Source organism: Kitasatospora sp. NPDC097643 (assembly GCF_040302625.1).
In the GTDB taxonomy this organism is placed as follows: domain Bacteria; phylum Actinomycetota; class Actinomycetes; order Streptomycetales; family Streptomycetaceae; genus Kitasatospora.
Genome location: NZ_JBEOSA010000012.1, coordinates 112,192 through 155,948 on the forward strand (window position 1 = coordinate 112,192; position 43,757 = coordinate 155,948).

Annotated in this window: 23 protein-coding genes and 2 pseudogenes (1 of these 25 running past the window's edge); 11 read left to right on the forward strand and 14 right to left on the reverse strand. The window is 73.0% G+C overall.

Translation table 11 applies throughout. The features are described 5' to 3' along the window. Window positions 1–963, forward strand: partial view of an MFS transporter gene (locus ABTY15_RS11320; RefSeq protein WP_350580065.1) — the 3' portion only. The gene continues 582 nt to the left of window position 1, outside the view; 963 of the gene's 1,545 nt are visible here — the last part of the coding sequence; the start codon falls outside the window, past its left edge; the stop codon is at window positions 961–963. A gap of 82 nt (window positions 964–1,045) precedes the next feature. On the opposite strand, the gene ABTY15_RS11325 is transcribed toward ABTY15_RS11320, so the two are convergent. The 3 genes from ABTY15_RS11325 to ABTY15_RS11335 all read right to left on the reverse strand — a co-directional run bounded on the left by ABTY15_RS11325 (window position 1,046) and on the right by ABTY15_RS11335 (window position 6,096). Next, window positions 1,046–3,511, reverse strand: a complete 2,466-nt coding sequence (locus tag ABTY15_RS11325; protein WP_350580067.1) for a SpoIIE family protein phosphatase — start codon at window positions 3,509–3,511, stop codon at window positions 1,046–1,048. Window positions 3,512–3,656: 145 nt separating this feature from the next. Next, the gene (locus ABTY15_RS11330) at window positions 3,657–4,277 is read right to left on the reverse strand and encodes a TetR/AcrR family transcriptional regulator (RefSeq protein WP_350580070.1); all 621 of its coding nucleotides are present in this window, start codon (window positions 4,275–4,277) and stop codon (window positions 3,657–3,659) included. A 157-nt stretch (window positions 4,278–4,434) separates the two neighbouring features. After that, window positions 4,435–6,096, reverse strand: a complete 1,662-nt coding sequence (locus tag ABTY15_RS11335; RefSeq protein WP_350580077.1) for an AMP-binding protein — start codon at window positions 6,094–6,096, stop codon at window positions 4,435–4,437. A gap of 235 nt (window positions 6,097–6,331) precedes the next feature. Here ABTY15_RS11335 and ABTY15_RS11340 point away from each other — a divergent pair, with 235 nt between their 5' ends. Further along, a complete protein-coding gene (locus ABTY15_RS11340) occupies window positions 6,332–7,078 on the forward strand; it encodes a GVDTG sorting domain-containing protein (protein ID WP_350580084.1) in 747 nt (248 codons plus the stop codon). After that, window positions 7,065–7,778, forward strand: a complete 714-nt coding sequence (locus ABTY15_RS11345; protein WP_350580086.1) for a class F sortase — start codon at window positions 7,065–7,067, stop codon at window positions 7,776–7,778. Before ABTY15_RS11340 ends, ABTY15_RS11345 begins: the two co-directional genes overlap by 14 nt. 52 nt (window positions 7,779–7,830) lie before the next feature. Here ABTY15_RS11345 and ABTY15_RS11350 read toward each other — a convergent pair whose 3' ends face one another. From ABTY15_RS11350 to ABTY15_RS11375, 6 genes are all read right to left on the reverse strand, one after another. Then, the gene (locus ABTY15_RS11350; RefSeq protein ID WP_350580088.1) at window positions 7,831–9,003 is read right to left on the reverse strand and encodes an acyl-CoA dehydrogenase family protein; all 1,173 of its coding nucleotides are present in this window, start codon (window positions 9,001–9,003) and stop codon (window positions 7,831–7,833) included. A 67-nt stretch (window positions 9,004–9,070) separates the two neighbouring features. After that, the gene (locus ABTY15_RS11355; RefSeq protein WP_350580091.1) at window positions 9,071–11,002 is read right to left on the reverse strand and encodes an acetyl/propionyl/methylcrotonyl-CoA carboxylase subunit alpha; all 1,932 of its coding nucleotides are present in this window, start codon (window positions 11,000–11,002) and stop codon (window positions 9,071–9,073) included. Between the two features lie 12 nt (window positions 11,003–11,014). Continuing rightward, window positions 11,015–12,613, reverse strand: a complete 1,599-nt coding sequence (locus ABTY15_RS11360; protein WP_350580093.1) for an acyl-CoA carboxylase subunit beta — start codon at window positions 12,611–12,613, stop codon at window positions 11,015–11,017. Continuing rightward, window positions 12,610–14,322, reverse strand: a complete 1,713-nt coding sequence (locus ABTY15_RS11365) for an acyclic terpene utilization AtuA family protein (protein WP_350580096.1) — start codon at window positions 14,320–14,322, stop codon at window positions 12,610–12,612. The genes ABTY15_RS11360 and ABTY15_RS11365 overlap by 4 nt, the downstream gene beginning before the upstream one ends. A gap of 400 nt (window positions 14,323–14,722) precedes the next feature. Next, window positions 14,723–15,385: a response regulator gene (locus tag ABTY15_RS11370; protein ID WP_350580099.1), complete on the reverse strand. Its 663-nt coding sequence runs from the start codon at window positions 15,383–15,385 to the stop codon at window positions 14,723–14,725. After that, entirely contained in the window at window positions 15,360–16,532 is a 1,173-nt protein-coding gene (locus tag ABTY15_RS11375; protein WP_350580102.1) for a sensor histidine kinase, read from the reverse strand. Before ABTY15_RS11375 ends, ABTY15_RS11370 begins: the two co-directional genes overlap by 26 nt. A gap of 175 nt (window positions 16,533–16,707) precedes the next feature. Between ABTY15_RS11375 and ABTY15_RS11380 the strand changes: the two genes are divergently transcribed. Next, complete coding sequence (locus tag ABTY15_RS11380; RefSeq protein WP_350580108.1) at window positions 16,708–18,969, forward strand: MMPL family transporter; 2,262 nt, start codon at window positions 16,708–16,710, stop codon at window positions 18,967–18,969. 9 nt (window positions 18,970–18,978) lie between these two features. Here the strand turns inward: ABTY15_RS11380 and ABTY15_RS11385 are convergent. Together ABTY15_RS11385 and ABTY15_RS11390 are read right to left on the reverse strand one after the other, a co-directional pair. Beyond that, window positions 18,979–19,201: pseudogene (locus ABTY15_RS11385) on the reverse strand (IS5/IS1182 family transposase); the annotation flags it as partial. 89 nt (window positions 19,202–19,290) lie between these two features. Next, window positions 19,291–19,806, reverse strand: coding sequence for a putative immunity protein (locus ABTY15_RS11390; protein ID WP_350580140.1), 516 nt, complete (start codon window positions 19,804–19,806; stop codon window positions 19,291–19,293). A 54-nt stretch (window positions 19,807–19,860) separates the two neighbouring features. Here ABTY15_RS11390 and ABTY15_RS39790 point away from each other — a divergent pair. Beyond that, a pseudogene (locus tag ABTY15_RS39790) lies at window positions 19,861–19,995 on the forward strand (IS982 family transposase); the annotation flags it as partial. Between the two features lie 116 nt (window positions 19,996–20,111). On the opposite strand, the gene ABTY15_RS11395 reads toward ABTY15_RS39790, so the two are convergent. Then, entirely contained in the window at window positions 20,112–21,983 is a 1,872-nt protein-coding gene (locus ABTY15_RS11395) for a DUF8508 domain-containing protein (protein WP_350580111.1), read from the reverse strand. Window positions 21,984–22,439: 456 nt separating this feature from the next. Between ABTY15_RS11395 and ABTY15_RS11400 the strand changes: the two genes are divergently transcribed. The 5 genes from ABTY15_RS11400 to ABTY15_RS11420 all read left to right on the forward strand — a co-directional run bounded on the left by ABTY15_RS11400 (window position 22,440) and on the right by ABTY15_RS11420 (window position 35,805). After that, a complete protein-coding gene (locus ABTY15_RS11400) occupies window positions 22,440–26,813 on the forward strand; it encodes a LamG-like jellyroll fold domain-containing protein (protein ID WP_350580113.1) in 4,374 nt (1,457 codons plus the stop codon). Window positions 26,814–26,970: 157 nt separating this feature from the next. Next, a complete protein-coding gene (locus ABTY15_RS11405; RefSeq protein ID WP_350580116.1) occupies window positions 26,971–33,588 on the forward strand; it encodes an RHS repeat domain-containing protein in 6,618 nt (2,205 codons plus the stop codon). A 151-nt stretch (window positions 33,589–33,739) separates the two neighbouring features. Then, window positions 33,740–34,507: a hypothetical protein gene (locus tag ABTY15_RS11410; RefSeq protein WP_350580118.1), complete on the forward strand. Its 768-nt coding sequence runs from the start codon at window positions 33,740–33,742 to the stop codon at window positions 34,505–34,507. Between the two features lie 340 nt (window positions 34,508–34,847). Next, the gene (locus ABTY15_RS11415) at window positions 34,848–35,243 is read left to right on the forward strand and encodes a cold-shock protein (protein WP_350580121.1); all 396 of its coding nucleotides are present in this window, start codon (window positions 34,848–34,850) and stop codon (window positions 35,241–35,243) included. A gap of 40 nt (window positions 35,244–35,283) precedes the next feature. After that, window positions 35,284–35,805 (forward strand): protein-tyrosine phosphatase family protein, encoded by a 522-nt coding sequence (locus ABTY15_RS11420; RefSeq protein WP_350580124.1) that lies wholly within the window; start codon window positions 35,284–35,286, stop codon window positions 35,803–35,805. Between the two features lie 7 nt (window positions 35,806–35,812). On the opposite strand, the gene hemC is transcribed toward ABTY15_RS11420, so the two are convergent. Beyond that, window positions 35,813–36,754, reverse strand: coding sequence for a hydroxymethylbilane synthase (gene hemC / locus ABTY15_RS11425; RefSeq protein ID WP_350580127.1), 942 nt, complete (start codon window positions 36,752–36,754; stop codon window positions 35,813–35,815). A 215-nt stretch (window positions 36,755–36,969) separates the two neighbouring features. Between hemC and ABTY15_RS11430 the strand changes: the two genes are divergently transcribed. Beyond that, window positions 36,970–38,220: an alpha-hydroxy acid oxidase gene (locus tag ABTY15_RS11430; RefSeq protein WP_350580129.1), complete on the forward strand. Its 1,251-nt coding sequence runs from the start codon at window positions 36,970–36,972 to the stop codon at window positions 38,218–38,220. Window positions 38,221–38,307: 87 nt separating this feature from the next. On the opposite strand, the gene ABTY15_RS11435 is transcribed toward ABTY15_RS11430, so the two are convergent. Further along, window positions 38,308–43,752 (reverse strand): non-ribosomal peptide synthetase, encoded by a 5,445-nt coding sequence (locus tag ABTY15_RS11435; protein WP_350580143.1) that lies wholly within the window; start codon window positions 43,750–43,752, stop codon window positions 38,308–38,310. Window positions 43,753–43,757 lie beyond the last annotated feature (5 nt).

The window sequence follows — 43,757 nt, forward strand, 5'->3', positions numbered from 1 at the left end:
GGGCGCTGGGACGTGCTGAGCGTCGCGCTGTCGATGACCGGGGTGATCGGCGTGGTCTACGCGATCAAGGAGGCCGCGGCGCACGGCGTGGCCCGCTGGGACGTGCCGCTCGCCTTCGTGCTGGGCGCGGCCGCGCTGACCGCCTTCGTCCGCAATCAGCTGCGGCTGGAGACCCCGCTGCTCGACGTCCGGCTGTTCCGGGACCGGCGGTTCACCGCCGCGGTGCTGGCCTCGCTGATCGCCCTGGTGGGCCTGTCCGGAGTGGTCTTCGTGACCTCGCAGTACCTCCAGCTGGTGCGCGGCTTCGGGCCGCTGCGGGCGGGCCTGGCGGAGCTGCCCGCCTTCGTCGGCGCGGTGGCCGGCGGGCTGCTGACCGCCCGGCTGGTCCGGCGCACCGGCGCCCGGGCCGCGCTGACCGGCTGTCTGCTGGCCATGGGCCTCGGGATGGGCGTGCTCGGCTGGCTCCAACAGGACACCACCTACCTGCTGCTGGCCGCCTCCTTCCTGCTGGTCGGCACGGCCGAGGGCGTGGTCTACACGCTCGGCGCCGACCTGGTGCTGGGCGCCGCGCCCGCCGACAAGGCCGGGGCCGCCTCGGCGGTCTCGGAGACCGCGTACGAGCTGGGCACCGCGCTCGGCATCGCCCTGGTCGGCTCGGTGGTCGGCTCGCTCTACGCGGGCGGGCTCGCCGTCCCGGCCGGGACGGACCCGGCGGCCGCGGCCCGGGCCGGCGAGTCGCTGGGCGCCGCCGTCGAGACCGCGCGGGAGCTGCCGGCGGGCCTCGCCGAGCCGCTGCTGGCGAGCGCCCGGGAGTCCTTCGTCCACGGTGTGAACACCGCCGGGCTGCTGGCCGGGGCGCTGCTGGTCGGCGCGGCCGCCTTCGCCTGGTGGCTGCTGCGGGGGCTGTCGGCCGCGGCGGCCGCGGCGGTGGAGCAGCCGGCCCCGGAGAAGGTCGGCGCATAAGGCGCAGGCGGACACCGGTTCCCCGCACCCCCACCCGGGGTGCGGGGAACCGCCGTGTTCGGACGCTGCCTCGGACGGTGCCTCAGACCGTGCCGAAGGGCAGTTCCAGCTCGGCCCAGACCACCTTGCCGTCCCGGGTCAGCCGGCTGCCCCAGCGCTGGGCCAGCTCGCTGACCAGGAACATGCCGCGCCCGCCCTCGTCCTGCTCGGCGAAGGGGCGCAGCTGCGGGGTCTGGCCGCCCGCGTCGGAGACCTCGACGGTGAGCACCCGGTCGCGGAAGAGCCGCAGCCGCCGGGGGGCGTCGGCGTGCAGCAGGGCGTTCGTCACGAGCTCGCTGACCAGCAGTTCGGCGTAGTCGGAGAGCGCCGACAGGCCCCAGCCCTCCAGAGTGGCGCGGGTGAAGCGGCGGGCCTTGCCGGGCAGCCGGCCGCCGCCGGTGAGCGGGAGGGTGGCGATCCGGTCCGCGGGCAGCGGCAGCACCCGGGCCATGATCATCGCGATGTCGTCGTCGGTGCCGTCGGTGACCAGCGCGCCGAGGACGGCGTCGGCGTTCTCCTCCAGGGTCCGGCCGGGTTCGGCGAGGGTGCGGGCGAGCAGGTCGATGCCGGCGTCGATGTCCTGGCCGCGCCGCTCGACCAGGCCGTCGGTGTAGAGGGTGACCATGCCGCCCTCGGGCAGGGAGAACTCGATCGACTCGAAGGCCACCCCGCCGACGCCCAGCGGCACCCCGGGCGGGATGTCGACCTTGCGGGCGCTGCCGTCCGGGGCGACCCAGACCGGCGGCAGGTGGCCGGCCGAGGCGACCTGGACGGTGCGCTCCAGCGGGTCGTACACCGCGCAGATGCAGGTGGCGAACTGGCCCTCGCCGATGCCCGAGGCGGTCTCGTCCAGCCGGGTGAGCACCTGCTCGGGCGGCATGTCCAGGGTGGCCAGGGTGCGGGCGACGGTGCGCAGCTGGCCCATCGTGGCGGCGGCCCGGATGCCGTGGCCCATCACGTCGCCGACCACCAGGGCGACCCGGCCGCAGGAGAGCGGCACCACGTCGAACCAGTCGCCGCCGACCTCGCTGGTCACGCTGCTGGGCAGGTAGCGGTAGGCGATCTCCAGGCCGAGGGTGCGGTGGATCTCCTGCGGCAGCAGGCTGCGCTGGAGGGTGAGCGCGGTCTCCCGCTCGCGGCGGTAGAGCCGGGCGTTGTCCACGGCCAGCGCGGTGCGGGCGACCAGTTCCTCGGCCAGCGCGACGTCGGCGTCGCCGAACGGCTCGGGGTTGCGCATCCGGATGAACTCGGCGCCGCCGAGCACCATGCCCCGGGCCGTCATCGGGACCATCAGGTACGAGTGGATGCCCGCCGCCATGCCGGGGGCGACCCGGTCCTCGCTGGCGACCAGGCTGCGCAGCACCGCCTCGTCCACGTGGGCGCGCAGCAGCGGGCGGCCGCTGCGCAGGCACTGGGTGTACTTGCGGTCGGGGGCGTACTCGGAGACCTCGCCGACGGCGTCGACGGCGTGGGTGAGGCCGGACTCGTAGGACTCCCCGACGGCGACGGCGCGCAGCGTGATGGGGCGGTCGAGCGGGATGGTGGTGGGCTCGGCGCCGCGCAGCACCGGCTCCAGCAGGTCGACGGTGGCGAAGTCGGCGAACCGGGGGACGACCGCCTCGATCAGCTCCTCGGCGGTGCGCTGGAGGTCGAGGGTGGTGCCGATCCGGGCGGTCGCCTCGGCGATGGTGGCGAGCCGCTCCTGGGCGCGGGCGGCGCGGGCCTCGGCCTGGAAGCGCTCGGTGACGTCGATGATCGAGGAGCAGACGCCGAAGACCCGGCCGGTGGAGTCCTCCAGCCGGAAGTAGGAGGCGGACCACGCGCGGTCGCGTTTGGGGTCGCCTGGGACGCGGCCGTGCGAGCGGGCGTCGACCACGGGTTTGCCGGTCTTGAGGACCTGCCGCATGGTCTGTTCGATCTCGGCGGTGTTGATGCCCGGCAGCACCGCGGATATCCGGCGGCCGAGGTGGGCCTTGACCGGGACGCCGTTCATCCGGGCGAGCGCCTCGTTGAGCCGGACGTAGCGCAGGTCGGTGTCGTACACGGCCATGCCGATCGGTGACCCGCCGAAGATGCCGTCGAGGACGGCGAGGTCGGCCTCGATCGCGTGCAGGGCGCGGGTGTCGGAGGCGGTGGCGAGCAGCAGCAGGGTGCCGGCCGGGCCGGCGATCGGGTAGGTGCGGAACTCCAGGTCGACCCGGTGGCCGTCGCGGTGGCGCACCGGGAAGACGCCGGACCAGCCGGTGCCGGCCATGATCTGTTCGAACAGGGCCAGCACCTCGGGGCGGTCGGTGCCGCTGGTGAGCAGTCGGGCGGCGTAGCTGCCGACGGCCTCCTCGGCGGAGTAGCCGAGCAGTTCCTCGGCGTCCTCACTCCAGTGCAGGATCAGACCGTCACCCTGGAGCAGGACCGTAGCGAGCGGGACGAGCCGGTGGCCTTCGGGGCGTTCGGGGGCGCCGCCCGGCGCGGGGCCGGCGGCGGCGGTCGCGTCCCACTCGTGTCCGTGCATGATCAGGCAGCACCCCGGTTCGGCTCGTGCCCGGCCGGGTGGGCCTCGCGGTCCGTGCCGGCCGGGATTCTTCTCCAGACTGCACGGACATCGGCCGCCCGGCGACCCCTTGGTCGGGCCGTCCGGACGTTCGGTTGTTCGGGCGTCATGGGCGTTCCGGCCGCAGCGTACTCTCCAGAACGCCCGCCCACTGCCGGATCACCCGGGATCGTCGGGCGCTGTCGTCGGTGAGCAGGTCGGCCAGGCCCAGTCCGCGGGCCAGGTCCAGGGTGGCCTGCACGGACTCGCGCACGCCGGGGCGGCTCTCGTCGGCGTCCAGGAACTCGACGGCGGCCCGGTGGGCCTCGCGGCCGACCCGGCCCTCCAGGGCGACGATCCGGTCGCGCAGCGACTCCTCGGTGGCGGCGGCCGTCCAGAGGTGGAGGGCGGCGCGGAACAGCGGGTCGGTGTAGAGGCGCACGATCATGTCGACCACGGCCTCGGTGCGGGCCGGGCCGGCGGCCGGCAGGTCGTCCGCGTGGGCGCGGACGGCTGCCAGCCGCTCGGCGGTGACGTGCTCGACGGCCGCGGTGAACAGGTCCTCGCGGGTCGGGAAGTGGTGCTGGGCGGCGCCCCGGGAGACGCCGGCGCGTTCGGCGACCACGGTGACGGTGGAGCCGTGCCAGCCGAGTTCGGCCAGACAGTCCACGGCCGCCGCCAGCAGCCGGGCGCGGGTGGCGCGGCTGCGGTCCTGCTGGGGGGCGCGGGCGGCGGGGTGGCTGGTCATCGTTGCTGGCCGTTCCTGTTCCGGTGGGGGCTCGGCGGGGCGGTCGTCCTCGGCAGGGCGGCCCTCCTCCGCGGACCGATCTTCACAGACCGGCGCCGAGGGCCGGCCGCCGGGTCGGGGGCCCGGACCTCGGCCCGGCCACTGAGTGAGCGGCCGCTCAGGGAGCGGGCTCGGCGGCGGGCTCGCGGCCGGTGCCCGCCGGGGCGCCCGGGGCGGCGGCCGCGCGGGCGGCCTCCCGGGCGGCCTCGCGGGCGCGCAGTTCGCGGCGGAGGATCTTGCCGGCCGCGGACTTGGGCACGGCGTCGACGAACTCGACCGCGCGGACCTTCTTGTACGGGGCGACCAGCCCGGCCACGTAGGCGGTCACCTCCGCCGCGTCCAGGTCGGCGCCCGGGGTGCGGACCACGAAGGCCTTGGGACACTCGGTGCCGTCCCCGTCCGGGACGCCGATCACGGCGGCGTCGGCGATCCGCGGGTGGCCGAGCAGCACGGCCTCCAGCTCGGCCGGAGCGACCTGGTACCCCTTGTACTTGATCAGCTCCTTGACCCGGTCGACGATGTGGAGGTAGCCCCGCTCGTCGACGTAGCCGATGTCGCCGGTGTGCAGCCAGCCCTCGGCGTCGATCATCGCGGCGGTGTCGGAGGGGCGGCCGAAGTACCCCTTCATCACCTGCGGCCCGCGGATCAGCAGCTCGCCGCGCTCACCGGGCCCGAGGTCGTCCGCGGTGCCGTCCAGGGCGGCCACCCGCAGCTCGGTGGAGGGGACCATCCGGCCGACCGAGCCGACCGCGGGGTCGTCCTCCTTCGGGGAGACCACGTGGGTGACCGGGGAGAGCTCGGTCATGCCGTAGCCCTGGAGCAGGTGCGGCAGGCCGAGGCGGCGGGCGCAGGCGGCGGCGAGGTCCGGGTCCAGCGGGGCGGCCGCGCACAGCAGGTACTCGACCGAGGAGAGGTCGAAGCGGTCCACCACGGGGTGCTTGGCCAGGGCGAGCGCGATCGGCGGGGCGACGATCAGCGCCTGGACCTTCTGCTCCTCGATGGTGCGGCAGAACTGCTCCAGCTCGAAGCGGGGCAGCACCACCACGGTGGCGCCGCAGCGCAGCGGCTGGTTGAGCAGCGCGGCGAGCCCGTAGATGTGGAAGAACGGCAGGACGGCGAGCACCCGCTCGCCCTCGGCCGGGTGGTAGAGGGCGTCGGTCTGGGCGAGATTGGTGGCGATCGAGCGGTGGGTGAGCATCACGCCCTTGGGCAGGCCGGTGGTGCCGCTGGAGTACGGCAGGACGGCGACGTCCTCGCTCGGGTCGATGGCGATCTCGGGCTCGGGGCCGGTGGCGGCCAGCAGGTCGGCGAGCGAGCGGTGGCCCTCGGCGCCGTCCAGCACGATGATCTCGGCCAGCGGGCGGCCCTGCCCGGCGAGCAGCTCGGCGGCCTGGCGGGCGGTCGGCAGGAACGGCGAGACGGTGATCAGCCAGCGGGCGCGGCTGTCGCCGAGCTGGCTCGCGAGCTCGGTGGGGGTGGACAGCGAGGACACCGTGGTGACGGTGGCGCCGGCCCGGGTCGCGCCGTAGAAGGCCATCGGGTAGACGATCGTGTTGGGGCTGAACAGGGCCACCACGTCGCCCTGGCGCACCCCGGCCCCGGCCAGCCCGGCGGCCACCCGCCCGACCGCCGCGGCCAGCCGCGCGTAGCTGACGCTCTCCCCGGTGACCCCGTCGATCAGGGCCGGCCGGTCGCCGTACCGGGCGGCCTCGCCGAGCACCGCCTGGTGGATCGGCAGGTCGATCACGGGCACGTCGGGGAATTCACTGTGGAACACCAAGGTATGCCTCCAGAAAGGGAGTTGACGCACGATCCGGTTACCGCCGTCGGGTCTTCGGGGCCGGCCGGCGGGGGCGCGGACAGGAGCATACGGACAGTGAGCGGGTGTTGCGCCATTGTGAGGAACGAGGGGGCGCGCAGGCGTGGCACGGTTGCTCCGGCGGGCGCCCGGGCCGACGGTGTTGCACCTCGGCCGCCCACGCCCTTGAGCGGCCCCGGACCCTGGAGCACCACCCTTGAGACCCACCGCCCGACCCCTACCGTCCACCCGCCGCCTCCTCGCCACCGCCACGGCCGCCGCCGCACTCGCCCTGGCCACCGCCCCCGTGGCGCTGGCCGCCCCCGGTGACAACGGCGACGTCAAGATCCACGACAGCAACACCCCGGTGACCAACCAGAACGACGACGCGAAGGTCTGCCAGTTCTACCTGGACGCCTTCAACTTCGACACCGTCACGCTGGTGTCCTGGACCATCTCGCAACAGCCGCCGACCGGCAACGCCCTGGTGCTGGCCGGGTCGATCGTGCTGACCACCGGCGCCGGCAACACGACGAACTACAGCCTGCCGGAGGGGCACTACAAGCTCGAGTGGACGTTCGTCGGTGAGAACGGCAACGCCAAGCAGAAGGTCTTCGACGTGCAGTGCGCGACCAGCTCGCCCTCGCCGACCTCCACCGCGTCGCCCTCCCCCAGCAACTCGCCGTCGCCGTCCAGCTCCACGAGCCCGTCGCACAGCACCTCGCCCTCCCCCACCTCCTCCCCCGGGCACTCGCCCAGCCACTCCCCCAGCCACTCGCCCAGCCACTCGCCCAGCCACTCGCCCGAGCCCCACCCGGTCGGTGGTGTCGGCACCGGTGGCGGCGGCACCTCCGGGGGCGGCAACACCGCCGAACTGCTCGGCGGCGCCGCCCTGTTCGCCGGTGCGGCCGGCTTCGGGCTGCGGGCGCTGCGCCGTCGCAACGGACGCAATGCCGAATCCTGACCGCTCCCCCCGCGGACGGCGCGGCGGCCCCGGCCCGCTCACGGCCGGGGCCGTCGCCGTGGCGCTCGCGGCGGGCGGCCTCTGGCTGGTCCGGGACGGCTCCACCGGCGGCGACGGGCCGCCGCTGCCCCCGGCCTCGGCCGCCTCCCCGGCGGTCACCCCGGCCGGCACCGGCCCCGGCGGACCGCCCGCGGGCACCCGACCGCCCTCCGCGTCGCCCGGTGTGCCCGCCGCGCCGCCGCTGCCCGCCGCGGTGCCGACCCGGATCCGGATCCCGGCGATCTCGGTCGACGCCCCGATGACCGGCGTCGGCCTGACCACCGGCCAGGCCCTGGCGACCCCGCCGATGGACCAGCGCAACCTGGCCGGCTGGTACCGGGACGGCACCGCACCGGGCGCCGCCGGCAACGCGATCGTGGTCGGGCACGCCGACAACCGCAGCGGCCCGGCCGTGTTCTACCGGCTCGGACTGCTGCGCCCCGGCGACACCGTCGAGGTGCTCCGCCAGGACCGGCGGACGGCGGTGTTCACCGTGGACGGCGTCCGGGTGTTCCCGAAGAAGGACTTCCCGAGCGAGCAGGTGTACGGCGACACCGACCGGTCCGAGCTGCGGGTGATCACCTGCGGCGGACGGTTCGACCGGCGCACCGGGTACGAGTCCAACACCGTGGTGTTCGCCCACCTGACGGCCGTCGGGTGAGCCGGCCCGGGGGCCGTCCGGTGAACCGGCCCGGGGGCCGTGGAGGGCCCGCTCAGTACGACTTCGGCAGGCCGAGGGTGTGCTGGGCGACGAAGTTGAGCACCATCTCGCGGCTGACCGGGGCGACCCGGCCGACCCGGGTCGCGGCCAGCAGCGCGCCCAGCCCGTACTCCTGGGTCAGCCCGTTGCCGCCGAGCGTCTGCACCGCCTGGTCGACCGTGCGGGCGGCGGCCTCGCCGGCCGCGTACTTGGCCATGTTGGCGGCCTCCCCGGCGGCCAGGTCCTCGCCCGCGTCGTAGAGCAGCCCGGCCTTCTGGGTCATCAGCCGGGCCAGCTCGATCTCCACCGCGCACTGCGCCAGCGGGTGGGCCAGGCCCTGGTGGGCGCCGATCGGGGTGGACCAGACGGTGCGGGTCTTCGCGTACTCGACGGCCTTGCCGAGGGCCTGCCGGGCCAGGCCCAGCGAGAAGGCGGCGGTCAGGATCCGCTCCGGGTTGAGCCCGGCGAACAGCTGGAGCAGGCCCGCGTTCTCGTCGCCGACCAGCGCGTCGGCGGGCAGCCGGACGTCGTCCAGGAACACCTGGAACTGCTTCTCGGGGGCGACCAGCTCCATCGGGATCGCCCGGTACTCGAAGCCGGGGGTGTCCCGCGGGACGACGAACAGGCAGGGCTTGAGCTTGCCGGTGCGCGCGTCCTCGGTGCGGGCGACGAACAGCACGGCGTCCGAGTGGTCGATGCCGGAGACGAAGACCTTGCGACCGGTCAGCAGCCAGTCCTCGCCGTCGCGGCGGGCCACGGTGGATATCCGGTGGGAGTTGGAGCCGGCGTCCGGCTCGGTGATGCCGAAGGCCATCGTGCGGCTGCCGTCGGCCAGTCCGGGCAGCCAGCGGCGCTTCTGCTCCTCGGTGCCGTAGCGGGCGATCACCGTGCCGCAGATCGCCGGGGAGACGATGAGCAGCAGCAGCGGGCAGCCGGCGGTTCCCAACTCCTCCAGCACGATGGCCAGATCGGTGATACCGCCGCCCCCGCCGCCGTACTCGGCGGGCAGGTTCACGCCGAGGTAGCCGGCCTTGCCGGCGTCCGCCCACAGTTCCTCGGCGGGCTCGCCGGCCCGGGCCTTGGCGAGGTAGTAGGCGGAGCCGTAGCGGCGGCCGAGGTCGGCGACGGCCTGGCGCAGGGCCTGGCGTTCGGGGGTCTCGATGAGCTGACTGCCGATGCTGGACATGCGGGGTCCTTCCGGGTCAGGCGTGGTCGGGGCGGGCGGGCGGGTTGCGGTGCGGGCCGGCTGCCGGTCAGGCGGGGTGTGCGGCGGGCTGGACGACGGCGAGCAGGGTGCCGAGGTCGACCTGCTGGCCGGGGGCGGCGCGGAGTTCGACCAGGGTGCCGTCGGCGGGGGCGGTGACGCGGTGCTCCATCTTCATCGCCTCCAGGACCAGCAGCGGCTGGCCGGCGGTGACGGTGTCGCCGACCGCGGCGGTGGTGCGCACGACGGTGCCGGGCATCGGGGCCAGCAGCGCGCCCGGATCCCGGTGGGCGGCCGGGTCGGGGAAGCGCGGCAGGGCGGTGAACGCGGTGCCGCCGTCCGGGGTGTCGACGTACACCCGGTCGCCGTAGCGGGCGACCCGGTAGGTGCGCCGCAGGGTGCCCTCGCGCAGCACGACCTGTTCGGCGGCGGCCGTCAGCAGGCTCGTCCCCGGGTGGTCGTCGGCCCGCAGGCCGTCCCGGGTGAGGCGGTAGCGGACCTCCAGCTCGGCGCCGTCGGCGGCCCGGTAGCGCTTGACCTGCGGCTGGGAGGGCAGGTTGCGCCAGCCCGGCGGCAGCGCGCCGCGGCGGTGCGCGGCGTCGGCGAGGGCGGCGGCCAGGGCGGCGCGCGCGGTGTCCTTGCCGTCCGGGGCGGTCAGGTCGGCCGCGTGCTCGGCGAGGAAGCCGGTGTGCAGGCGTTCGGCCAGGAAGGCCGGGTGCCGCAGCGCGCGGACCAGCAACTCCCGGTTGGTGGCGGGCCCGTGGATCCGGGCGCGGGCGAGCGCGTCGGCCAGCCGGCGGGCCGCGGCCGGGCGGGTCGGCGCCCAGACGACGACCTTGGCGAGCATCGCGTCGTAGTGCGGGGTGATCTCGCTGCCGCCCGTCACACCGGAGTCGAGGCGCACCCCGCGGCCGGTGAACTCCTCGTGCGGGACGGTGAGTTCGATCGCGTGCAGGGTGCCGGTGGCGGGCTGCCAGCCCTGCGCCGGGTCCTCCGCGTACAGCCGGGCCTCGATTGCGCAGCCGGTCGGCGCCGGGGGCGCGTCGGGCAGCTTCTCCCCCTCGGCGACGGCGAGTTGGAGCGCGACCAGGTCCAGGCCGGTGACCGCCTCGGTGACCGGGTGCTCGACCTGGAGCCGGGTGTTCATCTCCAGGAAGTAGAACCGGCCGTCCTCCGCGAGCAGGAACTCCGCGGTGCCGGCGCCGACGTAGCCGATCGCCCGGGCCGCGCCGACCGCCGCCTCGTGCAGGGCGGCGCGCAGCTCCGCCGGGAGGCCGGGCGCGGGCGCCTCCTCGATCACCTTCTGGTGCCGGCGTTGCAGTGAGCAGTCCCGGTCGCCGACCGCCCAGACCGTGCCGTGCGCGTCGGCCAGCAGCTGCACCTCGACGTGCCGGCCGCTGGGCAGGTAGCGCTCGCAGAACACCTCGTCCGAGCCGAAGGCCTTGGCCGCCTCGGCCCGGGCGGCGGCGAGTTCGCCGGGCAGTTCGGCCAGCGTGCGGACCACGCGCATGCCGCGGCCGCCGCCGCCCGCCGCCGCCTTGACCAGCACCGGCAGGTCGGCCTCGACGGGCTCGGCCAGCGCCCCCAGCACCGGGACCCCGGCCTCGGCCATCAGGCGCTTGGCCGCGGTCTTCGAGCCCATCGCGGCGATCGCCTCCGGCGGGGGGCCGATCCAGCGCAGGCCGGCGTCCAGCACCGCCCGGGCGAAGTCGGCGTCCTCGGAGAGGAATCCGTACCCGGGGTGGACGGCGTCCGCACCGGCCGCCAGGGCGGCCCGGACGATCAGGTCGCCGCGCAGGTAGGTGTCGACGGGCGCGGCGCCGGGCAGCCGGACGGCCGCGTCGGCCTCGCGCACGTGCGGGGCCCCGGCGTCCGGGTCGGAGTGGACGGCGGTGGTCGCGATGCCCAGCTCCCGGCAGGTGCGGAAGACCCGGCGGGCGATCTCGCCCCGGTTGGCGACCAGCAGATTGGTGATCAACATGGTGAGGCTCCCCTACATCCGGAAGACGCCGTAGCCGCGCGCGCCCTCGACCGGCGCGTTGTGGATCGCGGACAGGCACAGGCCGAGCACCGTCCGGGTGTCGCGCGGGTCGATCACCCCGTCGTCGTACAGCCGGCCGGACAGGAACACCGGCAGCGACTCGGCCTCGATCTGCTGCTCGACCATGGCGCGGATCGCCGCGTCGGCGTCCTCGTCGTACGGCTGGCCCTTGGCGGCGGCCGACTGCCGGGCGACGATCGACAGCACCCCGGCGAGCTGCTGCGGGCCCATCACCGCGGACTTGGCACTCGGCCAGGCGAACAGGAACCGCGGTTCGTACGCCCGCCCGCACATCCCGTAGTGGCCCGCGCCGTAGGAGGCGCCCATCAGCACCGAGAGGTGCGGCACGGTCGAGTTCGAGACGGCGTTGATCATCATCGCGCCGTGCTTGATGATCCCGCCCTGCTCGTAGTCCTTGCCGACCATGTAGCCGGTGGTGTTGTGCAGGAACAGCAGCGGAGTGTTCCGCTGGTTCGCCAACTGGATGAACTGGGCGGCCTTCTGGGACTCCGCGCTGAACAGCACGCCCTGCGCGTTGGCCAGGATGCCGACCGGGTAGCCGTGCAGGCGGGCCCAGCCGGTGGTCAGGCTGGTGCCGTAGCGGGGCTTGAACTCGTCGAAGTCCGAGCCGTCGACGATCCGGGCGATCACCTCGCGCGGGTCGAACGGCACCTTGAGGTCGCCCGGGACGATGCCCAGCAGCTCCTCCTCGTCGTACTTCGGCGGTTCGGCGAGGGCGTCCGGCGCCGGGCCGGGCTTGCGGTGGTCGAGCCGGGCGACGATCCGGCGGGCCAGCCGCAGCGCGTCCGCCTCGTCCACCGCGAAGTGGTCGGCCAGGCCGGAGACCCGGGCGTGCATCTCGGCGCCGCCGAGCGACTCGTCGTCGGCCTCCTCGCCGGTGGCCATCTTCACCAGCGGCGGGCCGCCGAGGAAGACCTTGGCGCGCTCCTTCACCAGCACGGTGTGGTCGGACATGCCCGGCACGTACGCGCCGCCGGCCGTGGAGTTGCCGAACACCACGGCCACGGTGGGGATTCCGGCGGCGGACAGCCGGGTGAGGTCGCGGAAGAGCGCCCCGCCGGGGATGAAGATCTCCTTCTGGCTGGGCAGGTCGGCGCCGCCGGACTCGACCAGGTTGACCAGCGGGAGGCGGTTGTGCAGCGCGATCTCGTTGGCGCGCAGGGCCTTGCGCAGCGTCCACGGGTTGCTGGCACCGCCCCGGACGGTCGGGTCGTTGGCGGTGATCACGCACTCGACGCCCTCGATCACCCCGATGCCGGTGACCAGCGCGGCGCCCACCGGGTAGTCGCTGCCCCAGGCCGCCAGCGGGGAGAGCTCCAGGAACGGCGAGTCCTCGTCGACCAGCAGCTCGATCCGCTCGCGCGGCAGCAGCTTGCCCCGGGCCCGGTGGCGCTCCACGTACTTCGGCCCGCCGCCGGCCAGCGCCTTGGCGTGTTCGGCGTCCAACTCGGCCAGCTTGGCGAGCATCGCGGCGCGGTGCTCGGCGTGCTCCGGCCCGGCCGGATCGACGCGGGTGGGCAGGACGGTCACAGCAGGGCCTCCGGGATGTCGAGGTGGCGGGAGCGCAGCCACTCCCCGAGGGCCTTGGCCTGCGGGTCGAAGCGGTGCTGGGCGGCGACGCCCTCGCCGAGCAGGCCGGTGACGGTGAAGTTGACCGCGCGCAGGTTCGGCAGCAGGTGCCGGGTGACGGGCAACTCGGCGGTTTCGGGGAGGAGTTCGCGCAGAAGGTCGACGGTGAGGGTGTGCGCGAGCCAGCGCCAGCCGTCCTCGGTACGGGCCCAGAGGCCGAGGTTGGCGTCGCCGCCCTTGTCGCCGCTGCGGGCGCCGGCCACCAGGCCGATCGGCGCGCGTCGGACCGGGCCGGCGGGCAGCGGCTCGGGGAGGTCGAACACCGGCTCTGCTGGGTCGAGTTGGCTGCTCGACGGGGCGGGCGGGACGGCGATCCGGCTGCCGTCGGCCAGCACGGCGGTGTGCTCGACGGCCTTGGCGTCGACGTACGCGGCGGTGAACACGCCGTAGGGCGCGCCCGGGCCGGGCGGGGCGGTGAGGTGGAAGCCCGGGTAGCCGGCCAGGCCCAACTCGACGGCGGCCTTGCCGAGTTCGCGACCCACCTTGGCCGGGTCCGGGTCACGGGCGGTCAGCCGGAGCAGGGCGGAGGCGGCCTCCTCGCTGGCGGCGTCCGGGTGGTCGGTGCGGGCGAGTGTCCAGCGCAGCTCGGCGGGGCGGGCGGCGGGCGGCAGCGCGTCCGCGAACTGCCGTTGCACCAGGGCCGACTTGGCTTCGATGTCCAGGCCGGTGAGGACGAAGACGACCTCGTTCCGGTGGCCGCCGAGCCGGTTGAGCCCGACCTTGAGGGTGGGTGGCGGCGCCTCGCCGCGCACCCCGTCGATCCGGACCCGGTCCGGGCCCTCCTCGGTGAGCCGGACGGAGTCCAGCCGGGCGGTGACGTCCGGGCCGATGTAGCGCGCTCCGCCCGTCTCGTACAGGAGTTGGGCGGTGACGGTGCCGGCGGTGACGGCGCCGCCGGTGCCCGGGTGCTTGGTGATCACGCTGGAGCCGTCGGCGTGCAGTTCGGCGATCGGGAAGCCGGGGCGGGTGACGTCGTGCTCGCGGAAGAAGGCGTAGTTCCCGCCGGTGGCCTGGGCGCCGCACTCCAGGACGTGCCCGGCGACCACGGCCCCGGCGAGCTGGTCCAGGTCGTCCGTGGTCCAGCCGAAGTGGGCGATCGCCGGCCCGGCGACCAGCGCCGCGTCGGTGACCCGCCCGGTGACCACCACGTCGGCGCCCTCCCGCAGGCAGGCCGCGATCCCGAAGCCGCCGAGGTAGGCGTTGGCGGCCAACAAGCCGTCCGGGAGGCCGAGTTCGGACTTCCGGGCGATCAGGTCGTCGCCCTCGACGTGCGCGACGTTCGCCGCGATGCCGTGCCGCTGCGCGAGCCTGCGCAACTCCTCGGCGAGCCGGGCGGGGTTGAGGCCGCCGGCGTTCACCACGATCCGCACCCCGCGCTCGCGGGCCAGCCCGAGGCACTCCTCCATCTGGCGCAGGAACGTCCTGGCGTACCCGAGCGACGGGTCCTTCAGCCGGTCCCTGGCCAGGATCAGCATGGTCAGCTCCGCCAGGTAGTCCCCGGTGAGGACGTCCAGCGGCCCGCCGGTGAGCATCTCCCGCACCGCCGAGAAGCGGTCCCCGTAGAAGCCCGAGGCGTTGCCGATCCGCAGTACCGAGCGTGCGCGCGCCAAAGCGCCTCCCCTGCCGGTGGGTTGGCGACGCTCCCGCACGAGCGCCGTCGGGCAGCAGCGTGGCACCGGGCGCGGAAAAAAGCAATCATGCCTGCTTGTTTCCTGCCCCCGTGGACGGTCGGGTGGCGCCTGGCTGTGACTGCCGCTGTTAGATGGCCACTGTCGGCGAGAGTTGGCCACTCCGCTACTCGATCGCTCTCCGCAGGCCCTCTTCATGTCACGAGCTACGGGTCGGAGATCCTCGAAACAGCTCTGTCTGCGATCGACCAAGCCGGCGCGATGTTGTGGCAGCGGACGTTCCCCGGAACCGGACACCCCCGATCCCGCATGTCATCGCAAGGTGTGCTCCGGTGCACTGATGTCCGGGCGGGGACTCATGGGACAAGGCCCGGAACCCGGCTCAGGTTCCAGGGAGGATACGGCGCGTTTCGTAGGCCCACATCGCGATCTCGACCCGGTTGCGGGCGCCGAGTTTGGCCATCAGGCTGGCCAGATGCGTCTTCACCGTGCTGAGGCTGATGTGCAGTGCATCGGCGATCTCGGTGTTGGTCAGCCCGCGAGCGACGGCGAGGAGCACCTGCTCCTCGCGGGCGGTGACGGGTGAGACCGGCTGGGCCGCGGGCCGGCCGGCGGGCAGGTCCGCGAATGCCTGGAGCAGACGGACGGTGACGCTGGGCGCGATGAGCGCCTCCCCGTCGGACGCCGACCGTACGGCCTGGGCCAGAAGCTCCGGTCCCGTGTCCTTGAGGAGGAATCCGCGGGCGCCGGCACGCAGCGAGCCGTAGACGTACTCGTCGAGGTCGAACGTGGTGATGACGACCACGGCCAGCGGGTCGGCCACGCCCGGGCCGGCGACCAGCCGGGTGGCCTCGAGCCCGTCGAGTACGGGCATGCGGATGTCGAACAGGCAGACGTCGGGGCGCAGTTCGCGGGCCAGACGTACCGCTTCCTGTCCGTCGGCGGCCTCGCCGACCACCTCGATGCCGGGCTGGACGTTCAGCATGATCCGCAGCCCGGTGCGGATGATCGTCTGGTCGTCAGCGACGAGGACGCGTATGGACACCGCTCTCGCTCCTCGCTCTCGGCAGCTCGGCCTCGACATGCCAGCCCCGGTCGGTGCCCGGGCCGGCTCGTAGTGTGCCGCCGATCAGGGTCGCGCGCTCGCGCAGTCCGGTAAGTCCGTATCCGTCGCGACCCCGGCCGGTGCGCCGACCGTTGTCCCGCACGCTCACCCGTACCGTGTGCCGTTCCGCGGAGACCCGGACGACGACCTCGGTCGCGTCCACCGCGTGGCGCAGCGCGTTGGTCACCGACTCCTGCACGATCCGGTAGACGGCGGCGTCCACGGCCGGGGGCAGCGTGTCCAGCTCGCCGTCGAGCCCCAGGTCAACCCTGATGCGACCGCCGGGGGTGCGCACCAGGCGCTCCAGATCCGCGACGCCGGCAGGGGGCGCCAGCTCGGCGCCGACCCCGCGGTCGCGCAGCGCGGCGACCATGGCGCGCATTTCCTCCAGCGTGCGCGCCCCTTCCTCCTCGATCCCCTCCAGCGCCTCGACCGCGGCGGACGGGTCGGTGCCCGTGAGCACCCGGCCCGCCTGGGCGATGATCACCATGGCCGACACGTGGTGGGCCACCGTGTCGTGCAGTTCCCGGGCGAGCTGCTCGCGCTCGCGGGAGCGCACCTGCTCCAACTGCCGCTCGCGAGCGGTCACCCGGAACCGCACCGCAGCCCCGACCACGCCGGGCAGCAGCCCGAAGACGAAGCCCACGACCTTGTCGACGACCGGGGTCTCGGCCGTGACGGCACACAGCGCGCACGCCGCGACGATCACCGCGCCGCCCAGCACGATCTCCCGTCCCGATCCCCACCGGAGCAGCGCGTACACCAGCACGAGCACGACCGCGCCGGTGGACAGGCCGACGGGCCCGCGCGGTGCGGCGACGAGCGAGGCCACCTGAAGCAGGATCACCGAGCCGAACGCCAGCGTGGCCATCGCCAGCGGGCGGGTCCGGCGCCACAGGGGCAGCAGGCACAGCCATACGGCGAACACCACCGCCACCGGACGCCACACGACGTTCTCGCGCAGGGTGGCCTCCAGCGCCACACCGGCAAGGCCCGCGGCGAGCAGCGCCCAGTCCCGCCGCACCCGGGCGGGCGCGTCGGGCGGCCGGGGTTCGGTCCACAGGGTTCGCAGGTCGTCTCGGAGCACGGTTCTCAGCCTAGGGACTGCGGCGTGCGGCGCATCGGCCGAAAGGACGGGTCGTCACTCCGCCCCGGGGCCGACGGATCCGCGGCCCGCGGGCCGATGCCGCGGAGCGCCGTGGCGACGAGCCTCGGCATCGGCGGCCGTACAAGGACGGCCGACGAGGTGGTTGGAGGACCCGATGCTCTCGAAAGCCCTGTTGCGCCTGGGCGCAAGCGCCGCCCGCCATCCCTGGCGGGTGATCGCGGCATGGCTGGTCGCCGCCACGCTCGCCGTCCTCGCCGCCGTCGCCTTCGGCGGGCGGACCGCGGACTCGATGACCGCTCCGGGACTGGACTCCCAGCGGGCCGCGGAACTGATCAAGCGGGCCGGCACCGGCCAGGAGGGGATGACCGCCCAAGTGGTCGTCACCCCCCTCGACGGCGCTACGACGTTCTTCGACCACGACAGTGCGCGCACCGCTCTCACGCGGCTGCAGACCGAGGTGGAGCGGCTGCCGCACGTGCTCGGCACGAGCGACCCGGCGGGGGCACTCGACGCAGGCGGGGACACCGCCGTGCGCGGCGGCCTCGTCTCGGTCGACGGGCGGATCGCGGTCGTCCGGGTGCAGTACCCCGACCAGAGCCGGCTGTCGGCCGAAGACCTCGACGCCCTCGTCGATCTCGGCGACCGGCTGCGCGCCGAACTGCCCCTGCGCATCGAGATGGGCGGGAGCCTCTTCTACGCCTTCTCCGACCCCGACGGCGGCGCGAGCGAGTTGATCGGCCTCCTCGCCGCGGCCACGATCCTGTTCCTGGCGTTCGGTTCGCTCGTCGCCGCCGCGCTGCCGATCGGCATGGCGGTCTTCGGACTGACCGTCGGGGTCGCCACGATGACGGTACTGGCGGGTGTGACGGACGTCCCCGCCTTCGCACCGGTCCTGGGCAGCATGGTCGGGCTCGGAGTGGGCATCGACTACGCGCTGTTCGTGCTCGCCAGGCACCGGGAGTACCTCGCGCGCGGGCTCGATCCCCGCGAGGCGGCGGGGCGAGCGGTGGCCACGGCGGGGAGGCCCGTGGTCTTCGCCGGCGGCACCGTCGTCGTATCGATCCTCGGCCTGGCGGTCGCGAACGTACCGTTCATGACGGTGGGCGGGCTCGCCGTATCGATCGTCGTTCTGACCATGGTGGTCGCGTCGGTGACGCTGCTGCCGGCCTTCCTCGGCGCCGCCGGCCCACGCCTGGCCCGGGCCGGCCGGATCGGCCGGGCTCTGCAGACCAGGAAGCTGGGCCGACTCGCACGGCGGCGGGACCCGGCGGCAGGCGCCGCCCACGCCGCCGGGTGGCGTCGCTGGATCGGGCACGTCAGCCAGCACCCGGTGCCGTACGCGGCCGGCGCGGCGGGGCTGCTGCTGACCGCGACGCTGCCCGTGTTCGGCCTGCGCGTCGGCCTGCCCGACGACGGCTCACTGCCCCACAGCCGTACCGAGCGCCGGGCCTACGACCTCGTCGCCGAGGGGTTCGGCCCGGGCACCAACGGTCCCCTCGTCATCGCCGCGGAACCCAACGGTGATCCGGGAGTGCTGGACCGACTCGTCGCAACGGTCGCGGCGGATCCGGGCATCGCATCCGTCGCGCCGACGCACATCGATCGGGCCACCGGCATCGCGACCCTCGTGGTGTTCCCGACCACCAGCCCTCAGGACAAGGCCACGGCCGACACCATCGCCCGGCTGCGCACCGACGTGCTGCCCACGGCGATCGGGCACGGCCCGGCCAGGGCCCACGTCGGCGGCGCCGCCGCGAGCCTGTCCGATGTGGGCCAACGCACCAGCCAACGCCTGCCGGTGTTCGTCGCCGCCGTGCTGGCGATGTCGTTCCTGCTGCTGATGCTGGTCTTCCGCTCGATACTCGTACCGCTCAAGGCGGTACTGCTGAATCTGCTGAGCATCGGCGCGGCCTACGGCATCATGGTCGCGGTCTTCCAGTGGGGCTGGGGAGGCGCACTCATCGGGCTGGAAGCGACGGTTCCGATCGTGTCGTTCATCCCGATGTTCCTCTTCGCCATCCTGTTCGGCCTGTCGATGGACTACGAGGTGTTCCTCCTCTCCCGCGTACGCGAGGAGTACCTGCGCACCGGCGACAACGGCACGGCGATCGTTGAGGGCGTCTCGCGCACCGCCCGGATCATCACCTCGGCCGCCCTCATCATGGTGGCGGTCTTCCTGTCCTTCGCCGTCGCCGAGGACCCCTCCGCCAAAATGTTCGGGCTCGGCCTGGCCGCCGCGATCTTCATCGACGCCACGGTCGTACGCATGGTGCTGGTACCGGCGACCATGACACTCCTCGGCCGAACCAACTGGTGGCTGCCGAAGTGGCTAGACCGGATGCTTCCCCGCGGCCCGGTCGGCACCGACGCTGAATCCACGGGTGAGGCCCCGCGTCCACGGCTGGTTGACCGTTGACTCAACTCCTGCGGTCCTGGTGAGGTCCTTGATCCAGATCATCGAGGCGCGCAGGTGGAGACCGGCGAGGTAGCTGTCGGGAGTCTTGTCGTATCGGGTGGCATGCCTCGCCATGCTTTGAGCTTGTTGATCAGGCGTTCGACGGTGTTCCGCTCCTTGTGGAGATCGGCGTCGTGGCTGACGGGTCGGCCACCTCTGGAGCCCTCTTCTTCCGGTTGGCGGCCTGGCCCTCACGGTGTGGGCTGCCTCGGCGTCCAGATCGTTGACGACCACCCGGGCGCCGGCCTTCCAAGGGGCAGTGCAGACAGGCTGTCGCACCCGTCAACAGTCGAAGACCGACCAGCAGATCTCGTTTCGCCGCCGCTGATCGTCCAGGACGAGTTCGCGAATCACATCCGGGAGCTGATCGCGCTGCCAACGGCACTCGAGCCTGCCGGCGCTCTCACCCTCCTGTCCGGGGGCCGCCGCACGCACCGCCTTGATCGCGTAGGCCGCAGCGCCGAGCTCCTGTGCGGCGACATGCGCGACCGCTGCCGCCTGGCCGGCAGCATATGCGGCGTGCCGAGCGGCTCCGCTCAACTCTCTTGCCGCAGCCATGGCATGGCCACCCGCCGCTCGGGACTGAGACATCCTGATCTCGCCGCACGCCCATGCCCGAATCTGCTCGATCGCCTCGCGGGGCCGCGGGTCCGCGGGCTGCACCGACTCGAAGAGGTCCAGAACGTGCTCCGCGCACGCGGCAGCCCAGACAGCCAGCAGCCGATGGTCGGAGTCCGTAAGCGTCCCCCCACGCCGGATGGTGATGAAGCGGGGGTCACGAGCTTTGGGAAGAATCACGGCGCTCCAAGGGATCGGCTGCGCGCATAGGGCGAGGGCGTCCAACGTCAGTGTGTGAAGACAGAGTTGGAAACCCTCGCGACTGCACTCCATGTGAGGACCGACGATCCGCTGAAGGCGTCTCCGCATCTCGCGATCTCGCGCCATAGCGGTCTGCCATGGGAATCGCCCCGCAGCTCACCGACGGGGCCGCCGGACTGCTTCGGCGCGTCACCCGGATCCTGGCCACCGGCACCCGTTGCCTCCGCCGCCGGTGGGCACCGGCGGCGGAGGCGGCGTGGCCCCGGGTCAGGGGGCTGCTGCGGTCAGGGCTTGATCCGGACCACCTGCGGGTCGTGGTCGCTGGCCTGCTGGGCGAACTCGGCGTTGATGTGCACCACGTCGTACTTGGCGTACCCGACCTCGGGGCTGACCAGGATGTGGTCCAGCACCTGCGAGTTGCCCTGGTAGACGTAGGAGTACTGCTCGGTCTCCGGCAGCTCGTTCACCAGGTCGCGCAGCACGCCGTCCTTGGTGAGCGCGGTGAGCGCGGGCGAGAACTGGTAGTCGTTGAAGTCGCCGAGCGAGACGATCCGCGCCTCCTTGTCGGCCGCCAGCAGCTTCGCGACGAAGGCCTGCTCGACGGTGGCCTGCTTGACCCGCTGCACCTCGGAGCTGCGGGTGGGGGCCTGGAAGCGGCTGTCGATGCCCTGGTCGCCGCCCTTGCTGTTGAGGTGGTTGGCGATCACGAAGAGCTTCTTGCCGCGGAAGGAGAACTGGCCGACCAGCGGCTTACGGCTGTTGGTCCAGGCCTCGTCGTCCGGAGCGATCCGGCCGGGCGAGGCGGTCAGCGCGGTGGCGGCGCCGGTCCCGGCCACGTCCACGGCGGTGGTGGCGGTGCCGCCGGGGATGTCGGTGAAGGAGACCCGCTGCGGGTTGAACAGGAAGACCTGCCGGATGTTGCCGCCGGGCTCGCCACCGTCCTTGCCGTCCTGCGGGCTGATCGAGCGCCAGTCGTAGGCGGGGCCGCCGGCCGCCTTGATCGCGGCGATGAACTTGGCGATGGTGGCGGTCGCGTCCACCGTGCCGTCGTTCTTGGCGCCGGTGTTGTCCTGGATCTCCTCCAGGGCGACGATGTCGGGCGAGCGCAGGTTGGTCACCACACCCTGGGCCAGCTCGGCGAACTTGGCGTCCGGGTTGCCGGGGGCCAGGTTCTCCACGTTGTAGGTGGCGATGGTGAGTTCGCGGTCGGTGGCCGGGGCGGTGACCTCGCGCTGGAGGTGGTTGTCCTGGAGCGTGCCGAGGGTGCCGGCGACCAGGGTGTAGCCGCCGAACTGGTTGTAGTCCAGCGGTCCGGTGGTGGTGCCGGTCAGCACGTCGCCGACGTTGGCGACCGGGAAGGGCTGCTGGGCGGCGGCGGCCTGCTGCTGCACCATCAGGCGGCCGACGTTGGGCTCGGCGTAGGACTCGTAGAGCACGCCGCCGCGCCGGCTGCGCTGGTCCTGGCGGTCGGCGGCGACCCACAGCTCGTTGTACTTGTCCGTCGCCTGGACCACCCGGACGTCCTTGACCTGGACGAGCATGCCCTCCAGCGACTCGTAGAAGTCCAGGGCGTACTTCTCGGGGTTGAGCGGCAGCGACTCGACGGTGCCGTCGGCGGCCGCCGGCGGGGCGTACGTGCCGGGGATGTTGCGGGTGTCGACGACCACCGGGGCGGGCAGCGGGTTCCCGGCGGAGAGCACGGTGACGGCCGGGCCGCTGATCTCGGTGACGGACTGGGAGCCGCCGTTGAAGTTCGGGTAGTACTCGGTGACCTTGCCGCTCACCAGCACCGAGTCGCCGACCTTAACGGTCGGGTTGCCGCCGGTGAAGACGAAGACGCCCTCGCTGGTGGCCGGGTCGGCGTCCGGGTTCGGGTCCTGGAGCCAGAAGCCCTTGGAACTGCCGTACGCCCGGACGCCGGTGACGATCCCGGGCACCCCGGTGACGGCCTTGCCGGCCAGCGGGGATATCCGGGTGGTGCCCTGGATGTCGTGGATGCGCAGCGGGCCGGCCTCGGTCGGGGCGGCCGGTCCGGCGGCGGGCGCGGCGAACGCGGCGGGCAGCGGGACGAGCACCAGCGAGGCGGCCAGGCCGGCCGGGAGGACCGCGGCGCGCAGCAGGGTCCGGCGGGGGCGGGGAGCGGGGGCGGTGGTCACCGGGTCAGGACTCCTAGCTCCGCCGTGCGGCTCGGTCGTCGGCACGGCGGGTCGGGGGATGCGGTGGCAGCGGCACGTACGCCCGACGGCGCAGGGGCCGTAGGGCGGTGACGGTCGGTCGGGCGGGACGTCTCGGTGCGCTACCCGCGTAGAGGACAGCGGGGGCCGGTCGACCGCCCCCCGCGGCGGACCCAAGATACGCGCGTAGAAAATGACCGGGCAAGACCCTTGCGGTGAACAGTCGGTTCCTTCGCAGCCTGACCATCTCCGCAGGCCGCTCCGGCACATCGGACCGTCAGGGCCCGGAATCTCAGAGTATTCTCACGTTCAGTTGACACTTTCCCCATGATTGTCTGAAGATCCGCCTCGAACTTTTGCATGATCTTGTAATGAACCGGGGCTGACACTTTGGAACGAACAGGCCGGAGACCCTCCGCGCGCGGATGGCTGATCGCGGTGCTCACCGCCGCGGCGCTCACCGGAGGCGCGATACCGCCCTCCCTGGCGGCTGCCGCCGCGGGCGGCGGCAAGGCCGACCCCTCGCCGGGCGCCACCAAGCACCAGGACTCGCCCGACTCGCTGGCGGTCGCGGAGGCCAAGCGGACCGGCAAGCCGGTCGAGGTCGACGTGAAGCGCACCGAGGCCAGCGACACCGTCGCCCAGCCGGACGGCAAGCTGGTGACGACCACGTACGTCCAGCCCAAGCGCGTCCGCAAGAACGGCGGCTGGGTCGACATCGACCCGACCCTTCAGACGCTGCCCAGCGGCGCGGTGGCGCCCAAGGGGGCCACCGCCGACGTCGAGTTCTCCGGCGGCGGCAGCTCCCAGCCGCTCGTGCGGATGGCCAAGTCGGGCAAGGAGCTCAAGCTCGCCTGGCCCAAGCCGCTGCCCAAGCCGGTACTGAACGGCAGCACCGCGGAGTACCGCGCGATCCTGCCGGACGTCGACCTCAAGCTGACCGCGACCCGGACCGGCTTCTCCCAGGTCGTCGTGGTGCACACGGCGGCCGCCGCGAAGAACCCCGAGCTGAACGAGCTGCGCCTCGGCCTCAAGGGCGACGGCCTGACGATCCGGCAGGCCGCCGACGGCTCCCTCACCGCCGTCGACAAGAGCGCCGGCGGCACGGTCTTCGAGGCGCCCGTCCCGGTCATGTGGGACTCCTCCGGGCCGAAGGCACCGGCCGCGCCGACCGCTCCCGCCACGCCCGCGGCCCCCCAGGCGCCGAAGGCGAAGTCCCTCGCCGCGCCCGCCGCCGAGGCCCCGGCCGCCCAGGCCCCCGCCACCGACGCGCCGGCCAACGGCGCCCCCGCCGCTGGACCGCTGGACGGCCTGGTGCCCGGCGAGGGCGCGAAGGTCGCCAAGCTGAAGGTGGACGTCCCGCAGGCCCAGGACACGATGGTCCTGACCCCGGACCGCACCCTGCTGGACGACCCGGGCACGGTCTACCCCGTGATGATCGACCCGGCCTGGAACACCCCCAACGCCTCCGACTGGGCCGGCGTCTCGCGCTACTACGCATCCCAGTCCTACTGGCACTTCACGTACAACAGCGACTACGTGCACGACTGGGGCGTCGGCTACTGCGGCGACACCTCCCGGTGCGCCCCGACCGACGTGAAGCGCGCGTTCTTCCAGATCCCGAACGGCTCGTTCATCGGCAAGCAGATCCTGAGCGCCGAGTTCGGCACCTACGAGAGCTGGTCGTACTCCTGCGACGCCCGGCCGATCGAGCTCTGGAACACCGGCTACATCTCCTCCGGCCTGAACTGGAACAGCCAGAACGCCTCCGGCTTCTGGGGCCGCTACCTCCAGACGATGAACACGGCCAAGGGCTGGAACGGCAGTTGCCCCGGCGGCTGGCTGGAGTTCGGCGGCACCTCGGGCCCGGTCAAGGACCTCGTCCAGGACGCCGCCAACTGGGGCTGGCCCACCGTCACCTTCGGCCTCAAGGCCCAGAACGAGGGCGACATGTACAGCTGGAAGCGGCTCACCGACGACGCCTTCCTGCGCGTCTACTACAACCTGCCGCCCAACCAGACCGCCATGAGCGACATGACGATGTCCCCGGGCTCGGTCTGCCAGTCCACCCCGGTCAAGATCAACAACTGGCCGCAGGTCACCGCCAAGGGCAGCGACCCGGACGGCGAGGCGGTCGGCCTCCAGTTCGCGGTCTCCTGGGACAACGGCGACGGCACCGGCCTCAACCACCACTGGTGGTCGACCGGCTCGGAGGGCGCGACACCACCCTCCAACAGCTTCAAGGGCTCCGGCTCGATGTTCTCCTGGAGCCTGCCCAACACCCTGCCGACCAACACCCGGCTGAACTGGGAGGTCCGGGCCTGGGACGGCGCCCAGTGGGGCCCGTGGTCCTCCAGCGGTGACCCGACCGCCTGCTACTTCCAGGTCGACACCACCGCCCCGAGCGGCCCGGCCATCACCTCCGCCGCCTACCCGGGCTCCAGGGACGCCACCGCGACCCTCCCCTGGACCGACGGCGTCGGCAAGTACGGCACCTTCACCCTCTCCTCCACGGCCACCGACGTCGTGAAGTACCAGTGGGGCCTGGACAACCTGCCGTCCCCGTCCAACGAGATCGCCACCACCGGCGGCGCCACGCGCACCCTCAACGTGCTGCCGGACAAGCCCGGTCTGCACTTCCTCTCGGCCCGCGCCGTCGACGCCTCGGGCAACGTCTCGCAGCCCGAGACGTACTACTTCAACGTCCTCGCCGGCCAGCCGCAGCGCGCCGGCTGGTCGATGGACGACGCCTCCGGCACCTCGCTCACCGGCACCGGCGGCGGCTTCGACGCCACGCCCGGCAGCGGCGCCACCTCCACCCCCGGCCACCTGGCCGAGGGCCTGGCCATGGACGGCACCGCCAACGCGTACGCGAGCACCCAGGGCGCGGTGCTGGACACCACCCGCGGCTACACCGTCTCGGCCTGGGTCAACCTGACCGACGCCAGCCACAACCGCAGCGCGGTCTCGCAGGCGGGCACCTCGATGGCCGCCTTCGAACTCGGCCTGCGCGGCGGCAAGTGGGCGTTCGCCACGGTGGACAAGGACAACGCGACGGGCTACGGCTACCAGCAGGCGACCTCCGACGCCCCGGTCGCCCTCGGGCAGTGGACCCACCTGCTGGGCGTGTACGACGCCACCGCGAAGACCGTGACGCTCTACGTCAACGGCGTCGCCACCGCGCCGGTCGCCGCGCCTGCCGCCTGGGCGGCCCGCGGCTCGCTGGACATCGGGCGCATGCACTGGCGCGGCACCTACACCGACAACTGGACCGGCGCGCTGGACGAGGTCAAGGCCTGGGACCGGGCGCTCACCACGGCCGACGTCACCGACGTCCTCGCCGACCGCTCGCCCGCCAAGGGCCTGCCGGCCAAGGCCGTCTGGCACCTGGACGGCAAGACCGGCACCGCCGTCGGCGCCGCGGAGACCGACAACGCCACCGTCTACGGCGGCGCCCAGCTCGGCGTCCCCGGCGTCGCGGACAAGGCCCTGCACCTGGACGGCGTCAGCGGCTACGCCCGCACCGCCCGTCCGCAGGTGGACGGCACCCGGGACTTCTCCGTCTCCACCTGGGTCCGCCTCCCCAAGTCCGCCGACACCGACGCCTCGGCACGGATCGCCGTCACCCAGATCGGCCAGCACAACAGCGAGTTCTCGCTGTACCACTCGGCCTACTACCAGCGGTGGATCTTCGGCCGCTCCAAGGAGGACACCTCGGCCGACACCGTGGTGCGGGCCATGCAGCCCGACTGCACGGCCGGCACCCAGGTGAACGGCGTGCCCTGCTTCGGCGCCACCACCGGTGAGTGGACCCACCTGCTCGGGGTGTCCGACACCACGGCGAAGAAGACCCGCCTCTACATCAACGGCTACCTGGTCGGCGAGGCCGACTACGTGCAGACCACGCCGTGGGCCTCCCCCGGCGGGCTGCAGTTCGGTGCGGTCAACCGCGAGGGCGCCAACGGCGAGTTCTTCGGCGGCGACCTCGACGACGTCCGGGTCTACGACCGGGTCGTCACCGCGACCGAGGCCCGCGACCTGGTCCAGCAGCGCCCGCAACTGGCGGGCCGCTGGAAGCTCAACAACGCCTCCGGCACGCCGCTCGCCACCCCGGACGAGGGCCCGCTGAAGGCCGCCGCCCAGCTCGGCACCGGCGCCTCGATCGACACCGCGGGCGGGATCTACCCGACCCCCGGCGCCCTCCAGCTCAACGGCACCACCGGCTACGCCGCGACCGCCACCGCGCCGCTGCACACCGGGCAGAGCTTCACGCTGGCAGGCTGGGCCGACACGGCCGGCGTGCCGACCCGGGACATGACCGTGCTGTCACTGACCGGCGCCAACACCAGTGCCGTCACGCTGCGTTGGCACTACATCGGGCTCGACGCCAACCAGCAGCCGAGCGGCCAGTGGCAGGCCGAGGTCCGGAACTCCGACACGAGTGGCGCCGTGCGCACCACCACCGCGCACACCCCGGTCGTCTCGGTGCTGGACAACTGGACGCACCTCGCGGTCAGCTACGACGCCTTCTCCGACCAGCTGAGCCTCTACGCCAACGGCCAGCTGGAGAACCAGGCGTGCGCCGACGGCACGCCCGGCTGCACCCCGATGGTCTCCTGGACCACCGCGCCGCAGCCGTTCGAGGCCACCTCCGGCCTGCAGTTCGGCCGGACCAAGGCGGCCGGCGCGTGGGGCGAGTACTTCTCCGGTGAGCTGGACGACGTCTGGCTCTACCAGGGCGTGCTGAGCCCGGCGCAGATCGTCAAGCTCGCGGACTACAACACCGAGCTGGGTACCGTCCCCGGTCCCTGACCCCACCCGTGCGGGCCGGGCAGCCTCGCTGTCCGGCCCGCACCCCTTTTGTCCCGCGACTTCTGTCCCGCGACCGTGACGGTCTGCGGTCGTGCGGTGACGCATTGCGCGCGGTTCCGCGCGCCCTCCACCCCACCATCCCGAGGGAGTTCCACGAGTGAGCACGGAACGGGACGCCGACCGGCGGCCCCGCAGGAGAGGCTCCGCCCTGGTGGCGGCAGCCCTGGTCGGCGCCCTGCTGCCGACATTGCCGCTGGCGGCCCACGCGGCCGCCGCCGAGTACCACAAGCCGGACGCGCCGTCCGCCGAGAAGCCCGTCCCGGGCTCGGACGCCAAGGTGAAGCCCGCCAAGGCCGACACCACCGTCAGCGCACCCGCCGGCAAGCCGACCGCGTGGCCGGGCGCGGGCAGCGCGGCCGTCACGCTCTCCACCGACCCGGGCCGCGACGTCCGGGCGGGCGGCCTGCCCGTCACGCTGCGCCCCGCCGGCGAACGCACCGCCAACGACGCCCGGGCCGCCAAGGCCGACCCGCCGTCCGCCGGGGCACCGGCCGGCGGCACCGGCTCCGCGGTCACCGTCCAGGTCCACGGCCAGGACCTGGCCCGCCGGGCCGGCATCACCGGTGTGCTGCTGAGCGTCAGCGGCGCCGAGCACCCGACCGAGGTCAGCGTCGACTACAGCTCCTTCGCGCAGGCGGCCGGCTCCGGCTTCGGCTCCCGGCTGCGCCTCGTCCAGCTGCCGGCCTGTGTGCTGACCACCCCGGAGAAGCCGGAGTGCCGCACCCAGACGCCGCTGCCGGGCGGCAACGACCTCGCCCGGCAGACCGTCACGGCCCAGCCGGTCGTCCAGGCCGCCCCGCCGGCCGGTTCGATGCGCCTGAACTCCACCGGCGGCACGGCGACCGTGCTGGCCGCGACCCCCGGCACGGCCGGCCCCGGCGGCGACTACAAGGCGACCCCGCTCGCCTCGGCCTCGTCCTGGTCGACCTCGCTGAACAGCGGCTCGTTCTCCTGGTCGTACGACATGCCGCTCACCCCGATGCCCGGCGGGCTCACCCCGCGGGTCGGCCTGTCGTACAGCTCCGGCCGGATCGACGGCCGCACCGCCAACAGCAACAACCAGTCCTCCTGGGCGGGTGACGGCTTCGACCTGTCCCCCGGCTTCGTGGAGCGCAGCTACAAGCCCTGCGCCGACGAGGGCGTCAAGACCAACGACGTCGAGGTCGGCGACCAGTGCTGGGGCACCGACAACGCCACCATCAGCTTCGCCGGCCACTCCGGCGAGCTGATCCCGCTGTCCGACTCCGGTGACGAGTGGCGCATCGAGGGCGACGACAACACCAAGGTCACCCGTCTGCGCGATACCAACCGCGGCAACGGCGACAACGACGGCGAGTACTTCCGCGCCGTCACCCCCGACGGGACGAGCTACTACTTCGGCTACAACCGGCTGCCGAACTGGAGCTCCGGCAAGCCCGAGACCAAGTCGGTCTACACCGTTCCGGTGTACGGCAAGAATACCGGGGAGCCGTGCCACGGCGCCGACTTCGCCTCCTCCTGGTGCCAGCAGGGCTGGCGCTGGAACCTCGACCTGGTCGTCGACGCCAAGGGCAACGACGTCACCTACTGGTACACGCCGGAGACCAACAACTACGGCCGCAACCTCAAGGACACCGACCGCACCCCGTACATCCGCGGCGGTCACCTCGACCACCTGGAGTACGGCCAGCAGCAGGGTGACCTGTACTCGGCGACCGTGAAGCCGATGGCCCGGGTGGACTTCGGCACCGCCGAGCGCTGCCTGGAGACCACCGCCGGCCTCTGCGACCCGGCGAAGATCGACACCAACCGGCAGTACTGGTACGACACCCCCTGGGACCAGAACTGCGCCGACGGCACCGACTGCAAGACCCAGTTCGCGCCGACCTTCTTCACCCGCACCCGGCTGACCTCCGTCACCGCCAAGACCCTCCAGCCGGACGGCAGTTACAAGGACGTCGACAGCTGGGCGCTGAACCACAAGTGGGGCACCGCCGACTTCGACTACCAGCTGCTGCTGGACTCGATCCAGCACACCGGCTCCGGCGCCGCCCCGTCGGTGCCGATGCCGAAGACGGGCTTCGCCTACAAGCAGCTGGCCAACCGGCTCGACAAGGTCGGTGACGGCCGCGCGCCGTTCATCAAGCAGCGGCTCGGCACCATCACCGACGAGCTCGGCGGCCAGATCGACGTCAACTACTCGGCCGCGGCCTGCGACTGGAACGCCCTGCCCACCCCGCAGAGCAACACCACCCGTTGCTTCCCGCAGCAGTACCAGCCGACCAACGACGTGCCGGTGACCACCGAGTGGTTCAACAAGTACGTCGTGGAGTCGGTCATCGCCACCGACCGCACCGGCGGCGCGCCGGACATGGTCACCCACTACAGCTACCTCGGCGACGCCGCCTGGCACTACGACGACGAGGACGGGCTCACCCGGGACAAGCTCAAGACCTGGTCCCAGTGGCGTGGTTACGCCCGCACCCGGGTGGAGACCGGCGGCGTGGCCGCCATGGCCACCCAGACCGACCACTACTACCTGCGCGGCATGGACGGCGACCGCTCCGACCCGGCCGACAAGAACCAGAAGCGCGCGGTGACCGTCGACGACGGCCAGGGCACCACCCTCACCGACGACAACGCCTGGGCCGGCTACGAGTACCGCGTCGAGCAGTTCGACAAGTCCGGCGGCGTGGTCGTCGGCAAGACGGTCAGCACGCCGTGGAAGAAGGAGACCGCCAAGCGGGTCCGCGACTGGGCCACCACCACCGCCAACCTGACCGGCACCGCCGCCAAGCGCGTCTTCACCTCGATGGACAACGGCGCCGGGGCGAACTGGCGCGAGATCCGCACCAACACCACCGTCGACGGCTACGGCCGCACCACCCAGGCCGAGGACCTGGGTGACACCGCTGTCGCCACCGACGACAAGTGCACCCGGATCACCTACGCCGACAACACCGCCGCCTGGATCCTGAACGGCGCCGTCCGCACCGAGACCGTGGCCGCGAACTGCTCGGCCAACGTCAACCGGGACACCCAGCCGGACGGCACCTCCGCCGTCCTGGCCGACACCCGGATCAGCTTCGACGGCCAGGCCCACGGCGTCGCCCCCACCACGGGCAACGTCACCCTCACCGAGAACCTCAAGTCCCGGACCGGCAACAGCGCGACGTACCTCGGCAACACCGCCACCTTCGACGTCTACGGCCGGACGCTGACCAGCACCGAGCTCGCCCTCAGCTCCGTCTACGACCTCACCGGTGCCACCGCGCCGGTGCGGACGCCGAGCACGCTGGCGCGCACCACCACCACCGGCTACACCCCGGCCACCGGCCGCCCGACCCAGTCGAGGACCACCGGCGCGCCGGCCACGGCCGGCAACAGCGCCACCGCGAACACCACCACCACCGACTACGAGCCCGCCCGCGGTCTGACCGCCGACACCGTCGACACCAACAACCGGCGCACCGACCTGCAGTACGACGGCCTCGGCCGGATCCTGAAGGTCTGGCAGCCGAACCGCTCCAAGAGCACCGGCCAGTCCCCCAACCACCAGTTCGGCTACGCCATCGCCGACGGTGCGATCACCGCCGTCACGACGCTGAGCCTGAACGCCGACGGCTCCCAGGACACCGGGTACACGCTGTACGACGGCTTCGGCCGGGTGCGCCAGACCCAGGCGCCCGGTGACAACGGCGGCCGGATCATCAGCGACAGCTTCTACAACGAGCGCGGCCAGGTCGCCCTCACCTACGAGCCGTACTACGCCAAGGGCGCGCCGTCCGGCACGCTGCGCAACGTCGACGACACCACCGGGGTCGAGACCCAGACCGCGAAGACCTTCGACGGTCTCGGGCGCATCGTCAAGGCGACCGTGCTGGCCGGCAACGGGGTCGGCACCCCGCTGTCCACCACGACCACCGAGTACGGCGGCGACCGCGTCACCGTCACCCCGCCGGTCGGCGGGATCCCGACCACGACCGTCATGGACGCGGGCGGGCGCACCACCGAGGTCCGCCAGTACAAGGACCGGACCCTCACCGGCTACGACGCCACCACCTACGGCTACGACCAGGGCGGCCACCTCACCAGGCTGACCGACCCGGCCGGCACCGTGTGGACCTGGCTCTACGACCAGCGCGGCCGCCAGACCAAGGCCGTCGACCCGGACTCCGGGACGACCGTCAAGGTCTTCAACGACCGCGCCGAGCTGGTCAGCACCACCGACGGCCGCGGCCGGACCATCGCCACGGTGTACGACAACCTGTCCCGCCCGGTGGAGACCCACGACGGCTCGCTCACCGGACCGCTGCTCACCTCGCAGACCTGGGACCCGGCGGGCAACAAGGGCCTCCCGGCCACCAGCACCCGCTACGCCGTCATCGGCGGCACCACCTACCAGTACAAGACCGCCTACTCGCTCTACGACCCGCTGGGCCGGGCGACCCGCACCACCGTCACCATCCCGTCCGTCCCCGGCCAGGAGGCGCTCGCGGGCAGCTACGTCACCGGCGCGATCTACCGGCTCGACGGCCTGACCCAGTCCGTCTCCTACCCGGCGGCGGGCAACCTCGCCGCCGAGTCGGTCGCCTTCAGCTACGACCAACTGCACCGCGCGACGGCGATCTCCGGTCTCAACACCTACCTGACCGGCCAGACGTTCAGCCTGACCGGCAAGCCGCTGCAGACCACGCTCAACGCCGGCGTCCCGAACAAGGACGTCTACGTCACCAACTCCTACGAGTGGGGCACCCAGCGCCTCGCCACCACCCGCACCGACGAGTACGGCGTCGCCACCGCCCTGCGGGCCGCCGCCTACACGTACGACCAGGCCGGCAACATCACGTCGCTGACCGACACCACCGGCTCGACCGTCGACCGGCAGTGCTTCCAGTACGACTACCAGCTGCGCCTCACCGAGGCCTTCACCCCCTCCGGCACCAGCTGCCCGGCGACCCCGGACGGCAAGTCGCTCGGCGGCCCGGCCCCGTACTGGTCCAGCTACCGCTACAACGTCAACGGCACCCGGGCCGGTGAGACCCGGCACGACCCGACCGGCAACACCGGGCTGGACGTCACGGCCGGCTACGGCTACCCGTCCGCGACCGGCACCCGCCCGCACACCCTGAGCAACACCAGCACGGTCGTCGGCTCCGTCGGCACCCCGGCCGTCGAGTCCTACGACTACGACACCGCGGGCAACACCGTCGGGCGCCACCTCAAGCCGTCCGCCAACCAGACCAGCGACCAGACCCTCGGCTGGAACGCCGAGGGCAAGCTGGACAAGGTCGTCGACACCGTGAAGACCACCGTCGGCGGCACCACCGGCACGGCGACCAGGACCACCGACTACCTGTACGACGCGTTCGGCAACCGCCTGCTCGCGCACAACCTCGACAGCGCCAACCCGGCCGCCGAGAAGTGGACGCTCAACCTCGGCAACACCGAGCTGACCCTGGTCAAGGGCGCGGCCAAGGCCACGGCCACCCGCTACTACCAGCTGGGCGGCGCGACCGCGCTGCGGACCGACGACAACAAGGTGACCTTCCAGGTCGGAGACCACCACGGCACCGCGACGCTCAACATCGACGCCGTCACGGGCGCGTTCAGCGCCCGGCGCAGCACCCCGTTCGGCGGGCTGCGTGGTGCGGCCCCGACCACCTGGGCGGGCAGCCGGGGCTTCGTCGGCGGCACCAACGAGCCCACCGGGCTGGTCCACCTGGGCGCCCGCGACTACGACCCCGCCACCGGCCGGTTCATCAGCATCGACCCGGTCTTCGCGGAGAACGACCCGCAGTCGCTGAACGGCTACGTGTACGCGCACAGCAGCCCGCTCAACCGCAGCGACCCGAGCGGCCTGTTCGACCCGGACATCAAGGACTACTGCCGGGAGCACGCGGACGACTGCGAGGGCAACCACATCAAGCCCTCCCATGCCTACACCGAGACCACGATCGACGACCAGGACGTCATCTACGACGGTTACGGCGTGCCGCACGCCCTGGCCGACACCGAGGAGTTCGCCAACGACAACGAGGAGATCGCGTACCGGCACCTCAACGACGACCTGCGCAACTCCGGCCAGTACTTCGACGAGAAGACCGGCAACGGGATCAAGTACCTGTTGCAGGACGAGAAGAACCCGATCATCCAGAAGAACGCCATCCTGGACGCCAACGGGAACAACGTCCCGATCGGAACCACCTCGGACTTCATCAAGGTGACGTGGCGCAACGGGAAGATCGTCGGCGTCGAGTCGGTGGACGCCACCGGCGGCAAGACCGTCGAGGGCGGTATCGGCACCATCACCAACAAGCTGGACATCCGGGTGAAGGGGCAGGCGAACAGCGTCGTCTTCGTCGCGGCCGACGCGGACCAGGCGAAGCAGATCGCCAACCACTTCTCCGGGAACCCGAACGTCCGGATCATCACCGCGGACGGAGGGTTCGACACGCACCGCTCCCCGGTGAAGCCCGTGGCCCCCGTCGTCCCGCCGAAGCCGCGCCCGATCCCGAAGCCGGGGCCGCCGAAGGGCGGGAAGATCGCCAAGGTGGCACGCCTGCCGATCCTGAGCATCATCGCGTTCCCGATCCAGGCCATGCAGGCGAAGGACGACATCGACAACTACGGCTGGCAGAAGGGCATCGACCTGACGCTGGCGAACATCTTCGACCCGTTCGACTTCGGCGGGGAGCGGGACATGATCCTTCCGCAGCCCCAACCGATGGCGTAGTAGCAGCACCGCACGACCGCTGAACCGGGCCCCCGGTCCGGCCCGCCGCCTCCTCGGCGCCGGCCGGGCCGGGGGCCCGCCCCGTTTCCCCAGGTCAGTAGGATCCTCGGGTCTCATCCCGGATCACCTTCTCGTCCCCTAGGCGCACACCATGGCTCGTGACCTCCTGACCGTCTGCCTCCCGCCGACCCCGCCCGGCGAGGTCGCGGCGGCCCTGGACACCGTCATGGCCCGCTACTCCTACGACTTCGAGGCGCAGCCCGGCGGGCCCGCCTGGCAGGGCGAGTGGGACTCCTGGCACGTCTACGGCGGGTACGACGGCGACGGCTTCGCGGTCTCCCCGGTGCACGAGGCGGACCCGCGGCTGATCTTCGACCCCGCGCTGCCGAGTGGCACCCCGCGGGAGCGGACCCCCTCGCGCTGGGACGGCGGGCCGCGCGAGCTGCTCGACTTCGCCGCCGCCCGGGCGCCGGTCGCCGCGCGGGCCGCCGAACGCCTGCGCCGCTGGCAGGAGTTCGCGGCGCGCCACCCGGCCGCCCTGACCCTGGAGACCTTCGTCGAGCGCGCCCGCCGCGACCCCGCCGGCTACCCGCTCGCGCAGGCCCGCGCCGACTACTTCGCCCAGCCGCTGATCGCGGCGGCCGACACCTCGCCCGAGGTCTGCGGCCTCTTCCCGCGATTCGTCGACCCGCTGGACCACTTCCGGGGCGGGCCCGGGGAGTTCGTCCGCCGCGAGAGCGCCCGGGTCGTGCCGACCAACCACCTGCTGACGCTGGACGGCCGGTGGGTCGACGGCACCGTGGAGGACTGGGGCGCGCGGCTCGACGGCCGCACCGGCGACTACTACGCCTTCGCCGACGACTACCTGGAGAACCTGCCCGGGGAGTGCCTGGTGATCAGGCTCCGGTTCCATTTCTGACGATTCCAGTCCGACTTGAGCCTTGTCATGACTGAAACACCGTCAGGCTGGGCATAACAAGAACAGGCCGCCGAAGGGCCCGGCTGTAGCTCCCCCACGAGCGCAACCGGGCCCCGGGCCGGCAACCGGGCCTGGACATGACTCCCCCCACGGAGTGGTGACCAGGCCCGCCTCTTTTTCAACCAGCGACACGCAGCGTACATGCCATCTGTACGTAACGCTACTGTGCGGTCGAGGACACCATGCCCGGTCCGCGATCAGCTGGGGGTGTCGCCCCGGACGGCGCGCGCATACCCTGAGGGACAGCACCGTTCGTCGAAACATGTGATGGGGTTTGATTGTGGCTACGGGCAAGGTCATCAGGTTCGACGACATTCGCGGCTACGGGTTCATCGCGATCGGCGGCGGAGACGATGACGTTTTCCTGCACGCCAACGATCTCCTGGTGGAGAAGCACCTGATCAAGCCGGGCATCACGGTGGAGTTCGACCTCGAGGACGGCGACCGCGGCCCGAAGGCCTCCGCGGTGACCATCGTCGAGCACGCGCCGGCTCCCGCCGGGGAGCCGGTGGACGTCGACGACCTCATGTGCGAGGTGCTCACCATGAAGGAGCTCACGGACGAGATCACCGAGGCCCTGCTCCACGTCACTCCGTCCCTGACCGGCGAGCAGATCCTCAACATCCGCCGGTCGATGGCCAAGCTCGCCGCGAACCACGGCTGGGTGGAATCCTGACCGGGCCCGGAACACGTGGAGCCGCTGGACTGGAGGTAGGGTGACGTCGCGTCAGCACGACCAGGACGGCGGTGGCGGTGAGCCGCAGGCCCCGTGGAGCGAGATCGTGCCACGGCTGTGGATGGGCGGCCACCAGTGGACGGACTCCGCGGGCACGCCCCAACCGGCCGTTGTCGGCAGTGAGTTCGACCTGGTCGTCAGCCTGTTCAGCCAGCCCGGACACGGACCCGACCCGCAGGTCCGGCATCTGGTGAGCGAGTTCCCCGACGGCCGGCTCACCACCGAGCAGATCCGCACCGTCCAGGAACTGGCCCGGACCACGGCGGACGCCGTGCGCGACGGGCTCACCGTGCTGGTCCGCTGCCAGTCCGGGTACAACCGCTCCGGCCTGGTGGTGGCGCAGACCCTCATCGAGACGGGGTTGACGGCCGCCGAGGCCGTCGAGCTGATCCGCCTCAAGCGGTCGCCCTGGGCACTGGCCAACCCGACCTTCGAACAGTACCTCGCCACCGGCCTCGACGTCGCCTACCTGCTCACCGGCCTCGACGAGACCGCTGGCTGACGGCACGTCAACTGTGCGCCGCGGACGTCTCGATCAGCTCGCGGGCGCCCTGCCGGAGCAGTTCGACGCCGACCGAGGCGCCCAGCGCCTCGGGGTCGAGCGGCCCGGCCCACTGGTGGGCGTTGACCGCCCGCTTGCCGTCCGAGCTGAAGACGCCGGCCCGCAGCGACAGGCTGCCGTCACCGGCCGTCCGGGCGTATCCGGCGATCGGGCTGTTGCAGTGCCCCTGGAGAGCGTGCAGCAGCATCCGTTCGGCGGCCACCTGCCGGTGCGTGTCCGGGTCGCCGAGGGTGCGCACCGCCTCGATCAGCTCGGTGTCACCGGCCCGGCACTGCAGAGCCAGCGCCCCGGCGCCCAGGGCGGGCATCAGCCGCTCCGGCTCCAGCACCTCGCTGATCACCTCGCGGCACCCGAGCCGCTCCAGGCCCGCCACGGCCAGCAGCAGCGCGTCGACGTCCCCGGCCGCCAGCCGGGCCAGCCGGCGGTTGACGTTGCCGCGGATCGGCACGCACTCCAAGTGCGGGTGGGAGGCGGCCAGTTGAGCCGAACGGCGGACCGCCGAGGTGCCGATCCGGGTGCCGGGCGGCAGCCGGTCCAGGGTGCGCCCACCGGGGTGCACCAGGGCGTCGCGGATGTCGTCCCGGGCCAGGAAGGCCGCGAAGACCGTGCCGGCCGGCAGCGGACGGTCGGCCGGCACGTCCTTGACGCAGTGCACCGCCAGGTCGGCCGCACCGGCCAGCAGGGCGGCGTCCACCTCCTTGGTGAAGGCGCCCTTGCCGTCGACCAGCGCCAGATCGCCCAGCCACCGGTCACCGGTGGTCCGCACCGGTACCACCTCGGTGGCGGTCCCGGGGAACGCCGCGGCCAGCTCGGTACGGACTCGGTCGACCTGGGCGAGTGCCATCGGCGAGTCGCGGGAAACGATACGGATCACCGCAGGGAAGGCCATGGCCGCCACCCTAGGACAGTCGCCGCGAGGCCGTTGAGCAGTTGAACGCCCGACCGCCGGCCGACCGCCGCGACCTGCGGCGCAGCCCTGCGCCGGGCTGCGCAGGTCGAACACCCGTGGCCGGGCGGCGCGGCTCGGACGTACCGTCACCGGGACCTGATCGGACGGCGCCGCGAACCTCCGGGAGGGGCCCGCGGCTTGACCAGGAGTGGCCGATGAACAGCCCCCAACCGCCGCACGTGGACGACCAGTTGCGGCGCCGGATCGCACGACTGACCGAACTCGCCCCGGTGCTGCGCCCCCGGTGGCCCGCCGCCGGCGGCGCCGCGGGCCGGCTCACCTCGGCCGCCTCGGTGGCGGACCTGCGCGCGATCGCCCGCCGACGGACCCCCCGGGCGGTCTTCGACTACACCGACGGCGGCGCCGGTGAGGAGCAGTCGCTGGCCCGCAACCGGGCCGCGTTCCGCCGGGTGGAGTTCCGGCCGAGCGTGCTGCGGGACGTCTCGGCGGTCGACACCTCGGCACCGCTGCTGGGCGGCACGTCCGCACTGCCGATCGCGCTGGCCCCCACCGGCTTCACCCGGATGATGCACCACCGGGGCGAGATCGCGGTGGCCCGGGCCGCGGCGGACCACGGCCTGCCCTACACGCTCTCCACCCTCGGCACCACCGCGGCCGGCGCCCTGGCCGCCGCCGTGCCGGGAGTGCGCCGCTGGTTCCAGCTCTACCTGTGGCGGGACCGGGCCCGGAGCCTGGACCTGGTGCGCGGCGCGGCGGACGCCGGCTACGAGGCGCTGATGCTCACCGTGGACACCCCGGTGGCCGGCTCGCGCCTGCGGGACGTGCGCAACGGCATGACGATCCCGCCGGCGCTGACCGCGCGGACCCTCCTGGACGGCGCGCTGCGGCCGCGCTGGTGGCTGAACCTGCTGACCACGGCACCGCTGGAGTTCGCCTCGTTCCGCCAGTGGCAGGGCACCGCCGCGGACCTGGGCAACCTGATGTTCGACCCGTCGGCGACCGTCGAGGAGCTGGCCTGGCTGCGCGGGGTCTGGCCCGGAAAGCTCATCGTCAAGGGTGTCCAGACGGCCGAGGACGCCCACGCGCTCGCCGGCCTGGGCGTGGACGCGCTGGTGCTCAGCAACCACGGTGGCCGCCAACTGGACCGTGCGCCGGTGCCGTTGGAGGAGCTGCCGGCCGTGCTCAGTGCGGTCGACGGCCGCGCGGAGGTCTACCTCGACGGGGGCGTGCGGTCCGGCGCGGACGCGGTCGCCGCCGTCTGTCTGGGCGCCACCGGCGTGCTGATCGGCCGGGCCTACCTCTACGGCCTGATGGCGGGCGGCGAGGCCGGGGTGCGCCGGGTGCTGGACATCCTGGCGGCGGAGGTCCGGCAGACCATGCAGCTGCTGGGGGTCACCTCCGTCAAGGAGCTCACCCCGGACCGCGTCCGGTTGCGGCCGCTGTAGCGGCGTACGGGTGTGAGAGCGTGACGGGGTGCACAAACGGCGGCCCCGCCCGGAACCTCCGGGCGGGGCCGCCGTTCGTGCGGGCCGCTACGACCGGCGCAGCCGGTCCTGGATCGCGGCACCGATCTGCCGGAGCACCTCCGGCTTGAGCATCCCGGCGTGCGAGCAGTCCATCCGCCGGTACTCCACCGGTCCGTCCAGGTACTCGTGCCAGACGTCCGGCCGCAGCACCTGGTCGGTCTCCCGGGTGGCGGCGAACAGCATCATCTCGGTCGCGACCCGGCGGTGCCGGTAGCGCCGGGTGATGTCGATGTTGTTCTCCATCACCCGCATGATGGTCAGGAACTCGCTCTCCGCGATGCTGCCGAGGACGGTGTTGGTGGTCCTGGCCACCTCCGCGAACTCCTCGAAGGTCATCGCCTCGGTCCGGAGTTCGGCGGTGCTCACGCCCAGCAGTTCGAGGATGCCCCGGTAGTACTCCTGGTGTGCGTGCTCGGGGATCTCCTCCTCCGCCTCGGCGGGCTTGGCGTCCAGGCAGACCATCAGCTCGACCCGCCGGCCGCGCTCGGCCAGCCGGGCCGCCACCGCGTGCGCGACGATGCCGCCGAAGGAGTGCCCCATCAGCCGGTAGGGGCCCTCCGGCTGGACCCGGACCATCGCCTCGATGCAGTCGTCCGCCACCGCCTCGACCGAGGTCGGCAGGTCGTCCGGGTCGGACAGGCCGCGGGCCTGGAGGCCGTACACCGGGATGTCGGCGCCCACGTACGGCAGCAGGCTCGCGTAGTTCCAGCACATGCCACCGCCCGAGTGCAGGCAGAACAGCGGCGGCTGGTCCCCCTTGGTACGCAGCGGCAGCAGCACCTCGAAGGCGCTGGACGGGCCGGCCGGGCCCTGCCCGGGCTCCTGGTCGAGCCGCAGGGCGAGCTCCGCGACGGTGGGCGACTCGAAGAAGGTGCGCAGCGGCAGCTCGACGCCGAGGACCGCCCGGATCCGGCTGATCAGCGTGGTGGCCAGCAGGGAGTGGCCGCCCAGGTCGAAGAACCCGTCGTCGGCTCCGACCCCGGGCAGGCCCAGCACCTCGGCGAACAGGCCGCAGAGCACCTCCTCCTGCGGTGTGCGCGGCGGGCGCCCGCCGGCCCGGCCGCCGTAGTCGGGGGCGGGCAGCGCCTTGCGGTCCACCTTCCCGTTCGGGCTGAGCGGCAGCGCGGGCAGGGCCGTCACCGCCGCCGGCACCATGTAGCCGGGCAGTCGGTCGCGCAGCGCGTCGCGCACCGCGGTCACCGAGAAGCCCTCGGGCTCCTCGGGCACCACGTAGGCCACCAGGCGCGGATCCGTGCCGCGGTACCGGTGGACCGTCACCACGGCCTGGACGATGCCCGGCTGCCGCAGCAACTCGGCCTGCACCTCGCCGGGTTCGACCCGGAAGCCGCGGATCTTCACCTGGTCGTCGGCCCGGCCCAGGTACTCCAGCCGGCCGTCCGCGTTCCAGCGGACCAGGTCACCGGTCCGGTACATCCGCTCACCCTGCGCCGGGCCTCCCGGCGCACCGAGCGGGTTGGCCACGAAGCGCTCCGCGGTCAGCCCGGGACGGCCCAGGTAGCCGCGGGCCAGCCCCGCGCCCGCGATGTACAGCTCACCGATGACGCCCCGCGGCACCGGCTTCAGGCCCGCGTCCAGGACGTAGCCGGACAGCCCGAACAGCGGGCGCCCCATGGGGACCACCCCGGTCTCCCGACCGGTCAGCGGGGTGCTCATCGCGGCCCCGACGGTGGACTCGGTGGGTCCGTAGGCGTTGATCATCCGGCGCCCCGGCGCCCAGCGCTCCACCAGGTCGGGCGAGCACGCCTCACCGGCCACCAGCAGCGTCCTCAGCTCCGGGAGCGGCAGCCCCGGGCCCTGCGCGTCCAGGGTCGCCAGGACCGACGGCGGCAGCGTCACATGCGTCACCCGCCGCTCGGTGAACGTCCCGGCCAGCGCGTCACCGGCCAGCGCGTCGGCGGACGCCGCCACCAGCGCCGCACCGGAGGCGAAGGCCATCACCAGCTCCCACACCGAGACGTCGAAGCTGGGCGAGGCGAACTGGAGCACCCGGCTGTCCGGTGTGAGGTCGAACGCGTCCAGCTGCGCCCGGGCCAGGTTGGCGATCCCGGCGTGGGTCACCTCGACGCCCTTGGGGCGGCCGGTGGAGCCGGAGGTGTAGATCACGTAGGCGGTGTGCGCGGGGTGGATCGCCACCGCCGGATCGGTGTCGGGCCGGCCGGAGAGGTCCTGACCGGCCGCCCAGTCGTCGTCGACGACCAGCGCCGGCGCGGCGTCGGTCAGCATGTACTCGATCCGCTCGGCCGGGTAGTCCGGGTCCACCGGGACGTACGCGGCGCCGGTCTTCAGCACGGCCAGGACGGCGGTGACCAGCGCCGGCCCGCGCCGCATCAGCAGCGCGACCCGCTGCTCGGGGCCGATGCCGAGGCCGCGCAGGTGGTGGGCCAGGCGGTTCGCGCGGCGATCCAGCTCGGCGTAGGACAGCTCGCCGTCCGCCGCGATCGTGGCCACCGCGTCCGGGGCGCGGCGGACCGCGGCGGCGAACAGCTCCGGCAGGGTGATCGGCGGCAGGTCCTCGCGCTGCGCGTTGGACCAGTCGAGCAGTTCCTCGCGTTCCCGCGCCTCCAGCAGCTCCAGGGCCCTGACCGGCTGCTGCGGATCGCGGATCGCCTCATCCAGCAGCCGGCTCCAGCGGGCGGCGAAGGCGTCGATGGTGGCCGGGTCGTACAGGTCGGTGGCGTACTCGATCAGCCCGCTGAGCCCGGTCGGCCGGCCCGCCGCGTCGAAGGTCTCGGTCACGCTGACGAACACGTCGAACTTGGCGGACCCGACACCGGACTTCTCCGCCCGCACCGCCAGCCCCGGCAGGTCGAACCGGGCTCCCGAGTCGTTCTGCAACACCAGGACGACCTGGAACAGCGGGTGGTGGGCCGTCGAGCGCTGCGGGTTGAGCGCCTCCACCAGGTACTCGAACGGCAGGTCCTGGTGGGTGTACGCGGCCAGGCTGGTCTCCCGGACCCGCGCCAGCAGTTCGGCGAAGGTCGGATCGCCCGATGCGTCGGTGCGCAGCACCAGGGTGTTGACGAAGAACCCGACCAGCTGGTCCAGGCTCTCGTCCGCGCGCCCGGCGATCGGCGAGCCGACCGGGACGTCGTCGCCGGCGCCGAGCCGGGACAGCAGCGCCACGAGGCCCGCCTGGAGCACCATGAACAGGGTGGCGTCCGCCGACCGGGCCAGCTCGCGCAGACCGGCGTGGGTGTCCGGGCCGACCTGGAACTGCATCACTTCGCCACGGTAGGAGGCGACGGCCGGGCGCGGCCGGTCCGGGGGCAGCGTGGCCTGCTCCGGCAGCGCAGCCAGGTGCTCGGTCCAGTAGGCAGCCTGGCGTCGGAAGAGACTGTCCGGGTCGGCGCCGTCGCCCAGCAGCTCGTGCTGCCAGAGGGTGAAGTCGGCGTACTGCACCGGCAACGGGGCCCAGTCGGGTCGCACGCCGTCCCGCCGCGCGGTGTACGCGGCCACCAGGTCGCTGGTCAGCGGGCCCATCGACCATCCGTCGGCGGCGATGTGGTGGATCACCACGACCAGCACCGACTCATCGGGGCCGGTCACCAGCAGGCCCGCCCGGAACGGGATCTCGCGGTCCAGCGCGAAGCCGTGCTGCACGATCCGCGCCACCCGCTCGGGCACCTGCTCCTCGGCGACCTCGGCCAACTCCAGCTCCACCCGCGCCTGTTCAGGGACGAGCACCTGCTGCCGCGGTTGGCCGTCGACGTCCGGGAAGACCGTGCGCAGCGGCTCGTGCCGGGCCACCACGTCGTCCAGTGCGGCCTCCAGCGCGGCCACGTCCACCTTGCCGGTCAGGCGGAGCACCAGCGGCATGTTGTAGGTCGCCGACGGGCCCTCGAACTTGTACAGGAACCAGAGCCGCCGCTGCGCGAACGACAGCGGGAGCGACTCCGGCCGCGGCCGTGGTTCCAGCACCGGCCGGGTGCCCGCCTCGGTCAGCCGGCCGGCCAGCCGGGCCACCGTCGGGGCGTCGAACAGGGCCCGCAGCGGCAGCTCCACGCCCAGCACCGCCCGCACCCGGCTCACCAGCCGGGTCGCCAGCAGCGAGTGACCGCCCAGGTCGAAGAAGTCGTCGTCCACCCCGACGGCCGGCACGCCGAGCACCCCGGCGAAGAGCTCGCAGAGCACCTCCTCCGTCCGGGTCCGCGGCGCCCGGGAGCCGGCGGTGCCGACGTACTCGGGCGCCGGCAGTGCGGCCCGGTCGATCTTGCCGCTCACGGTGAGCGGGAAGCCGTCCAGGGCGACGAACGCGGACGGCACCAGGTAGGCGGGCAGTCGGCGGCGCAGCGCGTCACGCAGGGCGCCGAGTGGGCGGCCGCGGTGGTCCTCCAGGACGACGTACGCCACCAGGCGCACATCGTCGTCCCGGTACCGCCGCGCCACCACCAGGGCCTGCGCCACCCCGGGCTCCCGCTCCAACAGCGCCTGCACCTCGGCGGGTTCGACGCGGAAGCCGCGGATCTTCACCTGGTCGTCCGCGCGGCCCAGGTACTCGAGCAGGCCGTCGGCGTTCCAGCGGACCAGGTCGCCGGTCCGGTACATGCGGTCACCCGGGGCGCCGTACGGGTTGGCGACGAAGCGTTCTGCGGTGAGCCCCGGCCGGTTGCCGTAGCCGCGCGCCAGGCCCGGGCCGGAGACGTACAGCTCGCCCGGGACGCCTGCCGGTACCAGGCCGAGCCGCTCGTCCAGCACCAGCACACCCGCCCCCGGGACCGGACGGCCGATCGGCGTGCCTCCACCCGGCAGCAACGGGTCGCTGATCGCCGCAGCCACGGTGATCTCGGTGGGGCCGTAGGCGTTGATCATCCGGCGCCCGGGTGCCCAGCGCTCCACCAGCTCCGGCGAGCACGCCTCCGCGCCGACGACCAGCCCGACCAAGTCGCCCAGCCGCTCCCACGCACCCGCGGGCAACGTCGCCAGGACGGAGGGCGGCAGGAACGCATGCGTCACACCGCCGGACGCCAGCGCCTCCTCCAGCTCCGCACCCACCAGGACCGAACCACCCGGCACCACCAGCGCCGCACCGGCACCCCAGGCCAGGACGAGTTCCAGGACGGATGCGTCAAAGCTCAGCGAAGCCGAACGCAGCACCCGACTCGATCCGCCCACACCCGCGCGCCCGCACAATCCTGCGGAGAAGCCACCCACGCCCGCGTGTGTGACCGTCACGCCCTTCGGGGTGCCGCTCGTGCCCGAGGTGTAGATCACGTAGGCGGCACTGGCCGCACGCACCGACACGTCCGGGGTTCCCGTCGGTTGACGATCCCAGGCGGCCACCGTGGCCGGATCGCCGATCAGCACCGATGGAACGTCGAGGTGACGATCCGTCAGCACGAGTCCGGGGGCGGCGTCGCCGACCAGGTAAGCGATCCGCTCGGCCGGATACTCCGGATCGATCGGAAGGTACGCCGCACCGGACTTGAGGATGCCGA

Coding starts and splice junctions, on each gene's coding strand:
- ABTY15_RS11325 (WP_350580067.1), bottom strand. CDS start 3,511: ATGCACGGACACGAGTGGGACGCGACCGCCGCCGCCGGCCCCGCGCCG.
- ABTY15_RS11330 (WP_350580070.1), bottom strand. CDS start 4,277: ATGACCAGCCACCCCGCCGCCCGCGCCCCCCAGCAGGACCGCAGCCGC.
- ABTY15_RS11345 (WP_350580086.1), top strand. CDS start 7,065: ATGCCGAATCCTGACCGCTCCCCCCGCGGACGGCGCGGCGGCCCCGGC.
- ABTY15_RS11350 (WP_350580088.1), bottom strand. CDS start 9,003: ATGTCCAGCATCGGCAGTCAGCTCATCGAGACCCCCGAACGCCAGGCC.
- ABTY15_RS11355 (WP_350580091.1), bottom strand. CDS start 11,002: ATGTTGATCACCAATCTGCTGGTCGCCAACCGGGGCGAGATCGCCCGC.
- ABTY15_RS11380 (WP_350580108.1), top strand. CDS start 16,708: ATGCTCTCGAAAGCCCTGTTGCGCCTGGGCGCAAGCGCCGCCCGCCAT.
- ABTY15_RS11410 (WP_350580118.1), top strand. CDS start 33,740: ATGGCTCGTGACCTCCTGACCGTCTGCCTCCCGCCGACCCCGCCCGGC.
- hemC (WP_350580127.1), bottom strand. CDS start 36,754: ATGGCCTTCCCTGCGGTGATCCGTATCGTTTCCCGCGACTCGCCGATG.
- ABTY15_RS11430 (WP_350580129.1), top strand. CDS start 36,970: ATGAACAGCCCCCAACCGCCGCACGTGGACGACCAGTTGCGGCGCCGG.